57 protein-coding genes (1 of these 57 cut by a window edge) are annotated in these 57671 nt (G+C 57.0%); 33 read left to right on the plus strand and 24 right to left on the minus strand.

The window, feature by feature from the left end:
* The 3 genes from BN1139_RS21815 to fruA form a co-directional block, all read left to right on the plus strand.
* Positions 1-539 (plus strand): HPr family phosphocarrier protein (locus BN1139_RS21815; protein ID WP_238325699.1); only part of this gene is annotated, 539 nt, incomplete at its 5' end.
* On the plus strand, positions 539-1528 hold the full coding sequence (pfkB, locus tag BN1139_RS16795) for a 1-phosphofructokinase (protein ID WP_005351804.1): 990 nt from the start codon (positions 539-541) through the stop codon (positions 1526-1528). The genes BN1139_RS21815 and pfkB, both read left to right, overlap by 1 nt.
* Positions 1525-3249, plus strand: coding sequence for a PTS fructose transporter subunit IIBC (gene fruA / locus BN1139_RS16800; RefSeq protein ID WP_005351807.1), 1725 nt, complete (start codon positions 1525-1527; stop codon positions 3247-3249). The genes pfkB and fruA overlap by 4 nt, the downstream gene beginning before the upstream one ends.
* A gap of 746 nt (positions 3250-3995) precedes the next feature.
* Here fruA and rne read toward each other — a convergent pair.
* Positions 3996-7088: a ribonuclease E gene (gene rne / locus BN1139_RS16805; protein WP_005351813.1), complete on the minus strand. Its 3093-nt coding sequence runs from the start codon at positions 7086-7088 to the stop codon at positions 3996-3998.
* A gap of 413 nt (positions 7089-7501) precedes the next feature.
* Here rne and rluC point away from each other — a divergent pair, with 413 nt between their 5' ends.
* Both rluC and BN1139_RS16815 read left to right on the plus strand, forming a co-directional pair.
* Positions 7502-8446 (plus strand): 23S rRNA pseudouridine(955/2504/2580) synthase RluC, encoded by a 945-nt coding sequence (gene rluC, locus BN1139_RS16810; protein WP_005351815.1) that lies wholly within the window; start codon positions 7502-7504, stop codon positions 8444-8446.
* Positions 8446-9108: an HAD-IA family hydrolase gene (locus BN1139_RS16815; RefSeq protein WP_005351823.1), complete on the plus strand. Its 663-nt coding sequence runs from the start codon at positions 8446-8448 to the stop codon at positions 9106-9108. The genes rluC and BN1139_RS16815 overlap by 1 nt, the downstream gene beginning before the upstream one ends.
* Before the next feature lie 100 nt (positions 9109-9208).
* Here the strand turns inward: BN1139_RS16815 and BN1139_RS16820 are convergent, their stop codons facing one another.
* A complete protein-coding gene (locus tag BN1139_RS16820; protein WP_013723767.1) occupies positions 9209-9790 on the minus strand; it encodes a Maf family protein in 582 nt (193 codons plus the stop codon).
* A gap of 119 nt (positions 9791-9909) precedes the next feature.
* On the opposite strand from BN1139_RS16820, the gene yceD reads away from it, so the two are divergent.
* From yceD to BN1139_RS16895, 15 genes are all read left to right on the plus strand, one after another.
* Positions 9910-10431, plus strand: a complete 522-nt coding sequence (gene yceD / locus BN1139_RS16825; protein WP_013723766.1) for a 23S rRNA accumulation protein YceD — start codon at positions 9910-9912, stop codon at positions 10429-10431.
* A gap of 19 nt (positions 10432-10450) precedes the next feature.
* Complete coding sequence (gene rpmF / locus BN1139_RS16830; RefSeq protein ID WP_005300935.1) at positions 10451-10618, plus strand: 50S ribosomal protein L32; 168 nt, start codon at positions 10451-10453, stop codon at positions 10616-10618.
* Positions 10619-10627: 9 nt separating this feature from the next.
* A complete protein-coding gene (gene plsX, locus BN1139_RS16835; protein WP_005351844.1) occupies positions 10628-11647 on the plus strand; it encodes a phosphate acyltransferase PlsX in 1020 nt (339 codons plus the stop codon).
* 7 nt (positions 11648-11654) lie between these two features.
* Positions 11655-12614 carry a beta-ketoacyl-ACP synthase III gene (locus BN1139_RS16840; RefSeq protein ID WP_013723765.1) on the plus strand — a complete coding sequence of 320 codons (960 nt, stop codon included), beginning with the start codon at positions 11655-11657 and terminating at the stop codon, positions 12612-12614.
* 71 nt (positions 12615-12685) lie between these two features.
* A complete protein-coding gene (fabD, locus tag BN1139_RS16845; protein ID WP_005351848.1) occupies positions 12686-13621 on the plus strand; it encodes an ACP S-malonyltransferase in 936 nt (311 codons plus the stop codon).
* Positions 13622-13634: 13 nt separating this feature from the next.
* Positions 13635-14369, plus strand: coding sequence for a 3-oxoacyl-ACP reductase FabG (gene fabG / locus BN1139_RS16850; protein ID WP_005351850.1), 735 nt, complete (start codon positions 13635-13637; stop codon positions 14367-14369).
* 158 nt (positions 14370-14527) lie between these two features.
* Complete coding sequence (gene acpP, locus BN1139_RS16855; RefSeq protein ID WP_005300909.1) at positions 14528-14764, plus strand: acyl carrier protein; 237 nt, start codon at positions 14528-14530, stop codon at positions 14762-14764.
* A gap of 82 nt (positions 14765-14846) precedes the next feature.
* Entirely contained in the window at positions 14847-16088 is a 1242-nt protein-coding gene (gene fabF / locus BN1139_RS16860; RefSeq protein WP_005351854.1) for a beta-ketoacyl-ACP synthase II, read from the plus strand.
* A 68-nt stretch (positions 16089-16156) separates the two neighbouring features.
* Positions 16157-16963, plus strand: coding sequence for an aminodeoxychorismate lyase (pabC, locus tag BN1139_RS16865; protein WP_005351856.1), 807 nt, complete (start codon positions 16157-16159; stop codon positions 16961-16963).
* Positions 16953-17954, plus strand: a complete 1002-nt coding sequence (mltG, locus tag BN1139_RS16870) for an endolytic transglycosylase MltG (RefSeq protein ID WP_005333156.1) — start codon at positions 16953-16955, stop codon at positions 17952-17954. Before pabC ends, mltG begins: the two co-directional genes overlap by 11 nt.
* On the plus strand, positions 17954-18595 hold the full coding sequence (gene tmk, locus BN1139_RS16875; protein ID WP_005345536.1) for a dTMP kinase: 642 nt from the start codon (positions 17954-17956) through the stop codon (positions 18593-18595). Before mltG ends, tmk begins: the two co-directional genes overlap by 1 nt.
* The gene (holB, locus tag BN1139_RS16880) at positions 18580-19527 is read left to right on the plus strand and encodes a DNA polymerase III subunit delta' (RefSeq protein WP_005351859.1); all 948 of its coding nucleotides are present in this window, start codon (positions 18580-18582) and stop codon (positions 19525-19527) included. The genes tmk and holB overlap by 16 nt, the downstream gene beginning before the upstream one ends.
* Before the next feature lie 25 nt (positions 19528-19552).
* On the plus strand, positions 19553-20332 hold the full coding sequence (locus tag BN1139_RS16885; RefSeq protein WP_005351861.1) for a TatD family hydrolase: 780 nt from the start codon (positions 19553-19555) through the stop codon (positions 20330-20332).
* Positions 20333-20698: 366 nt separating this feature from the next.
* On the plus strand, positions 20699-21640 hold the full coding sequence (locus tag BN1139_RS16890) for a site-specific integrase (protein ID WP_013723762.1): 942 nt from the start codon (positions 20699-20701) through the stop codon (positions 21638-21640).
* Positions 21641-21801: 161 nt separating this feature from the next.
* Positions 21802-22086: a RepB family protein gene (locus BN1139_RS16895; protein WP_013723761.1), complete on the plus strand. Its 285-nt coding sequence runs from the start codon at positions 21802-21804 to the stop codon at positions 22084-22086.
* A gap of 226 nt (positions 22087-22312) precedes the next feature.
* Here BN1139_RS16895 and rsmF read toward each other — a convergent pair whose 3' ends face one another.
* The 4 genes from rsmF to BN1139_RS16915 all read right to left on the minus strand — a co-directional run bounded on the left by rsmF (position 22313) and on the right by BN1139_RS16915 (position 27708).
* Positions 22313-23743, minus strand: coding sequence for a 16S rRNA (cytosine(1407)-C(5))-methyltransferase RsmF (gene rsmF / locus BN1139_RS16900; protein ID WP_013723760.1), 1431 nt, complete (start codon positions 23741-23743; stop codon positions 22313-22315).
* A gap of 144 nt (positions 23744-23887) precedes the next feature.
* Positions 23888-26440 (minus strand): MlaD family protein, encoded by a 2553-nt coding sequence (locus BN1139_RS16905; RefSeq protein WP_013723759.1) that lies wholly within the window; start codon positions 26438-26440, stop codon positions 23888-23890.
* A 55-nt stretch (positions 26441-26495) separates the two neighbouring features.
* Positions 26496-27098 carry a paraquat-inducible protein A gene (locus BN1139_RS16910; RefSeq protein WP_005351872.1) on the minus strand — a complete coding sequence of 201 codons (603 nt, stop codon included), beginning with the start codon at positions 27096-27098 and terminating at the stop codon, positions 26496-26498.
* Complete coding sequence (locus BN1139_RS16915; protein WP_005333129.1) at positions 27082-27708, minus strand: paraquat-inducible protein A; 627 nt, start codon at positions 27706-27708, stop codon at positions 27082-27084. The genes BN1139_RS16910 and BN1139_RS16915 overlap by 17 nt, the downstream gene beginning before the upstream one ends.
* Before the next feature lie 147 nt (positions 27709-27855).
* On the opposite strand from BN1139_RS16915, the gene prpB reads away from it, so the two are divergent.
* Genes prpB through BN1139_RS16930 form a run of 3 tightly spaced genes read left to right on the plus strand, consistent with a single transcriptional unit; the run spans position 27856 to position 31337 of the window.
* Positions 27856-28743 carry a methylisocitrate lyase gene (gene prpB, locus BN1139_RS16920; RefSeq protein ID WP_005351874.1) on the plus strand — a complete coding sequence of 296 codons (888 nt, stop codon included), beginning with the start codon at positions 27856-27858 and terminating at the stop codon, positions 28741-28743.
* A 10-nt stretch (positions 28744-28753) separates the two neighbouring features.
* The gene (gene prpC, locus BN1139_RS16925) at positions 28754-29881 is read left to right on the plus strand and encodes a bifunctional 2-methylcitrate synthase/citrate synthase (protein ID WP_005351876.1); all 1128 of its coding nucleotides are present in this window, start codon (positions 28754-28756) and stop codon (positions 29879-29881) included.
* A gap of 10 nt (positions 29882-29891) precedes the next feature.
* Complete coding sequence (locus BN1139_RS16930) at positions 29892-31337, plus strand: bifunctional 2-methylcitrate dehydratase/aconitate hydratase (RefSeq protein WP_013723758.1); 1446 nt, start codon at positions 29892-29894, stop codon at positions 31335-31337.
* Between the two features lie 99 nt (positions 31338-31436).
* Here BN1139_RS16930 and BN1139_RS16935 read toward each other — a convergent pair whose 3' ends face one another.
* The gene (locus BN1139_RS16935) at positions 31437-32165 is read right to left on the minus strand and encodes a DUF8198 family protein (RefSeq protein ID WP_013723757.1); all 729 of its coding nucleotides are present in this window, start codon (positions 32163-32165) and stop codon (positions 31437-31439) included.
* A 259-nt stretch (positions 32166-32424) separates the two neighbouring features.
* On the opposite strand from BN1139_RS16935, the gene BN1139_RS16945 reads away from it, so the two are divergent.
* A complete protein-coding gene (locus BN1139_RS16945; protein ID WP_005360483.1) occupies positions 32425-32757 on the plus strand; it encodes a polyhydroxyalkanoic acid system family protein in 333 nt (110 codons plus the stop codon).
* A gap of 255 nt (positions 32758-33012) precedes the next feature.
* A complete protein-coding gene (locus BN1139_RS16950; RefSeq protein WP_005333122.1) occupies positions 33013-34443 on the plus strand; it encodes a wax ester/triacylglycerol synthase family O-acyltransferase in 1431 nt (476 codons plus the stop codon).
* A gap of 115 nt (positions 34444-34558) precedes the next feature.
* Here the strand turns inward: BN1139_RS16950 and BN1139_RS16955 are convergent, their stop codons facing one another.
* The 4 genes from BN1139_RS16955 to BN1139_RS16970 form a co-directional block, all read right to left on the minus strand.
* Complete coding sequence (locus BN1139_RS16955; RefSeq protein WP_005351887.1) at positions 34559-35347, minus strand: tetratricopeptide repeat protein; 789 nt, start codon at positions 35345-35347, stop codon at positions 34559-34561.
* A 25-nt stretch (positions 35348-35372) separates the two neighbouring features.
* On the minus strand, positions 35373-36014 hold the full coding sequence (locus BN1139_RS16960; RefSeq protein ID WP_005351888.1) for a TetR/AcrR family transcriptional regulator: 642 nt from the start codon (positions 36012-36014) through the stop codon (positions 35373-35375).
* Position 36015: 1 nt separating this feature from the next.
* Positions 36016-37203: a patatin-like phospholipase family protein gene (locus BN1139_RS16965; RefSeq protein ID WP_005351889.1), complete on the minus strand. Its 1188-nt coding sequence runs from the start codon at positions 37201-37203 to the stop codon at positions 36016-36018.
* 94 nt (positions 37204-37297) lie between these two features.
* On the minus strand, positions 37298-37870 hold the full coding sequence (locus tag BN1139_RS16970; protein WP_005333118.1) for a phasin family protein: 573 nt from the start codon (positions 37868-37870) through the stop codon (positions 37298-37300).
* A gap of 248 nt (positions 37871-38118) precedes the next feature.
* On the opposite strand from BN1139_RS16970, the gene BN1139_RS16975 reads away from it, so the two are divergent.
* Positions 38119-40092, plus strand: a complete 1974-nt coding sequence (locus BN1139_RS16975) for an SDR family oxidoreductase (protein ID WP_005351890.1) — start codon at positions 38119-38121, stop codon at positions 40090-40092.
* A 90-nt stretch (positions 40093-40182) separates the two neighbouring features.
* Here BN1139_RS16975 and BN1139_RS16980 read toward each other — a convergent pair whose 3' ends face one another.
* The gene (locus tag BN1139_RS16980; protein ID WP_005351898.1) at positions 40183-41058 is read right to left on the minus strand and encodes an esterase/lipase family protein; all 876 of its coding nucleotides are present in this window, start codon (positions 41056-41058) and stop codon (positions 40183-40185) included.
* A 170-nt stretch (positions 41059-41228) separates the two neighbouring features.
* Here BN1139_RS16980 and BN1139_RS16985 point away from each other — a divergent pair, with 170 nt between their 5' ends.
* The 3 genes from BN1139_RS16985 to BN1139_RS16995 all read left to right on the plus strand — a co-directional run bounded on the left by BN1139_RS16985 (position 41229) and on the right by BN1139_RS16995 (position 43899).
* Complete coding sequence (locus BN1139_RS16985) at positions 41229-41531, plus strand: YebG family protein (RefSeq protein ID WP_005333111.1); 303 nt, start codon at positions 41229-41231, stop codon at positions 41529-41531.
* A 380-nt stretch (positions 41532-41911) separates the two neighbouring features.
* Positions 41912-43189, plus strand: coding sequence for a tyrosine-type recombinase/integrase (locus BN1139_RS16990; protein WP_005351900.1), 1278 nt, complete (start codon positions 41912-41914; stop codon positions 43187-43189).
* 371 nt (positions 43190-43560) lie between these two features.
* Positions 43561-43899, plus strand: coding sequence for a hypothetical protein (locus BN1139_RS16995; RefSeq protein WP_005351902.1), 339 nt, complete (start codon positions 43561-43563; stop codon positions 43897-43899).
* A 539-nt stretch (positions 43900-44438) separates the two neighbouring features.
* Here the strand turns inward: BN1139_RS16995 and BN1139_RS17000 are convergent.
* On the minus strand, positions 44439-44735 hold the full coding sequence (locus tag BN1139_RS17000; RefSeq protein WP_005351906.1) for a hypothetical protein: 297 nt from the start codon (positions 44733-44735) through the stop codon (positions 44439-44441).
* 155 nt (positions 44736-44890) lie between these two features.
* Positions 44891-45133 carry a helix-turn-helix domain-containing transcriptional regulator gene (locus tag BN1139_RS17005; protein WP_005351908.1) on the minus strand — a complete coding sequence of 81 codons (243 nt, stop codon included), beginning with the start codon at positions 45131-45133 and terminating at the stop codon, positions 44891-44893.
* Between the two features lie 259 nt (positions 45134-45392).
* Here BN1139_RS17005 and BN1139_RS21820 point away from each other — a divergent pair, with 259 nt between their 5' ends.
* Positions 45393-45593, plus strand: coding sequence for a DUF3653 domain-containing protein (locus BN1139_RS21820; RefSeq protein ID WP_236317073.1), 201 nt, complete (start codon positions 45393-45395; stop codon positions 45591-45593).
* 143 nt (positions 45594-45736) lie between these two features.
* Here BN1139_RS21820 and BN1139_RS17015 read toward each other — a convergent pair whose 3' ends face one another.
* From BN1139_RS17015 to BN1139_RS17055, 8 genes are all read right to left on the minus strand, one after another.
* Positions 45737-46312, minus strand: a complete 576-nt coding sequence (locus tag BN1139_RS17015; RefSeq protein WP_041980766.1) for a helix-turn-helix transcriptional regulator — start codon at positions 46310-46312, stop codon at positions 45737-45739.
* A 307-nt stretch (positions 46313-46619) separates the two neighbouring features.
* A complete protein-coding gene (locus BN1139_RS20650; protein WP_052449570.1) occupies positions 46620-47756 on the minus strand; it encodes a zonular occludens toxin family protein in 1137 nt (378 codons plus the stop codon).
* Between the two features lie 41 nt (positions 47757-47797).
* Complete coding sequence (locus tag BN1139_RS17025; protein WP_052449571.1) at positions 47798-48130, minus strand: DUF2523 family protein; 333 nt, start codon at positions 48128-48130, stop codon at positions 47798-47800.
* A gap of 11 nt (positions 48131-48141) precedes the next feature.
* A complete protein-coding gene (locus BN1139_RS17030) occupies positions 48142-49749 on the minus strand; it encodes a hypothetical protein (RefSeq protein ID WP_041980767.1) in 1608 nt (535 codons plus the stop codon).
* A 106-nt stretch (positions 49750-49855) separates the two neighbouring features.
* The gene (locus BN1139_RS17035) at positions 49856-50095 is read right to left on the minus strand and encodes a hypothetical protein (RefSeq protein WP_041980768.1); all 240 of its coding nucleotides are present in this window, start codon (positions 50093-50095) and stop codon (positions 49856-49858) included.
* A 256-nt stretch (positions 50096-50351) separates the two neighbouring features.
* Positions 50352-50663, minus strand: coding sequence for a hypothetical protein (locus BN1139_RS17045; protein WP_033138657.1), 312 nt, complete (start codon positions 50661-50663; stop codon positions 50352-50354).
* Between the two features lie 42 nt (positions 50664-50705).
* Positions 50706-52883 (minus strand): replication endonuclease, encoded by a 2178-nt coding sequence (locus tag BN1139_RS21120; protein WP_080767409.1) that lies wholly within the window; start codon positions 52881-52883, stop codon positions 50706-50708.
* On the minus strand, positions 52880-53251 hold the full coding sequence (locus BN1139_RS17055; RefSeq protein ID WP_041980770.1) for a hypothetical protein: 372 nt from the start codon (positions 53249-53251) through the stop codon (positions 52880-52882). Before BN1139_RS17055 ends, BN1139_RS21120 begins: the two co-directional genes overlap by 4 nt.
* Before the next feature lie 126 nt (positions 53252-53377).
* Here BN1139_RS17055 and BN1139_RS17060 point away from each other — a divergent pair, with 126 nt between their 5' ends.
* The 3 genes from BN1139_RS17060 (at position 53378) to fabA (ending at position 56434) form a co-directional block, all read left to right on the plus strand.
* Positions 53378-53770, plus strand: coding sequence for a DUF3693 domain-containing protein (locus BN1139_RS17060; RefSeq protein ID WP_041980771.1), 393 nt, complete (start codon positions 53378-53380; stop codon positions 53768-53770).
* Positions 53771-53819: 49 nt separating this feature from the next.
* Positions 53820-55796 carry a Lon protease family protein gene (locus BN1139_RS17065; RefSeq protein WP_005351909.1) on the plus strand — a complete coding sequence of 659 codons (1977 nt, stop codon included), beginning with the start codon at positions 53820-53822 and terminating at the stop codon, positions 55794-55796.
* 77 nt (positions 55797-55873) lie between these two features.
* Positions 55874-56434, plus strand: coding sequence for a 3-hydroxyacyl-[acyl-carrier-protein] dehydratase FabA (gene fabA / locus BN1139_RS17070; RefSeq protein ID WP_005336586.1), 561 nt, complete (start codon positions 55874-55876; stop codon positions 56432-56434).
* Between the two features lie 84 nt (positions 56435-56518).
* Here fabA and rmf read toward each other — a convergent pair whose 3' ends face one another.
* A complete protein-coding gene (gene rmf / locus BN1139_RS21125) occupies positions 56519-56698 on the minus strand; it encodes a ribosome modulation factor (RefSeq protein ID WP_005315693.1) in 180 nt (59 codons plus the stop codon).
* A 158-nt stretch (positions 56699-56856) separates the two neighbouring features.
* On the minus strand, positions 56857-57671 hold the end of the coding sequence (uup, locus tag BN1139_RS17075; RefSeq protein ID WP_005351910.1) for an ATP-binding cassette ATPase Uup. Its footprint extends 1099 nt past the window's final position; 815 of the gene's 1914 nt are visible here — the last part of the coding sequence; its start codon lies off the right edge, out of view; its stop codon occupies positions 56857-56859.

Here is a 57671-nt window from a genome sequence, read left to right on the forward strand (position 1 = left end):
CAAGCGATCCCGCCTATCTGGGTGAGGGCGTCTGGCTGGCCCGGGCGCAAGCGGCCCAGACCGGGTGGGTGCTGGCCACCCCGAGTAGCGCCCTCACGGCAGGGGAGCTGCCGGTCAGCGCCATGCTGCTGCTGTGCGCCGCAGATAGCAGCCATCTGCCGCAACTGGAGAATCTGGCCAAACTGGCGGCTGCCGGTCAGCTGGCGACGCTGGCGGGCAATGACGCTCTGGCCATGCTGCAAGCTGGTCCTGCGAGTGGTCTTTCCGAAACCTTTACCATCATCAACCCCCACGGTCTGCACGCCCGTCCGGGCGCCATGCTGGTCAAGGTGGCCAAAGAGTTTGCATCCGACATCCGGGTTGCCAATCTGGATGGCAGCGGCGAGGCAGTCTCCGCCAAGAGCCTGATGAAAGTGATCGGCCTTGGCGTCAAGTGCGGTCACCGTCTGGCATTTCGTGCCGAAGGGGCAGATGCCGAAGCGGCCCTCAAGGGGATCGGTGAGGCGATCGCCGCTGGTCTCGGCGAGGGGGCGCATTGATGAAGATTGTTACCATCACCCTCAACCCGGCCCTTGATCTCACTACTCGCCTTGAGGCGATGAGCCTTGGTGAGGTCAATCTGGTGAGCGAGGCTAACCTGCGTGCCGCAGGCAAGGGGATCAACGTCGCCATGGTGCTCAAGGACTTGGGCCGCGAGGTGGGCGTCACCGGTTGGCTGGGCGCTGACAATGAACAGAGTTTTGTCTCCCTGTTTGCCGAGCGAGCGCTGGATGATCACTTTGTGCGCGTGGCGGGCAGCACCCGCATCAACGTCAAGATCTCCGAGCAGTCTGGTCGGGTCACCGATCTCAACCTGCCGGGGCTCACCATCGAGCAAGGGGAGGTGAGCGCGCTGGAGCAGGCCATCGACCAATTGGCTGCGCATGCTGAGTGGTTCGTGCTGGCGGGCAGCCTGCCCAAAGGGGTGGCCCCCGATTACTGTGCCCATCTGATCCGCCTGCTCAAGGCCAAGGGCAAGCAGGTGATCTTCGATTGCAGCGGTGCGGCTTTAAGCGAAGGGATCAAGGCGGCGCCGACTCTGGTCAAACCCAATCTGGAGGAGCTGAGCCAGTGGGCGGGTCGCCCCATCAAGACCCTGAGCGAGCAGGCCGAGTGTGCCCGCGCGCTGCAGGCAAGCGGCATCCCCAACGTGGTCATATCCAACGGCGCCGACGGCCTTATCTGGTTTGCCCCGGATGCCGTCTGGCAGGCCATTCCACCGCGGATGCAGGTGGTCAGCACGGTCGGTGCTGGCGACTCCCTGGTGGCCGGTCTCGCCCATGGTCTCAGCCTTGGCTGGGCGCCGGAGCAGACCCTGCGGCTGGCCACTGCCGTCTCAGCCTTGGCGGTCAGTCAGGTGGCGGTAGGCTTTGACGATATCAATGTGCTCAATCCTTTACTTGAACAGGTGCGCGTAGAGCGTCTGGATGTGCTGGCACCGGTTCAGTGCAATACCCCCTCAATGGAAAACTCAGGAGATGCCCAATGAAAGCAATCTTGGTTACGGCTTGCCCGGCGGGCATTGCTACCAGCTTTCTCGCTGCAAAACGGATAGAACAGCAGGCCAAACAGGCTGGCTGGGAACTCACCCTTGACGTCGGCTCCAGCGTGCAGCCCCGCCAAGTACCGAGCAAGGAGCAGATTGCCGCCGCCGATCTGGTGGTGGTTGTCGCCAGTGCCCCGGTGGATCTCGCCGCCTATGATGGCAAGCGAGTCTATCAGGGCAGCATGGATCTCGCCCTGCAGGATCCCGCCGCCTTGCTGGAAGCAGCCACCAGCGGCGCCAGCCTCTATCGCCATCAAGCCGCACCTGCTGCCGCCAAATCGGCCGCCGCTGGCAAGCGCATCGTGGCAGTGACAGCGTGCCCGACTGGCGTTGCCCACACCTTTATGTCGGCAGAGGCGCTGGAGACCATGGCCAAACAGCTGGGTTATCAGATCCGTGTCGAGACCCAAGGCTCGGTCGGTGCCCAGAATGCCCTGACCGCCGAGGAGATTGCCGCTGCCGATCTGGTATTCCTCGCCACCGATATCGAAGTGGACATGGCGCGCTTTGACGGTAAGCCGGTCTATCGTACCAGCACGGGCGCGGCATTGAAGAAAACCCGCACCGAACTCGACAAGGCGTGGAACGAGGCGACACTCTATCGCCACAGCGGCGCCAGCCAACCCAAGAAAGAGGAAAAAGCAGGCCCCTACAAGCACCTATTGACCGGCGTCTCCTTCATGCTGCCCATGGTGGTGGCGGGCGGCCTTATCATCGCGCTCTCGTTTGTGTTCGGTATCGAAGCGTTCAAGGTGGAAGGCACCCTGGCCGCCGCTCTGATGAAGATCGGTGGTGGCTCCGCCTTTGCCCTGATGATCCCGGTGCTGGCCGGTTACATTGCCTACTCCATCGCTGACCGCCCGGGTCTCGCTCCCGGCATGATCGGCGGCATGTTGGCAAGCTCGCTGGGCGCCGGTTTCCTTGGCGGCATCGTGGCCGGTTTCCTGGCCGGTTACAGTGCCAAATACCTGAGTGACAAGGTGCGCCTGCCGACTACCCTGGAAGCGCTCAAGCCGATCCTGATTATTCCGCTGTTTGCCAGCCTCTTTACCGGCCTGGTGATGATCTACGTGGTGGGTGGCCCGGTGGCCGGCATCATGAATGCCATGACCGAGTTCCTCAACAACATGGGCTCTGCCAACGCCGTGCTGCTGGGTGTCATCATCGGTGCCATGATGTGCTTCGACATGGGCGGCCCGGTCAACAAGGCGGCCTACGCCTTCGGTGTTGGTCTGCTGGCCTCCAAAACCTACGCCCCGATGGCAGCGGTGATGGCCGCCGGTATGGTGCCGGCGCTAGGCATGGGCATCGCCACCTTCCTGGCCCGCACCAAGTTCATCAAGGCGGAGCAGGAAGCGGGCAAGGCCTCCTTCGTGCTGGGTCTGTGCTTTATCTCCGAGGGGGCCATTCCGTTTGCCGCCAAGGATCCGATGCGGGTTATCCCGGCCTGTATGGTGGGCGGCGCCCTGACCGGTGCGCTCTCCATGCTGTTCGGCTGTGAGCTGATGGCACCCCACGGCGGCCTGTTCGTGCTCTTTATCCCGCACGCCATCAGCAACGTCATGATGTATATCGTGGCGATTGCGGCGGGCTCGCTGTTGACCGGTGTCTCCTACGCCATGCTCAAGCGCGGTGAAGAGCAGGCCAAGCTGGCAACAGCCTGATAGTCATTCCACTTTCAAAGCAAGCAGTTCAATGCCGCCCGGTTGCAAAGCCGGGCGGCATTTTTATATGCCTTTTAAACAGAATCGTTGAGCCGCTGTTACTGAAGTCTCGCGTATCAGGGCCAGCGTCAGGCTCAGTTTCAACACTTGATTCTGTGGGGAAGGGCCGTAACCAATATCCCATGTATAGATTGTGCTGCCGCTAGGATAGGGGGAAACTGGCGAGCTTTCGGGAAGCAAATCTGTATCAGCGACAGTTACCTATATGTACATCTGTGTAGATGCAACCTGAGTTGATCATCAGTTGAACAAGACCTGAGGCAGGTTTGCTATATGACGAACCTCCCCATTTCTGCGAAAGGAGGATTCAGGTTTCGGTACAACCGAATGCCCTGGTTGACAAGTATGCATTGAACCAGAGGGTCCCATATCAAATGAATCTTGAACCCCACACCAGCCCATTGCAGACCGTCATCTATACAACTTTTTGTATGCCAACAAACAAAATTTTAAACAGACAAAATCAGTTGGCCTCATGCTGAACATAAACGCTGAAAAACTGGCATTCTCTGTTACGTGAAAAAGTAAACATGAGTTAACGCAGTGTTCAATGATAGAGAGATAACAGACAAAGCGGCTTTGCAGAGCATGGGTATTAATGTGTCTGTGAGTGCACAGGGGAAAAGAGAAATAAAAAAGCCACACCGGTTGGTGTGGCTTTTGTTTAGGGGGTCAACCCGGGTTGCTTAGGGGCGACCGGCCGGGCAGGTGGCCACGTTGACGGCGGCAGTGCTGCCACCATGACGACCTGATGTGCTCACTTCGTTGCGTACCAGCGGCGGGTAGTTAACCGGCTCACGAGCAGGCAGGGCAGGGGCTTCGGCAGGGGTTGCCATCGGGGCGGATGCTTTGCGGGCACGAGCCAGCAGGCCAGCACCGTGAGCTACCTGTTTGGTAACGACCGGAGTCTCTTCCACCGCAACCGCAGCGACAGGAGCCGGGGCTTCGACAACAGCAACTGGCATTTCGACTGCAGCCGGTGCAGCTTCCACGACAGGATTGCTGACAGCAGGGGCTTCTTCAACAACCGGCGAAGTTTCAACGACTTCAGTGGCAGCCATGTTGACAGCCGGAGCGGCGACAACGACAACTTCCGGCTCTGCTGGCACTACGACCTCAGCGAAAGATTCAACAACCGGGCTAGCGATCACATCGGCTTGAGTTGCTTCAACCTGGGCAGCAGCCTGCTCGGCAGCTTCTTCAGCAACGGCTTCGACAACCACATGCTCGGTCAGTGCCGCAGAGGCTTGCAGGGCTGCAGCGACGGCTTCAGCGCTCGGGATGGTAACAACAGGCACTACCGGCTCTTCAACCTGCGCTTTGGCAATATCTGCCTGGGCTGCGGTGGTCAGAGTGGTAGTATCTTGCTGTTCTTCGTCACGCTGGCTGCGGGCATCTTCGTTGATGCGCTTGCGGCGCTGGCCTTCGATACGCTGGCTGCGCGGAGTGCGGCGTGAACGGCGCTGGCCTTCACTCTGCTCTTCCTGCTCGTTACCCACGGTAGCATCGATCACTTCAGCTTGCGCTGGTACTTCGTCAACCGGCAGGGCAGGGGTGTCAGCAGCGGCGACATCGACGCGGATCTGCTTGCGCAGTTGGCGACGTTCGCGGCGCTCGGCCACTTTCTGCTCTTTCTCCTGACGTGGCTGGGCGACAGTTGCATCAACGGCGTCTACCGCTTCAACAACGACTTCGGCGCGTGGCTCACGGGGAGCACGAGGTTCACGGGCCGGACGTGGCGCACGTTCCTGACGCGGTTCGCGAGGCTCTCGCTCCTGACGGGGTTCACGTTCCATGCGCTGTTCGCTGCGCACTTCGCCACGAGCTTCACGCTCCTGACGAGGCTCGCGCTCTTTACGTGGACGGCGATTGCGGTTTTCACCGGCTTCGCGGTTGCCACCTTCACGCTTCTCGCCAGCTTCCGCATTGTTGCGGTTGCCACGATTGTCGTCACGACGAGGACGCTGACCACGGCCACGGCCTTCTTCGCGCTGGTGACGTTGACCTTCATCCTTGCGTGCTTCACGAGCTGCAGGTTTCTCGGTGGGTGCTTTCACGTCGGCAGGGGCTGCATCGCTGCTGAACAGGCCGGTAATACCTTTGATCAGCTTGCTGAAGAAGCCGGCTTCGGCAGGGGCCGCAGCAACGGGTGCCGCCGGCTGTTGCGGCGCAACAGGGGCAGGTTGTGCCGGTTGGGCAAAGCCTTGCAGCAGCGGTTGCTCACGCTCGATCACCTGAGCTTGCTTCGGTTGGTAGACCGGCTTGGCAATCTCGGTTTTCAGCTCGTAGCTGGCCGCTTCCGGGATCTCGTTCTGACGAATGCGGGTTACTTCGTAGTGCGGGGTTTCCAGATGCTGGTTCGGAATGATGTAAACACGCACATCATTGCGCTGTTCCAGACTGGCGATGGCGGCACGCTTCTCGTTAAGCAGATAGGCGGCAACATCCACCGGCACTTGGCCGTGAACCTGCTCGGTGTTGTCCTTCATGGCCTCTTCTTCGATGAGACGCAGGATGGACAGGGCGAGAGATTCGTTGTCACGGATCACGCCCTGACCCTGGCAACGGGGGCAGATATGGCTGCTGGATTCATTGAGGGAGGGGCGCAGACGCTGGCGAGACATCTCCAGCAGACCGAAACGGGAGATCCGGCCCAGCTGGATGCGGGCACGATCCTGATGAACCGCTTCACGCAGACGGTTTTCCACTTCGCGCTGATGGCGAACCGGCGTCATGTCGATGAAGTCGATTACGATCAGGCCACCCAGGTCGCGCAGACGCAATTGACGGGCAATTTCGTCGGCGGCTTCTAGGTTGGTTTGCAGCGCCGTCTCTTCGATATCGCCGCCCTTGGTGGCGCGGGAGGAGTTGATATCGATGGAGGTCAGCGCTTCGGTCGGATCGATAACGATACTGCCGCCGGAGGGGAGGCGCACTTCACGCTGGAAGGCTGATTCGATCTGGCTCTCAATCTGGAAGTGGTTGAACAGGGCAACTTCACCCTTGTACAGCTTCACGCGGTTGAGGAAATCGGGACGTACCAGCTCGATATGGGCCTTGGCGCGTTCGAAAATCACCGGATTGTCGATCAGGATCTCGCCCACATCGCGACGCAGATAGTCACGGATGGCACGCACGATGACGTTGCTTTCCTGGTGGATCAGTACCGGCGCGGCGCGCTCCTGAGAGGCTTTGTGGATGGAGTCCCAGTGGTTGAGCAGAACGTTCAGATCCCATTCCAGCTCTTCTGGCGACTTGCCCACACCGGCGGTGCGCACGATCAGGCCCATGCCTTCCGGCACGGTCAAACCACTCAGGGCTTCTTTCAGTTCAGTCCGCTCATCACCCTCGATGCGGCGGGAGATACCACCGGCACGGGGGTTGTTGGGCATCAGTACCAGGTAGCTACCTGCCAGGCTGATAAAGGTGGTGAGGGCTGCACCCTTGGTGCCACGCTCTTCCTTGTCGATCTGGACGATAACTTCCTGACCTTCGCGGACCACTTCTTTGATGTTGGGACGACCCTGATAGGAGTAACCGGAGGGGAAGTAATTGCGGGCGATCTCCTTCAACGGCAGGAAACCGTGGCGCTCGGCGCCGTAGTCAACAAAAGCAGCTTCAAGGCTGGGTTCTACGCGGGTGATCTTACCCTTGTAAATGTTCGCTTTCTTCTGCTCGTGTCCCGGACTTTCAATATCCAAATCGTAGAGCTGTTGTCCGTCAACCAGCGCTACGCGCAACTCCTCTTCTTGAGTTGCGTTGATAAGCATTCTTTTCATTGAGTTCTCATTATTGTGTCATTTTGATTTCCTCCATCTGGGTCCTGCCAGCGCCGGCCTCGGGTCTTCAGCATACTGGGGCAACCTCCCGGTTGGGGTATGCATGAGGCGCAAACTAAGGGCGTTCTGGTCATCACTTCTCGAGAAGGAATGAATAAGGATGCCGAAATGGAGACAAATAAACGGTGATGTTTGTGTTCTCCATGCGTTGTACCTCGCACCCGGGAACCGTCATGTTCTTGTATACACGGTGTTTCGGGATTGGGTGGCATACTTTTTGGCCACTTAGTACAAGGCTTGAACACAATGACAAAACCTTGTTTATTATCCCATTTAAACCTCTTTTATAGCAAGGCGCCATTTTTCAACAAACCATGCAGCCAAGGGGCGCTGGCAGTGTTAAAATCCGCGCCATGACACAGATACAACAACAAGTGCAGCTGCTCACCATCGAAGCTGAGCATGACGGGCAGCGCATCGACAATTTTCTCAAGACTCAGCTAAAGGGCGTCCCCAAGAGCCTGATCTATCGCATCCTTCGTAAAGGCGAAGTGCGAGTAAACAAAAAGCGCATCAAACCGGAGTACAAACTCTGCGCAGGTGACGAGGTGCGGGTACCCCCCGTGCGCGTTGCCGAGAAGAATGAGCTGCCTTCAGCCAACCTCGGGGTTATCCAGCGTCTGGAGAGCCAGATCCTGTTCGAAGACGATGCCATGATCGTGCTGAACAAGCCCTCCGGCATGGCAGTACACGGTGGCAGCGGTCTGAGCTTTGGCGTGATTGAAGGGCTGCGCGCCCTGCGTCCGGAAGCCCGCTTCCTTGAACTGGTTCATCGACTGGATCGCGACACCTCTGGGGTATTGCTGGTTGCCAAAAAACGCAGCGCCCTGCGCAGCCTGCATGAGCAGTTGCGCGTCAAGACCATGCGCAAGCAGTATCTGGCGCTGGTGCGTGGCAAGTGGCAGGCTCACGTCAAGGTGGTTAATGCGCCGCTGCGCAAAAACGATCTGCAATCCGGTGAACGGGTAGTACGGGTCAGTGCCGATGGCAAGCCCTCCGAAACCCGGTTCCGCATCGTGCGTCAATTTGCCGAAGCGACTCTGGTCGAGTGCAGCCCCATTACTGGTCGTACCCACCAGATCCGCGTGCACACCCTGCATGCCGGTCACCCGATCGCCTGTGACGATAAGTACGGTGAAGCGGCGTTTGACGAGAAAATGCGCAGCCAAGGTCTGAAACGGCTCTTTTTGCATGCTTGGAAGCTCAGCTTCACCCATCCGGCCGATGGTCGCGAAATGCAGGTAGAAGCGCCGCTGGCACCTGAGCTCGACAACTTCCTCAACGGCTTGCCACGCTGATGCAAGATATCCGGCTCGCCATTTTCGATTGGGACGGCACCCTGATGGATTCGGTAGGCCGGATTGTTGCCTGTGTGCAAGGGGCCGCCAGAGATTGTGAGCTGGCGGTACCTGCACCAGCCCAGATCCGGCAGATCATCGGATTGAGCCTTGATGTCGCCATGTCCCGTCTGTTTCCTTTAAGTAGTGGCAGTGGTAGTGCCTTTGATGAGCGCCAGATTGCCGCACTCATCGATCGCTATCGTCATCACTATCTGCACGATGCCACCCCCAGCCCGTTGTTTGCCGGGGCAGGGGAGTTGCTGCATGATTGGCGGTCACGAGGGCTGCAACTGGCCGTCGCGACCGGCAAATCACGCCGTGGGCTGGATGGGGTATTGGATGAGACCGGGCTGCGCCCGTTGTTTGTAACCAGTCGCGGGGCCGATGAGGCTCGCTCCAAGCCTGATCCGCTGATGCTTGAGCAGATCCTGGACGAGCTGGGGCTGTCACCCCGGCAGGCCGTCATGATCGGCGACTCTGTTCACGATATGGCGATGGCCGAGGCAATTGCCATGCCGCGCATTGGCGTTACTTGGGGTGTAGATAGCCGCGATGCCCTCAGTCGTCACGGGCCAGTGGCGGTGGTGGATTCTATGGCGGCTCTTCGCGGGCTGTTATAGACGCCTCTTTTTAAGAGACATCGATCTGATTGATAACAGAAGCCCGGTCTATTGACCGGGCTTTTTATATGCTCGATCTAGCTTATCTATTCGTCCGCGATCAGGGCAGGGCAATACCGTGGCGCTCCAGCAGCTCGATCAGGCCGATCAGCGGCAGACCGATCAAGGCGTTAGGATCGCGCCCTTCCAGCCCCTTGAACAGCACGATCCCCATCCCTTCGCATTTGAAACTGCCCGCACAATCGAGGGGCAGTTCAGCCTCTACATAGCGGCGAATGGCGGATTCGTCGAGATCGCGAAAGTGGACCGTAAACGGTTCAATCAATTGATGAATCTCATTGGTTGCAGCGTTAAGTACGCACAGCCCGGTGTAAAAGGTGACGCTGCGACCTTGAGCCTCCATCAGCTGGGCGATGGCATTGTCGATGGTGCCCGGTTTGCCGAGGATGTGATTATTGCAGACACACACCTGATCAGATCCGATGATCAAGCCGTGATCACGATGTTGGGCGATGGCATCAGCCTTGGCACGAGCCAGTCTGGCCACCAGCGCCTCGGCGGATTCGCCAGCCAGTGGTTGCTCATCCACATCGGGGGCGGCACATTCAAAAGGGAGACCGAGCTTCTCCAGCAGGGCTTTGCGATAGCGAGAAGTTGAGGCGAGGAGCAGATTCTGTGGCATAATCGAGTTACCGATGAAAGCGAGTACCGGCATTCTAGGGACTTGTGACGTTAAAATCATCGGCGGTAAGGACTTTTTCCTTTGACTATCAGTTGTTGGACCTATATTATTCGCGCCCTATGCAAAAGGTGAAGTTGCCCGTTAAGGTTGATCCAGTCCGTAGTGCCTTGAAGCTGCTCGATTACATCGGGATAGTGGAAAAGTCGCAGATGCCCAGGCTGGAGGAATCAACCGCTGGCTTGCAGAGTGATATCGATGTATCACTGCACTTTGGCAAAGATGTCCAGAAGTTGACCGTTATGAAAGGCACTGCCCATGCCAAGGTTGACCTGGTTTGCCAACGTTGCGGAGAGACATTCGAACACCTCTGTGAAGCTGAATTTATCTACACTCCGCTGTTCGAAAGAACAAACGAGGAAGAACTGCCGGAAGCTTATGAGCCCATTGAGTTGGACGAAAACGGCGAGATAGATCTTCATCAAATCCTGGAGGATGAACTCATCCTCTCGTTGCCTCAAGTCGCAATGCATTCTCTGGATGCATGCCCGAGAGGAAACATGGAGATGACCTGGGGTGAAATCGAACCTGCTGATGAGCGGCCGAATCCCTTTGCAGTTCTTGAAGAGCTTAAACGTAAGTGAATTTAGGAGTTAGCCTACAATGGCCGTACAACAGAACCGTAAAACCCGTGCCAAGCGTGGCATGCGTCGTTCCCACGATGCGCTGACCACCGCTGCCCTGACTGTTGATCAGACCAGTGGCGAAATTCATCGTCGTCACCACGTGACTGCCGATGGTTTCTACCGCGGTAAAAAGGTAATCGCTTAAGGATTGCCTTTGTCTACGCAAACTGTCGCGCTAGACATCATGGGGGGAGATATTGGCCCCTCGGAAACAGTGCCTGCCGCCGTGCAGGCACTGTCTCTTTTACCCCAGTTAAAACTGATCCTGGTCGGCGACCAGCACCAGACCTCCTCTCTGCTGCAGCAACATGGTTTGCTAAATCATCCCCGAGTCCGTTTTGTACATGCATCCCAAGTGGTTGGCATGGGCGATAAACCGATCGTGGCGCTGCGAACTCTGAAAGACTCCTCCATGCGGGTGGTACTCAATCTGGTGAAAGCCGGTGAGGCCGATGCTTGCGTCAGTGCCGGCAATACCGGAGCGCTGATGGCGATGGCCAAGTGCGTGCTCAAATCCTTGCCAGGGGTAGACAGACCCGCCCTCATCAAGGCGTTGCCGACATTGAGTGGCAAACGTACCGTGATGCTGGATCTCGGCGCCAACGTCAGTTGCGATGCGGATACCTTGCTGCAGTTTGCCGTGATGGGCTCTGTGGTGGCCGAAAAGGTAGAAGGCATTGCATCCCCCCGTGTTGCTTTGCTCAACATCGGCGAGGAGGAGATCAAGGGCAACGATCTGGTGCGCCACAGCGCCGAATTGTTGCGTCAGTGCCACGCGCTCAATTATGTCGGGTTTGTCGAAGGGGATCGCATCTTCAGCGGCGACAGCGACGTGATCGTCTGCGACGGTTTTGTCGGCAATGTCGCCCTCAAGACGGCAGAAGGGGTGGTGCGGATGATGGCCCAGCTGGCCGGATATCCCCGCAAGAAACGCACTTTTCTTGGCCGGATCGCCGGATTTATGTTCAAACGGCGTTTTTCTTACCTGAACCCCGACCAGTATAACGGGGCAAGTCTGTTAGGATTGCGCGGCATTGTGGTAAAAAGTCATGGGCGGGCCGAACGGCGCGCTCTGTGTAATGCGATCCTGCTGGCCGCACAAGAGGCCAAACATCAACTTCCACTGCAAATAGCAGATCGCCTTGAAGCTGTCTTCTCTGACAGGGATCTATAAGAACTCTATGCATAGCAAAATTCTGGGTACTGGCAGCTACCTGCCGAGTTCAGTGCGTACCAACGCCGATCTCGAGCAGATGGTTGAGACCAGTGATGAGTGGATCGTGGAACGCACCGGTATCCGTGAGCGCCGTATTGCCGGGGCTGACGAAACCGTTGCCACCCTCTCTTACCAGGCCGCCCTGCGCGCCCTGGAGTCAGCCGGCCTGACCGCTGCCGATCTCGATATGATAGTGCTGGCCACCACCAGTGCTGAAAATGCCTTCCCGGCTGCTGCCTGCGAGCTGCAGGGGCTGCTCGGTGTTCCGGGCATTCCTGCCTTTGACGTGGCTGCAGCCTGCGCAGGTTTCACCTACGCACTCTCCATTGCCGATCAGTTCGTCAAATCCGGCGCTGCCCGCCATGTGCTGGTCGTCGGGGCCGATGTGCTTTCCCGCATGTGCGATCCGCAAGATCGCGGCACCATCATCCTGTTTGGTGATGGGGCAGGGGCTGTGATTGTCGGTGCCAGCGAGACGCCGGGCATCCTCTCTACCCATCTCCATGCCGATGGCCGTTATGGCGAGCTGCTCAAGCTGCCGCAACCCCGTCGCGGCATGCCAGGGGCCGAGCTTGAAGCCTACATGTACATGAAGGGCAACGATGTCTTCAAGGTCGCGGTCACCCGTCTGAGCGAGATCGTAACCGAAACCCTGGCCGCTGCTGGCATTGAGCCGAGCGAGCTGGACTGGCTGGTGCCCCATCAAGCCAACTTCCGCATCATCAGCGCCACCGCCAAGAAGTTGGGTATGAGCCTCGATAAAGTGGTGCTGACCCTCGACAAGCACGGCAATACCTCTGCCGCTTCCGTTCCGGTTGCCTTCGATGAAGGGGTACGAGATGGCCGGATCAAACCGGGTCAGCTGGTACTGCTGGAGGCCTTCGGCGGCGGTTTTGCCTGGGGCTCGGCGCTGGTTCGACTCTGATCTTCGGCGGGATGGTATCTCCATCATCCCGTCACCGATTTCATTTTTGTCTTATCTAAAAGGAATCAATGATGACCCAATTTGCCATTGCCTTCCCGGGACAAGGTTCCCAGTCCGTTGGCATGCTGACCGAGCTGGCCGAACAACATGCCGTGATCAAGGAGACCTTCGCCGAGGCGAGTCAGGTGCTGGGTTATGACCTGTTTGCCCTGGTGATGGATGGTCCGGTTGAAGATCTGAACAAAACCTGGCGCACCCAGCCTGCGCTGCTGACTGCCTCTGTCGCCCTGTGGCGCCTGTGGCAACAGCAGGGTGGGGCAACGCCTGCCATGATGGCGGGTCACAGCCTGGGTGAGTATTCCGCGCTGGTTTGCAGCGGCGCACTCGATTTTGCCGATGCGGTCAAACTGGTCGAGTTGCGTGGTCTGGCCATGCAGGAAGCGGTACCGGAAGGCACCGGCGCCATGGCGGCCATCATCGGCCTTGATAACGAATCCATCGCCGCCAACTGCGAAAAAGCGGCACATGGGCAGGTGGTCTCTCCGGTCAACTTCAATTCCCCGGGCCAGGTGGTTATCGCCGGTCACAAAGAGGCCGTTGAGCGTGCCAACGTGCTGATGAAAGAGTCGGGCGCCAAGCGTGCGCTGCCGCTGCCGGTCTCCGTGCCGTCTCACTGCGCGCTGATGAAACCTGCCGCAGAAAAACTGGCAGCTGCGCTGGACGGGATCGAGATCAAGGTTCCAACCATCGCGGTCATCAATAATGTCGACGTATCCTGTGAACAGGATCCGGCCGCCATCAAGCAAGCGCTGGTACGTCAGCTGTTCAGCCCGGTTCGTTGGACCGAGACTGTCGAGCAGATGGCCAACGAGGGGGTTACCCTCGAGATCGAGATGGGACCGGGCAAAGTGTTGACCGGGCTCGCCAAGCGCATCGACAAGCGCGTGGAAGGTATTCACGCCAACGATGCCGCCTCTTTCGAGCAGGCGCTGGCCCAGATCAAGTAAACAGGAGCAAGTGATGAGCTTTACCGATAAGGTTGTGTTGGTGACCGGTGCCAGTCGTGGCATCGGCCGTGCGATTGCCGAAACATTCGTGGCCCGTGGCGCGAAAGTGGTCGGTACGGCGACCAGCGAGAGCGGTGCCGAGGCGATCAGCGCCTATCTGGGTGACAATGGCTGCGGCATGGCACTGAACGTGACCAGCCAGGAATCCATCGAAGCCGTCTTCGCCGCCATCAAGGCGCGCTTTGGCGACATCGACATCCTGATCAACAACGCGGGGATCACCCGTGACAACCTGTTGATGCGGATGAAAGATGACGAGTGGAACGAGATCATCGATACCAATCTGACCTCGCTTTACCGTCTGAGCAAACCGGTGTTGCGTGCCATGATGAAGAAACGTCACGGTCGCATCATCAGCATTGGCTCCGTGGTGGGAACCATGGGCAATGCCGGTCAGGTCAACTATGCTGCCGCCAAGGCCGGTCTGGTTGGTTTTACCAAATCGTTGGCGCGGGAAGTGGCATCCCGTGGTATCACAGTGAACGCGGTTGCTCCCGGTTTCATCGAAACCGACATGACCCGTGCCCTGAATGACGATCAACGTGCCGGCATCATGAGTCAGGTGCCTGCCGCCCGTTTGGGTGATCCAAAAGAAATTGCCGCAGCTGTGGTATTCTTGGCTTCTGATGAAGCAGCCTATATCACCGGCGAAACCCTGCATGTTAATGGCGGGATGTACATGGTGTAATCAATTTGTCGTAAGATCTGTTCAAATTTGCGATAGTACGCCGAAGTTTGGCACATTTCGTGGTTTGACCAGCGGCAAGCTACTTGCAAACTCACGTCAATTGAATAAACTACCCCAACCAGACGCAAATAGCGTATTTTTAAAGGAAAATTCAGGTCATGAGCAACATCGAAGAACGCGTAAAGAAAATCATCATCGAACAACTGGGTGTTAAAGAGGAAGACGTTAAGAACGCTGCCTCCTTCGTCGACGACCTGGGCGCTGACTCTTTGGATACCGTTGAACTGGTAATGGCGCTGGAAGAAGAATTCGATACCGAAATTCCTGATGAAGAAGCCGAAAAGATCACCACTGTTCAAGCGGCTATCGACTACATCACCGCTAATCAGGAATAAGTTCCTGTTCTAAGAGAAGCGGCCCAAGGGCCGCTTCTTTTGTATTTGTTCCCTTTCAAAACACCTCTCGGAGACTACCTCAGTGTCAAAACGCAGAGTCGTGGTGACCGGCTTGGGGATGCTTTCCCCGGTGGGTAACACTGCCGAATCCAGCTGGCAAGCACTGCTCAACGGGCAGAGCGGCATTTCCCTTATCGAACATTTTGATGCCAGCGAGTTTGCAACCCGCTTCGCAGGTCTGGTCAAGGATTTCGATCCAGAGCAGTACGGTATCAACCGTAAAGACGCTCGCAAAATGGATCTCTTCATTCAATACGGCATCGCGGCCGGTATGCAGGCGCTGGATGATTCCGGCCTGACCATCAATGAAGAGAATGCCGAGCGTGTCGGCGTGGCGATTGGCTCCGGTATCGGCGGTCTGGGTCTGATTGAACAGAACCACGAAAGTTTGGTCAACGGCGGCCCGCGCAAGATCAGTCCCTTCTTCGTTCCGTCCACCATCATCAATATGGTGTCCGGTCATCTCTCCATCATGAAAGGTATGCAAGGGCCGAACATCGCCGTGACGACCGCCTGTACCACTGGTACCCATGCCATCGGCATGGCTGGCCGGATGATCGCTTACGGTGATGCCGACGTGATGGTCGCCGGCGGTGCCGAGAAAGCCTCCACCGCGATGGGGATGGGTGGTTTTGCTGCCGCCAAGGCACTCTCCAACCGCAACGACGAGCCGCAAAAAGCGAGCCGTCCGTGGGATAAGGATCGCGACGGTTTCGTGCTGGGTGACGGTGCCGGTGTACTGGTGCTGGAAGAGTACGAACACGCCAAGGCCCGTGGCGCCAAGATCTACGCCGAGCTGGTCGGTTTTGGTATGAGCGGTGACGCGTACCACATGACTGCGCCTCCTGCAGATGGCAACGGTGGTGCTCGCGCCATGAAAAATGCCATCAAGGATGCCGGCATTGCCCCCGAGCAGATTGGTTACATCAACGCGCACGGTACCTCCACCCCGCTGGGTGATGTGGCCGAGCTGCGTGGCATGAAGTCGGTGTTTGGTGAGCACGCCAAATCCCTGATGGTGAGCTCCACCAAGTCGATGACCGGTCACCTGTTGGGCGCCGCCGGTGCCATCGAGGCGATCATCACTGTGTTGGCCCTGCGTGATCAGGTGGCTCCGCCCACCATTAACCTGGACAACCCGGATGATGAGTGCGATCTGGATCTGGTACCCCATGTGGCCAAGCCAGGTAGCTTCGAGTACGCCCTTTCCAACTCGTTTGGTTTTGGCGGCACCAATGGCTCACTGATCTTCAAACGCGTATAATTTGCCGCAGGGCAAAGACACAGGCCCGATACTGCCGGTATCGGGCCTTTTTTATCGGAGGGATCCCTTTGCTTATCAATGGCATGAAGCTTGATACCATCTCGGCCCATGATCGGGGGCTGGCTTATGGTGACGGTCATTTCACCACCATGGCGGTCAGGGAGGGACGCGTGTTGCAGTGGCCTGCCCATCTGGCACGGTTGCAGCAGGCGAACAACCGGTTGGGATTGGTTGAACCGGACTGGGACCTCTTGACCCGGGAGGTTGAAGAGATGGTGGCCGACCAGCCACAATGCGTGGCCAAGGTGATCCTGACCCGTGGCGAAGGGGGGCGGGGCTATGATGGCAGCGGATGTCAGCACACAACCCGGATTGTCACTCTGGCGCCATTTCCCACTCACTATGGCCAGTGGCAACAGGAGGGGATCGAGATGGTGGTGTGCCGCCAGCGGATCGGCGATGCCCCCATGCTGGCCGGGCTTAAAACCTTGAATCGTCTGGAGCAGGTATTGCTGAAAAGCGAACTTGTCAGCCGAAATGCAGTCGAAGGGATAGTGCTTAACAGTCGCGGTTTTCTCATTGAAGGGGTCAGTGCCAATCTGTTTTGGCGTCGGGGCAAGACGGTGTTTACGCCCGATCTCGCCCGCGGTGGTGTCGATGGCATCATGCGCCGCCAGGTGATGGCGATGCTGAAACAGATGAGTATTGAGTTGCGTGTGGTAGAGGCTCCGCTGGAGTCACTATGGCAGGCGGAAGAGGTGTGGCTCACCAATACCCTGATGGGGATCGTGCCGGTCAATGGCATAGAGGATATTCACTATCCCCCAGCGGTATTGAGTCGCCGTTTACAGGAGCGTTTGGTCATTGAAGTTTAATCGGCTTTACACCCTGCTCGCGGGGGCGGCACTGACGGTAGCCGCTGCCGGGGGTTATGTACATTACAAATGGCAGCAGGTAGAGACGCTCACCAACAAGGGGCCGACCCGGCTCTTTACGGTGGAGAAGGGCGCCCATGCGGCGCGCCTCATCGCCGAACTGGGTGAGGGGGAAACCAGCCCCTGGGCGGTGCGGCTCTGGCTGCGCAGCCATCCCGAACTGGTGGCCATCAAATCGGGCACCTACGAAATCAAGGAAGGGGCCCCTCTCAAGGAGACCCTTTCCCTGTTCGCATCGGGCAAGGAGTTTCACTTCAGCCTCACCTTCGTCGAAGGTTCCCGTTTCGAGGATTGGCAGAAGCAACTCTCCAGCGCCCCATATCTTGAGCGGTTGACCGTCGAGCAATCAGAAGCCGACCTGGCGCAGGAGCTCGGCATCGAGAATGGCAAGCTGGAGGGGTGGTTCCTGCCGGAAACCTACGCCTATACCACCCATGCCAGCGATCTCTCGATCCTGCGTCGTGCCCATCAGGATATGGAGACTTTCCTGCAGCAGAGCTGGGAGAAACGTCAGGCCAACCTGCCTTACAAGACCCCCTACGAGGCGTTGATCATGGCCTCCATCATCGAGAAAGAGACCGGTCAGCCGGACGAGCGGGCACAGATCGCCTCGGTGTTTGTCAATCGTCTGCGTCTGGGCATGAAGTTGCAAACCGATCCCACCGTCATTTACGGGGTGAAGGATCGCTACGATGGCAACATTCGCCGCAGCGATCTGACCGACAAGAATCCCTACAACACCTATGTGATCGACGGTCTGCCGCCCACGCCTATTGCCATGCCGGGCAAGGCCTCCATCGAAGCTGCGCTTAACCCCAAATCGACCGATTATCTCTACTTTGTCGCCAAGGGGGGCGGTGCCCACTATTTCTCCAAGACCCTCGATGAACACAATCGGGCGGTTCGCGAATACATATTGAAGAAACCCTAATGTCTAAATTTATTGTGATCGAAGGATTGGAAGGGGCAGGGAAGAGCTCGGCCGTTCGTTATGTGACCGACTATCTGCAGCGCCACGGCATCAACCGGATCGAGTGCACCCGCGAGCCAGGTGGTACGCCGCTGGCCGAGCGGATGCGGGCCATCGTCAAAGAGGTGCACGACGAGCGCCTCACCATCGAGGCGGAATTGCTGCTGATGTATGCCTCCCGGGTACAACTGGTGGAGACCCGCATCAAACCCGCACTGGCCGACGGTGTCTGGGTGGTGGGGGATCGCCACGATCTCTCCTCCCAGGCCTATCAGGGTGGCGGCCGTGGTATCGATGCCCAGCTTATCGGTGCCATCAAGCAGGCGGTGCTTGGCAATTTCAAGCCGGATCTCACCCTCTATCTCGATATCGATCCTGCCCTTGGCTTGCAGCGTGCTCGCCATCGTGGCGAGCTGGATCGCATCGAACTGGAGCAACTGAGCTTCTTCGAGCGTACCCGAACTCGTTATCTCGAACTGGCCGCCAAGGATGATTCCATTGTGGTGATCGATGCGGCGCAAACGCCGGAACAGGTCAAAGCTGCCATCGAGCGTGCATTGGATCACTATCTGTCGAACGAGCCGCTATGTATCCCTGGCTGATCCCCGACTGGCATGCCCTGAGCCAGACGGCCCAGTCCGGTCGTCTCGGCCACGCCTGGTTGTTGCTGGGCGATCCCGGTCTTGGCAAGGAGCAACTGGCTGAGCGGCTGGCGCGTTTGCACCTTTGCCAACAACCGGATCGTGGAGAACCGTGTGGTCAGTGCCACTCCTGCCAGCTGTTTGACAAGGGCAACCACCCGGATCTCGGCACCATAACGCGCGACAGCAAGACCATCGGGGTCGAGGCCATTCGCGAGATCTGCACCCGGCTACAGGGCTCTGCCCAGCTCGGCCGTGGCAAGGTGGTGATCATTCCTGATGCGGAGCGGATGACCGAATCGGCAGCCAATGCCCTGTTGAAAACCCTGGAAGAGCCGGCCGGCGACAGCTTGCTGTTGCTGATTGCCTCCCAGGTTTCCCGGTTGCTTCCCACCATTCTCAGTCGCTGTCACAAACATGTCTGTCAGTTGCCTGCGGAAGGGGAAACAGTACGCTGGTTGGCCGAGCAGGGTCATCAGGCCACTCTGGCTCAGGTGCGGATCTGTCAGGGGGCCCCGCTGCGGGTACTCGACTATATCGAGCAGCAACAGGACGGTACTCGCCGCGAACTGCTGGAACAGTTTGTCGCCCTGAGTCAAAGTCCGGTCAAGGCGACGGCATTGTGCAGCCAGCTTGGTCAGGAGACGCAGGTCAGGTTGCACTGGTTGCAGCTCTTCTTGTGCGATGCCCTGAAAACCCAGGCCGGATGTGGTCACCATCTGCTGGCAATGCCTGATCTGGCCATCTTGAGTCAACGGTTGGCGGAGCAGCACTCCAGCGAAAAACTGCTGGAGGCAGAACAAGATCTGGTTGCCCTGAAAGCGGCATGTCAGCCGGGTCAGCTCTCCAATCCCACCATCCATCTGATGAACTGGCTCAGTCGCTGGTTATAAGTACCGACAAGCAGAAAGGTTTTATATGTTACTCGTTGATTCCCACTGTCATCTCGATCGCCTCAGCTATGGCAGCAAGCAGACCAGCTTGGCTGATGTACTGGCAAAGGCCGCGAAACTGGACGTGGGATATTTTCTCTGTGTCAGTGTGACTCAGGCAAAGTTCCCGACCATGCTCGAGGCGATCGCTCCCTATCCCCAGGTGTTTGCCTCCTGCGGGGTACACCCGCTCAATCAGGAACCCGGTGTCGATGCCGAGTTGCTGCTCAAGCAAGCTGCCGATCCACGTGTGGTGGCCATCGGTGAGACCGGTCTCGATTACTTTTACTCGCCCGAGAACAAGGACGTTCAGCAAGCCTCTTTCCGCGAACATATCCGTGTTGCTCGCGCGCTGAACAAGCCGCTGATCATCCATACCCGCGATGCCCAGCAAGATACCTTGCAGATCATGCGCGAAGAGGGTGCGGATCAGGTTGGCGGTGTGCTGCACTGCTTCACCGAATCCCTCGAAATGGCGCAAGCTGCGATGGCGATGGGGTTCTATATCTCCATCTCCGGGATCGCCACCTTCAAAAATGCGTCCGCCCTGCAAGAGGTGGTCAAGGCTCTGCCCCTCGACAGATTGCTGGTCGAGACCGACTCGCCCTATCTTGCCCCCGTGCCGCATCGGGGGAGGGAGAACGAACCTGCCTTTGTGCGAGACGTTGCGCAGTTTATTGCCGATCTGCGTCATATTCCGCTTGATGAATTGGCAGAAGCCACCAGCCGGAATTTCTTTGAACTATTCAAACTGGCGAAAAAATAACACAGAAGCCCCGTTGCTCGGGGCTTTTTATATTTCAAATACCAAGCTGATTACCCACCTGAAAATCAACCTAGCACAACGTTATCTCTCACCCACCCATTCAACTCGTTCATCCACACAAAACTGGGTGAATGATATTCCGATGTTTCGTTTTTTCACCGTGGTTGAAGGGTATTAAAACATCAGGCTATAAGTATCGATAATATTCATTATCGATACTTGATGTATGGAAAGGATCCTGTAAGATCCTCTCAAACTTCATATGAATCATAGAGTTCCGTGGCATATCCATCCTTGTCCAATCCAGCTCATCAGTCACTGCAGACTGTTTTCGATGCACAGCTAAATAGTCGGGCACGCCGCTTTTTGCGCAGTGCAAAAGCGGATTCCACCCTCAATGCCTATCAGGCGGATACCCGTATTTTTGTCTTCTGGTGTCAATTGCACGGGCTGGATCCGCTGCAAACGACCCATCACGACATCATGAATTTTCTCGCTGATCAGGCCGACGGCGTATTAGCCAACTGGGTATGGCTGGATAAAGAGGAGGGGAAGGGGGAGCTGCGTAACGGTGAACCTCGTAAACCGGCAACCCTGGTGAGACGGCTTGCCGGGATCCGTTATGCCTTCAAGCAGAAAGGCATTCACCCCATGCCCACCGAACATCCCGAAATCAAGGAGATGATGCGCGGTATTGTCAGGTTGGGGGATAACCGTAAACGCAAAACCGGCGCCCTGACGCTGCAACCATTGACCCAGGTGCTGGATGGCATCGACACCGGTGATCTGGCTGGCTTGCGTGATCACACTCTGCTGCTCTTGATGTTCAGTGGCGCCTTGCGCCGCTCGGAAGCAGCCCGGATTGAGGTGAGCGATCTCGATTTTGTGGGGCAGGGGATCCGCCTTCGCCTCAAACCGAGCAAGCATCAGCTGCATGAAACCGAGATTGCCCTGATCCCGGGCAAGCAATATTGTCCTGTGTCGGCACTGCAAAAATGGCTACACAAAAGCCGGATCAGCGAGGGGCCGCTGTTTCGGCGCATGAACCGCTGGGGCCAACTGATGGCCGAGCCACTCGGCCCCCAGGGCATCAATCTGATGATCAAGCGGCGAACCGGCCAAACCATCGACGATCTCTACGTCAGTGGCCATAGCCTGCGCCGTGGATTTATCACCTCGGCGGTAACTGCCGGCAAGCCGATGAACAAGATCATTGAGGTGACGCGCCACAAGGATATGCGAACCCTGCAGGAGTATTTCGATGACGCCCACAAATTCTCCGATCATGCCCTTGATGGCTTGCTTTGACACAACTGCGTCACTTCGTTTTTTATGTTAAATGATATCTTGTTGATCTGATGATATATTTGCCGTGCAGCCAGCAGCCCAAGGTGGAAGGGGCATCTTCCAATGGATAATGGCATGTGATGAGAGATAACAAATCCAAAAATGGAACATCGCAAGGACATATGAGCCAAGAAATGATAGTGCGTGAAGAGCAAGAGGCGGGGCCCCAAAACAATGCCGAGCGGCAGCGCCAACATGTAAAACGCAAGCAGGAGACCCATACCCGTTTGCAATGCTGGATCAGCAATCGCCATGCCGAGCGATTGGCCGCTCTGGGTATTCATTTAGAAGACAGTCAGGCATCACTCATCGAGCAGGCGATCGATCTGCTCTACCAATATGAGCTTGGTAGAGAGCCTCCGTTTGAAAATCGAGTCGCCACACAGCTCGAAGAGACCGTCGAATAGAGCCAAGAGTGAAGTAACAGCGATACGTGAAGAGATAAAAAAAGCCAGGTACGAATTCCTTGTACCTGGCATAGGGGAATTGGCTCCTTGCAGAGCCGTGCGCTAACTGGTGTTCGGATTGCCTTAAGCTTAGACAAGGCTCAAGGCTTTTCAAGATCCGAAGAAAAGTTCAACCAGAGTGTAGGTATTTCAGACTCGTTCAAGTGCTGATGCACCGAAAGGCCCACTACGCATTGAACAGATTGTTGTCACGCACCAGCTCGCGGGGGAGGGCATTCTTGACCCGACTACCCACCCATTTCCCCATGCCCAGGGTATGCCCCTGATAGCGGACGATCACCTCGCCAGCGCCCGCATCCTGTTCTGGCCAGACGTCCCGTCCCATCATGAATTCCCGCGCATTGGCGCTATCCAGCTCGACAACACCCTTGCTCGCTTTATCGCCATAGGCCAATGCCCACTCATGAGTGAGGCGATAACCTTTCTTGAAGGTTTCGGCCAACTTGATGCCGATGCGATCGAAGCGCAACTTGCCCTGCACCTGATCAAACCGCAGAGGGAAGAGCCAGATCTCGTCATTGCGGCCAAACAGCTGACCCTGCGGTGCCACCCCAAAGTTGGCTTCAATCTCGCGCAACATGGGTTCAGCCTCTTTGGCAGGAAGCGGCGCAAAGGGGAATTTACCCAGCTTGCCCGGCTTGAACATGGTGTTGGGCACAGAGTGATGCTTGCGCAATCTGGCGACGAAAAAGCCTTCACTGTCGAAGATTTGGGGCCAAACGTGCAGGTATCCTTCGGATGTACAGGCCTGCTCTGCATGGGGGAACAGGTCTGCCAACGAGTCAAAACTCAAGGCATCGCCAAACTTGTCCAGCAGGGATTGGCAGACCGCCTGATTCTCCTGCTCACTCAAGGTACAGGTGGAGTAGACCAGCACACCACCCGGTTTCAGGGCATGGAAGGCGCTCTCAAGCAACCCTTGTTGCACTGCCGCAATCTCGTCGATGCTCTCGATGCTCCAGTTGCGCAGCGCATCTTCATCCTTGCGCACCGTACCTTCACCGGAGCAGGGGGCATCGAGCAGGATGGCATCGAATGTCTCCGGCAACCACTGGCCAAACACCTTGGCATCAAAATGGGTCATGCCCACATTGGTCACGCCGCAGCGCTGGATATTGGCGCTGAGCACTTTCAACCGGCTGCTGGAAAACTCGTTGGCAACCAGCATTCCCTGATTGTTCATCAAGGCGGCTATCTGGGTGGTCTTGGAGCCGGGGGCCGCCGCTGCATCCAGCAACATGCCATCCGCTTTGATCTTGTCGCTGGCAAAGAGTGCCATCACCGGCAGCATGGAGCTCGCTTCCTGAATGTAGAAGAGCCCGCTCAAGTGCTCGGCGGTGTTGCCAAGTGGGACAGTTTCATCACTGCGGGTCAGCCAGAAGCCGGTATCACACCAGGGGACAGGGTCGAGCTGCCAACCCAGTGGCTCCATCAGGGCGACGAAATCCGAGACGGCTATCTTCAAGGTATTGACCCGAATGCTGCGGCGCAGCGGACGTCGACAACTGGCCACAAAGTCATCCATCGAGAGATGGGCCGGCATGATGGCCGCAATGTGGCGTAAAAAGTAATCGGGAAGGAAGGTGTTGTCGTGCACTGTGCCGTCTCGTTGACCGAAAAAGAGGGGCGATATCCTACCACAAGGCTAAGAATATTCTGAATCTGAACCCTATCAACAAGCACCGGAATATAAAAAAGCCCGGCACAGTGCCGGGCTTTGATGAGATACAAAGGGAAGAGATCAGGGCTGGATACGCGGACTCCACTCCAGCCACTCTTTCTCGGCCTTGCCGTAGAGCGGATAGCTGTGTCCTGCCTTGACGGTTGGACCCATTTCTCTCTCCGGCGTATTGAAGGCGATGCCGCCAGCCAGCAGGCTCTGCACCGTCTCCACTTCGATGGTGCCGCCGGTCAGGCCGATATCCGCCTTGACCCCGGAGACATTCCAGAAACGGGAGTTGGCCCGCACCAAATGGGCATACTCCTGATCCACGTTAACGTCGATCACCACCTCGCTACCATCCCGAGCCAGCGCCACCTTGGTGACACTGCCCACAACCATCTTGCGAAACAGCAGCGGGCTGCCGACGCTCAGGCCATTGACGGAGGGGCTCTTGAGGGTCAGGGCCAGACCCACCGGGCCGACCTGACTCAAGGGGAAGCGATTTTTGCCAGCGCCTTTACCGGGTTGTGCCTCTACAAACGCCCCCTTGATCAGGGTGTCGAGGTGAGCGACACCGCCCAGCCCCAGCTTGGCCTGCACCAGAGTAAAGCGGGCACCGGACTGCAGGAAACGCTCGGCATAGTGGCCATCGAGTTCCGCCTTGAAGATCACCTGACCCAGAGACGGCTCCAGCTCGATCTCTTCAATTTTGCCGATATCGACCCCGCGATAGCGGATCGGGCTGCCAATCCCGAGCCCCGGATTGCTCTCTGCCACCAGTGACAGCTGGCGCACCTTGGCCTTGGCTTGCTCCCTGGAATCGAACAGTTGATGGCTGCTGCGGCCATTGGCCAACCGATCAAACTCGATGGCACCGCGCAGCAGGGTACCGAGGTTACCCACCTTGACTTGCACCCCATCGACCCGCACCTTGGTGTCGATGGCCGGTTTTTTCCAGAATTGGGGTTGTTGGGCGAGGAGGGGAGCATAGACTCCATCAATCTCGAGTTCGATCTCGACCCCCTCTTTGGCGGCGCGCAGCTGTTTCACCTTGCCCGCTTCCAACCCCAGATAGAGCACAGGCGAGCCAATGCCGATGCCATCGGCCTGACCTGCTTTGAGCAACCAGCGCTGCGGCTTGGCATCACGGGTACCGAGCAGTGCCAGCTCCTGACTCGGGTAGAGACGGTTAATCCGTTCGCCACTACTGGCTTGTATCAGCTTGATCCCGCCTCCCAACCAGGCACTGGCCGGACTGGTTTCTACCTTGATGCCGCTCAGATCGGCATCGATCTGCAGCGGGGCAGCGCGATAGAAGCGGGCACGGTTGAGCAGATGACCATAGTTCGGCGCCATCACCAGCTCGACGCTGGCATTGCCGCGCGCATCCAGGGTGAGCTGGCTGATGCGGCCCACCTGCAATCCCTTGTACCAGACAGGGGCATCCTGATTGAGCCCTGCCAGATCGTCAGCCTGCAGCGTCACCTTGGTGCCGCTCTGGGGCGCGCGATCGGTCAGGGTCATCTTCTGTACCGATTTACCCACCACATAGTCGAGGCGGATGGCCGGGCCGGAGAGCAGGCGATCTGCATGCTGCACGCCAGCCGCGGAGAGGGAGACGCTCTCCCACACCAGTTGACTCTTGTCGGTAATGCGATAAGCCTGCTCCGGGTTGATCAGCGCTGTGACCACCCGGCCTTTATCAGTAAGGCGAATGGGGTCGATACGACCAATCTCGATCCCCTCATAGAGGATGGGCATCCCCTCCTTGACCGGAAGATCGCCAGCCGCAATGTCGATACGCGCACCGCGTGCCGCTTCCGCCAGCCCTTTATAGAGGACGAAGGTCTGTCCCTTCTCAGGCTCCGGTGAATCTTTGGGTGAGTCAAAGGCAATGCCACCGCTCAGAATGGAGGTGAGGCTGCCTGCCTCCACGCTGACGCCAGCCAGACTGAAGGAGCCCTTGATGCCACTGATGTTCCAGAAGCGGGTATCAGCTTTGACCAGATGTTCAAAACGCGGCTCGATCACCAGATCCAGAATGACGTTCTGGTTGTCCTGACCCAGGCGGGTATTGATGACGCTGCCCACCTCGATACCGCGAAAATAGAGCTTGGCGCCAATCCCCACAGAACCCAGCGAATCGGCAGTCAGGTGCAACATCCGCCCCTGAGCCTGATAACCGGGAGGAGGGCCCTCCAGGGCATCGAAGGTCTCCTCCAGCGGATTGCTTTCACGCCCCGGTTGCAGGTTGATGTAGTTGCCGGAGACCAGGGTATCGAGGCCAGAGATCTCGGTGAGCGACGCCTTGGGGCTCACCAGCCAGAAGTCGGATCCCTTGCGGATCAGCGGTCTGGCACGGCTGTCAATCTTGGCCATCACCGCAATCTTGCGGCCATCTTCAGCCAGCTCCAGCTCTTGCACCACACCGATAGCCACCCCCTGATAACGAACCTGGGTTTTACCCGGCAAGATGCCGTTGCCCTGGGCGAAGTTGATCTGGATAAGCTGGCCACGGCTCAATACCTGCTGATAGAGAAAGCCACCTGCCAGCAGCAGGGCTATCAGGGGTAACAGCCAGACCGGCGATAACCAGCGACGCTTTTCGATGACGGGTTCAGCCCCGATCATAGTGACTCCTTATTGGCTGGATTAAACAGCACATCAGACAAAAACAGAGAAATCATCAACGGGCCGCCTTGTCCCACAGTAAACGGGTATCGAGCATGCGGGCCGACATCATGGTCAGCACCACTACACCGGCAAAGGCGGTGGCACCGGGGCCTGCGCGGACACTCAGCAGCACACCCCGATCGACCAGTGCCACCATCAGCGAAATCACGAACAAGTCCAGCATTGACCAGCGACCAATAAAATCGATCACCCGATACATCACCAGCTGGCGCTTGCGCCGCACCGGCTTGGCCCGCTGCAACTGCCAGCAGATCCAGCCCAACCCCAATATCTTGCCCACGGGTACCAGTATGCTGGCGGTGAGGACTATGGTGGCAATCCCGCTCATTTTGCTGCGATAGAGCATCATGATACCGCTGAAGATGGTATCTGACTGCAGTAACCCCTTGTTGTAGAAATGGGTTATGGGCAACAGATTCGCAGGCAACAACATGAAGGTGGCGAGCGCCAGCAAGCCCCACGACCAGGCAAGCGAGCGGGGAATGCGCACCTGCAATTTGCTGCGGCAACGGGGGCAGACTGCCCCGGCTTGATAACGTACCAGCAGACCGCAGGTATGGCAGCGGCAGAGCCCCATCTCACGGGCGCTGGTCATGTTCCGGCTCCTTTAACGGGATCCGCGCCCAGTAGGGGGCGGGGTCAAACAGGATCAGCAGGGTCATGTTGAGCAGCATCAAAATACCGAGACTGAGCAAGCCGCCACCGAGGCGCACATCGGCGATGTCGATCAGTTTGAACAGGGCAACCAGCAAGCTGACGATATAGACCTCCAGCATGGCCCAGTGGCGAAATACCTCGACCAGCTTCAAGGTGACGGGAAGAATGTGCCAACGTTTTGCCAGACCCGAAGCCAGCGCAAAGATCCCCGCCAATAACCCCACTGGCGCCAACACCGCGCACCAGAGTACCAGGCTGGCTACCCACCATTCACCTTCGCCAAACAGCACCAGGATACCGCGCAGCAGGTCGGCGTCGGTGTTAACCCCAGCCAGCCGCAGATAGATCAGCGGCTCAAAAAATGCGGAGGGCAGCAGCAGAAAACCGGTAATGGTTAGGGCCATCAACTGGGAGGGACGAAAGGCATAACGGCCATAGAGATGCTGATGACAACGCGGGCAGTGGGCATGACGACGCAACGGCAGTGCTTTGCGCTGGATCAGCAAGTCGCACGCCGGACAGACAATTACGGAACCGGGCTCCATCATACAATTCAACCTGTTGAAGGAATTGGTGAAATTTACCCTAAAACCGGTTTCCTGTCTTGCCTGCAGCCAGAATGTTACGAAAGTATAATTGACGTTAACGTAAACGTGATATTAGATGGCCAGACTAGACAGGTGAAAGGAGTCATGATGTCCAGTTTGTCCCCCTCGGCAGGCCTGCGCTTTCGCACCGCCCTTGCCAATGAACATCCCCTGCAGATCGTCGGCACCATCAATGCCTATATGGCGCTGATGGCCGAGCGCAGCGGTTTTCAAGCCCTCTATCTCTCCGGCGCCGGAGTGGCCAATGCCTCCTACGGCTTGCCGGATCTCGGAATGACCTCCCTCAACGACGTGCTGATCGATGCCGAGCGGATCACAGCGGCGACCCGTGTGCCGCTTCTGGTTGATATCGACACCGGCTGGGGCGGGGCATTCAATATCGCCCGCACCATTCGCGCGTTCGAGCGAGCCGGGGTTGCCGCCGTCCATATGGAAGATCAGGTGGCCCAAAAGCGCTGCGGCCACCGTCCCAACAAGGCGGTGGTCACGCTGGAGGAGATGTGCGATCGCATCAAGGCAGCAGTGGATGCCCGCGAGAATAGCGAGTTCGTCATCATGGCCCGCACCGATGCACTGGCGGTGGAGGGGATGGAGTCGGCTCTTGAACGCACCGCTGCCTATGTAGCCGCCGGTGCCGACATGATCTTCGCCGAGGCGGTGACCGAGCTTGCCCAGTACGACCAGTTCAAGCTGGCGGCCAAAGTGCCGATCCTCGCCAACATGACCGAGTTCGGCAAAACCGCGCTGTTTGACAAAGAGCAACTGGCCGCCCACGGGGTCGATATGGTGCTCTACCCCTTGAGTGCCAACCGGGCCGCCAATCAGGCCGCCCTCAACGTCTATCAACATATTCGCCAGGATGGCCATCAAAGGGCCGTCGTGGAGACCATGCAGACCCGGGAGTCGCTCTACGACTTCCTCGGATATCACCACTACGAGCAGACACTGGATCGTCTGTTTACAGCCAAGGAATAGGAGGCAGCTTATGGGACAGCAAAAACCGTTGGGCGGGGCAGGTCTGCGCGGTCAAAGCGCAGGGGAGACCAGTATCTGCACCGTGGGCAAGAGTGGCACCGGTCTTACCTATCGCGGTTACGACATCAAGGAGCTGGCCGACAGCGCCCAGTTCGAGGAGGTCGCCTATCTACTGCTCAAGGGTGAGTTGCCCGGTGAGCAGCAGCTTGACGCCTACAAGCGCGAGCTGCGTCGCCTGCGCACCTTGCCCCTGCCGCTGCTGGAGGTACTGGAGCGGATTCCCGCCGATGCCCACCCCATGGATGTGCTGCGCACCGGCTGCTCCATGCTCGGCGATCTGGAACCGGAAGATGGTTTCGAGCATGAGCATGAAGTGGCGGATAGGCTGCTGGCTGCCTTTCCGGGCATTCTGATCTACTGGTACAAGTTCAGCCATGAAGGTATTCGTATCGCCCTCGATACCGACGAAGAGTGTATCGGTGGCCATTTCCTCGCGCTGCTGCACCAGAAGGCGCCGAGCGAGCTGGAGCGCCGGGTGATGCATGTCTCCCTCATCCTCTACGCCGAGCATGAGTTCAACGCCTCCACCTTTGCGGCGCGGGTCTGCGCCTCGACGCTCTCTGATATGTTCTCCTGCATCACCGCCGCCATCGGTACCCTGCGCGGCCCGCTCCATGGCGGTGCCAACGAGGCGGCCATGGCGATGATCGAACATTGGCAAGATGAGACGCAGGCAAGGCGAGAACTGCTGGCCAAGCTGGCGGCCAAGGAGAAGATCATGGGCTTTGGCCACGCCATCTACCGCACTTCTGATCCGCGTAACGTCATCATCAAGGAGTGGTCGGCCAAGCTCGCCGAGGCGGTGGGGGATGATCGCCTCTATCGCGTCTCCTGCGAGGCGGAGAAGGTGATGTGGGAAGAAAAAGAGCTCTTTCCCAATGCCGACTTCTTCCACGCCAGCGCCTATCACTACATGGGGATCCCGACCAAGCTGTTCACCCCCATCTTCGTCTGCTCGCGGGTCACCGGCTGGTGCGCCCACGTGATGGAGCAGCGCGAGCACAACCGGATCATCCGTCCGAGCGCCGATTATGTCGGCCCGGCGCCCCGTCACTTTGTCTCTCTACAACAACGATAAGGAAGTCACGATGTCCGCCAACGTCGACGTCAACCACAGACCAGACCCTGATCAGGTGCTGGTCGATATTGCCGATTATGTCTGCAACCACCCCATTACCAGTGAGGCTGCCCTCGACACTGCCCGCTACTGCCTGATGGACACCCTTGGCTGTGGCCTGCTGGCCCTGCGCTTCCCCGAATGTACCAAACACCTTGGTCCCATCGTACCCGGTACACTGGTACCCCACGGCGCCCGGGTGCCCGGTACCCAGCTCTGCCTCGATCCAGTCAAGGCGGCCTGGGATATCGGCGCCATCATCCGCTGGCTCGATTACAACGACACCTGGCTGGCCGCTGAGTGGGGTCACCCATCCGACAATCTGGGGGGCATTCTGGCCACCGCCGACTGGCTCTCCCGTACTCGCGTCGCCGAGGGCAAGGCGCCGCTCACCATGGCCGATGTGCTGGTGGCCATGGTCAAAGCCCACGAAATTCAGGGGGTGCTGGCGCTGGAGAACTCCTTCAACCGGGTTGGCCTCGATCACGTGGTGCTGGTCAAGGTCGCCAGCACCGCCGTGGTGACCCATATGCTGGGTGGCACCCGTGATCAGGTGATCGATGCGGTTTCCCAGGCCTGGGTCGATGGCCAGAGCCTGCGTACCTACCGTCATGCCCCCAATGCTGGGTCGCGCAAGAGCTGGGCGGCGGGGGATGCCACCTCGCGCGCCGTGCGCCTCGCCCTTATCACCATGAGCGGCGAGATGGGCTATCCCGGCGTACTGAGCGCGCCCAAGTGGGGCTTCTACGATGTGCTGTTCAAGGGCAACCAGTTCGCCCTGCATCAGGGGTACGGCAGCTATGTGATGGAAAACGTGCTGTTCAAGATCTCCTATCCCGCCGAGTTCCATGCCCAGACCGCGGTAGAGTGCGCCATGAAGCTGCATGGGCAGGTGAAGGGACGGCTGGAGGAGATCGACCGTATCGAGCTCACCACCCATGAGTCGGCCATTCGTATCATCAGCAAGGTCGGTGCCCTCAACAACCCGGCCGATCGGGATCACTGCCTGCAGTACATGGTGGCGGTGCCTCTCATCTTCGGTCGCCTGATCGCCGAGGATTATGAGGACGATGTTGCCGCCGATCCCCGCATCGACGCGCTGCGTAGCAAGATGGTGGTGCAGGAGGACAAGCGTTACAGCCGCGAGTATCTGGAGGCAGACAAGCGTTCCATCGCAAACGCCATCCAGATCTTCTTCAAGGACGGCACTCACACCGCCAAGGTGGAAGTGGAGTATCCGGTCGGCCATCGTCGCCGTCGGGAGGAGGGGATCCCGCTGCTGGTGGATAAATTCCAGCACAATCTGGCCACCCGCTTCCCGGCCAAACGGGTCAGCGACATTCTGGCCCTCTGTCAGGATGGGCCGCGCCTTGCCGCCACCCCGGTGCACGCCTTTATGGATCTGCTGGTGATCTGATCGCTCTTGCATTGGCCAACATATCGGCAAACAGTGATAAACGAAAAGCGGGCTCATCGGCCCGCTTTGTTATTCTGGCGGCTTATCCCTCGATAAGCCTTACCCCAGCGCACTGCTATCGCCGTTAAAGAGCGCCGTCATGATGGCCGTCTCACGACTGGCGATGGTTTCGAGAAACTCGTTGGCACGCCCCATCTGATGACACACCTGATAACCACGCTCGACAAAGGAGAAGAGCTCGCCAAGCCCCGCCAGATGGGCGGGCCCTGACACCAGCTTGAGGGTCGCCCCCAGCAGCGGCTTTCTCGCCAGTCTGTCCAGCGTCATCCCAAGCTCGCTCACCAACGCAATCTGATGTTCCCGGCGCGCCTGTTCACCCACGGCACGATAGGCGATGGTGTAATGGTCCGGCGTGATGGGATCAATGCCATCAATGCGCCGCAGCGCCACCACCATCAGATAGTCCAGCTCTTCGGAGAGGGCATCGAGCTCGATCGCCTGCGCCAGCACCTTGAGACCGGACTCCGGCAACAGCCGCTCAGCGGTCGGCATCACCCGCATCACGTCCGCATCGCGGCGGGTACAATCCCCCGGGCCATAGAGATCGGTCAGGAAAAACTCGGCGGCAGGGCCGTAGCGGTCACTCTCCAGCAGATCTCGATGGGTTCGTCCCAACCGGTCGGCCTGCCACTGGCGTAGCCGATCCCGATCCTGCTGATCTTCCGGGTGGGCACGCATCTGCTCGCGCAAGGCTGCAACCCGCTTGAGCTGGCGGTATAGCCGACCCAGGGTGCTATCGTCGTCGTGGGCATGTTCTTGATGCGTCATCTACAGCTCTCTGGCCTTGGGCCCATTGATGGGGATTGGGTGATACGAAGATACAAGTGAATGAAAAACAAGCAGCTTTTGCTGAAGGTCCCGTGACAAGTGTAGCGCGCACGGGGGAGGGAATAAATGCCATGTCCCGCTGATGGCCTGCATCCCTCTCGACTCTGTTAAGTGAGTCCCATTTATGTGAACCATCCTTTCATTTGTTGTGAACATGTGTTTAATATCAATAACTAACTTATGACCCAGAGTAACGACCATGTTCTTCAACTCGCTCGCTGGCAGCAGCGCACTCTCTATCATTCAGATCAGCCGTCAGCATCCGCTGGGACTGGCCGCCGCCCGGATCGCGGCCGAAGCCATCGCTGCGGACATGAGCGAGAGCTATCAACTCGATTGCGAATGGGCGGATGAAGAGGAGACCGAGCTACGCTTTCGCGGCTCAGGGGTACATGGCACTCTCACCCTGGACGAAGATACCCTGGAACTGGAAGTGCATCTTGGTTTGATGCTGTTGCCGGTACGCAGCGTACTGGAGCAAGAGATCCTCGATTATGTCGACAATCGCTTACCTTGCCCCAAACGTATTTGAAACTCTTCGTTGCACTGGTTTTAAATAAACCAGCTGTAAAAGATGGCTGTTTGAAATAAGTTGGCAAGCCATATGGTTTGTCAGATTTATTATCCGGCGAGGTCTCGATTCTATTTTGTAAGTAATATTTCATCTTTATTTCATATTTCGAGTCGGCACTCATTAAAGTCATTCTGATTGCATCAAGCCTTCATCCGGATATGAGGGCAGAAGCAATTTGCCGCCTCGATAAATTCATTTTGTAGGGAAACAACCATGCCACTGAGTGAATTTATCTCCTGCGTCGATACCGCCTGGTTACGCATGGACAGACCCAACAACCTGATGCAGATCATCGGTGTCCTGATGTTTGAAGGAGAGCTTGATGAAGCGCGTCTGCGGGCCGGATTGCGCCACACCATTTCGGTGCAACCCCGCTTCCACCAGCGGGCCGTGCTGGAGGGGGGCTCCTACTACTGGCGCCATGATCCAGATTTCGATCTCGATCAGCACCTCAAGCGAGTGATCCTGCCGGGTGAAGCGGGCAAGCTGGAGCTGGAGAAGCTGGTGGCCGATCTCGCCTCGACGCCGCTCAACCACCAGCGCCCCCTGTGGGATATGCACCTGACCGACACGTCGCTGGGTGGGCAAGCGCTGGTGGTGCGCATTCACCACGCTATGGGCGATGGCTTCTCGCTGGTGCGAGCCATGCTGACCATGATGGATAACACACCGGAAGGGGCGCCGCGACCACCGTCACCGGAGCCACTGGATGACAGCGATGACGAGGATGAGGAGGATTGCCACCAGGGCAGCCGTCTGGTGCGAGCCGGTCTCAAGCTGACCGGTAGCCTCTGGTCCAAATATGTCGAAGTGGTCACCCATCCCACCAAGGCGGTGGATTACCTCAAGACCGGGCGGGATGTGGCGAGCGAGCTGTGCAATATCGCCACCCTCGGTGATGACTCTCCCTGCCGCCTGCGGGGCAAGACCACCAGCACCAAGCGGGTAGCCTGGTCGGAGCAAATTGATCTGCCGGATATCAAGGCAGTGGGCAAGGTACTGGGCTGCTCGGTCAACGATCTGCTGATCGCTGCCACCGCAGGGGCGTTTCGCCACTACCTGCAGGAGAAGGGGGATGATGCCAACAAGGTCAAGATACGCGCCCTGGTGCCAGTCAATATGCGTGCACCGGACGATGAGGGGGCACTTGGCAACCGCTTCGGGCTGGTGGCCCTGGACTTGCCACTGGATGTTGAACACCCGTTGCAGCGGCTCTATACCGTGCGTGACCGGATGCAGGCGCTGCGCACCTCACTGCAACCCGTGGTGGTGCTCAACCTGTTACATGCCCTTGGCATGGCCCCCAATGCGGTGCAGCAGCAGGCCGTCGAGCTGCTCACGGCCAAGGCCAGTGCAGTGATCACCAATGTGCCCGGCCCGCAGCAGACCCTCTATCTGGCTGGAGCAAAATTGCGTCAGCCGCTGTTCTGGGTGCCGCAATCGGGGGATATCGGCGTCGGCGTCTCCATCCTCTCTTACGATCACAAGGTGCAGCTGGGTCTTATCACCGACAAGAAGCTGGTACCGGACCCGGATCGGGTGGTCGAGCGGTTTGCGGTGGAGTTCGAGCAACTGCTGTTGCTGGTGCTGATGGAGCCAGAGCTACTGTTTGACCCCAACGGACTGGATGCGCTGCTCGGTTGAGCGTGCACTTGAGCGACCGGTGACGGCATAGCCAACCGGTCAGCTCCCATCATAAAAGAGGCCAACCCGCGGGTTGGCCTCTTGTTTTACTACCTCTTAGTGGCAGGAGTGGCGGTTAATCCTCCAGCTCTTCCCGCGCCGCCTCCACATCGAGGCGCTCCATGGCATCCATCGGTTCGCACTCGGCCGCTTCGGCATAGAGGGCTTCGGCCACTTTCAGGCGGCTCTTGCCGTGCAGCATCACTTGAGCGTTGGCGTACTCCATGCGGGCGATAGCCGATTCTGGGATCAGCGCCAGCGCCTCCTTGAAGTGACGCTCGGACTCTTCCTTCTTGGCACCATAGGTGAGGCCGCCGATCATGGCCCCCAGCTTGTCGACGATCTCCGCGTGCCAGGCGCCAAAGGCGATATGGGCCTCGGCGTGATCTGGCGCCAGCTCCAGCGCCTTCTCAAGACTTGCCTTGATCTTGTCACCAATTCCTTGCGAGAGGGCCTTGGAGATGGAAATGACCTGGCTGTAGCGACCGAGTGCCAGCGCGTGGAAATACCAGGCGTTGGCGTTCTTGGGCTGACGCTTTTGCAGCTTCTCGGCATGGCTGGCCGCCCGCTCGAAGGCGGCGCGCTTGGCATACTTGTCCTCCAGCAGATAGCTGGCGTGGATCACTAGCGCCTTGTTTGCCACATTGAGGCCCGCCTCACCGGCCGCTTCGCCAAGAGCGACGGCCCGGGCAAAATCCCCGGCATGATAGGCCCGCCAGGCATCCTGTACCTGCTCATCCTCGGGCCAGGGTTCGGCATCCCCCTGATGGAGACGATCCCAGTTGTCCGCCAGCTTCTGGCCAGCATACTCATAGGCCGCATCCACGTAGGGGAAGGGGACAAATTCGAGTTGTGAAGTGGTCATGCTTGTTCTCCCTGTAGCATGTGAATCAAACCTTGTCGGTGTAGTGATGGGCGAGGGCGCCCAGATGAGCGCGGGCATCGGCCCGCAAATAGGGTGCGACCAGCTGCATCACCTGAAAGACGCCGAGGGCGATATCGGCGTCCACCTTGGGGTGCAGTGCCCGCTGGTAAGAGATCCAGAATGTGCCCACCAGCGCCACATTGGCCGCCAGCGTGCGCATCTGTTGCGTCGTGCCCTCCATCAGCCCGACCGTTTGCAGATGATTGCAAATGGCGATGGCGGTCTGCTCCTTGCGGCGCAGCAGGGCGGAAAAGCGCTGTTCCACCTGATGATAACCACTCATCAGGGTCGCGATATCGTAGTAGAGGAAACGGTACTGCCAGATGGCTTCAAACATCAGGTGGAGAAAGAGCCAGATATCTTCTGGCTCATCGGACGGGGTGCTGACCGCCTCCAGCAGGCGATCCATCTGCTGTTCAAATTCGCAGAACAGGGCGTTGACGATCTCCTCCTTGTTGTGGAAGTGGTAGTAGAGATTGCCCTGGCTGATCTCCATCTCGGCCGCAATGGCCGAGGTGGTGACGCTGGGTTCCCCTTGTCGATTGAAGCAGGCGAGGGCAGTGGTCAGGATCCGCTCCCGGGTACGGCGTTTGGGTTTGCGATCCATGCTACTCCTTTGGTGATGAACGGCGCACGCCGTGGCGATAGCGTTTGGCAAGCCAGTGCTGCAGCAGCTCCAGCGACTTGTCGAGGGCGGCAACCGAGCCAATGCCGGGGGCCAGCAGGGTGCGATCTTCATCGGCCAGCGCGGCCAGATTGAGCTCGAGGCCATGCTTGGCCAGCACCGGCGCCAGCTCGTCACGACGCTGCCAGAGATCGCGGCGGGTATGCTGGTAAGCGTGCTCGCAGAGACGGCGGCGATCCCGGTAACTGAACACATTGGTGAAGAACATCTCGCCATCGGCAGAAGAGGGCTCAAACAGCAGGGCGTCGGCGTCGGGATATTGGTGCTTGTAGCGATCCATCCCCACATGCATGCGGGAGTGGATGATGGCGCGAAAAGTCTGGGCCAGCACCACCGGCAGACCGCTGTCCACCAGATTGGTCGGGGTGCCGTCGGCCATGTCCGCATCATAGGGCACCAGCGGATTGATGCAGAACACCAGATCCGCCCCCTCTTCCAGCGCTACCGAAGCGTGCAGAGTCTTGATCAGCGCCCCGTCCACATAGTAACGACCGTTGATCAATGAAGGGGGAAAGAGGCCGGGCAGGGCGGCTGACGCCTGTACCGCCGCCGAGATGGGCACGTCATCGAGCCCCAGGCTGCCGAAGGCGACCGGATGACCGGTGTCGAGTTCGGTAGCTACCACAAACAGTCGACTGCGCAGCTGGCGAAAATCATTGCTGCGGCCGGGACGAGAGAAAAACTGGGTCAGGGTACGATCCACCCCGCGATTGTCGAACAGTCCGGTCGGAATGGCCTTGGAGAGTCCCTGCAGCGATTCAAACAGGCTGCGCTTCCAGGGCGCCGCCAGATAGTAGGTCAGGCTCTGCCACGCCAGTGGCGGGATCGAGGTCAGGCGGTCGGCATATTCACGAAAGGCGGGTCGCAGCAAGGTGGCCGGGTCAAACATCTCCCCCGAGTCATCGCTGAGCAGGATCCGCACCAGCTTAGCCGGCGAGATGCCGTTGGCCAGCGCCGACGCCACCACGGCCCCCGAACTGACGCCGACATAGATATCGGCATGGTCAAGGCGCAGGCCGTTGATGCTGTCAGAGAGGGCAGCGCAGGCACCGATCTCGTAGATGCCGCCGAGCGGCCCGCCGCCAGCAAGGGCAATTGCGATGGTACTCATAGCGTCGCCTCTCTATCCATGACATTCACCATGACAAGACCGGCCCAGCGCAGGGCATGGGCCGGTATCAATCACCTTCCGCCACCACGAGGGATCAGGGCAGGACGCTCTCTGCTTTGGCCTTCACCTCTTTCACCGCGTCTTCGGCGGCGGAGAGGAGATCGGCGGCCTGCTCAACCACGGCCTCTTTGGCCTTGGCTACCGGTGCCTTCTTTACCGGAGGCTTGCGGGCAGCGGGCTTTTTGGCGGCAGCCGGTTTGGCTTCAGCGGCAGGAGCCTCCTCTTCCTGCGCATCCAGCAGTTGCTGGACCACGTCGGTCAGCTCGGCCATGCGCTTGGAGAGCTTATCGATATCCTTGCGGGTCGGAATGCCGAGGCTGGCCACAGCGCGGGCCACGCGATCTTCAAACACCTGCTCCAGACGGCCCCAGGTATTGGCGGTCTTGTCGGTCACAGCGGCAATCTTCTCATCTGCGCTCTGACGGGTTTTGGCCTGCAATGCTTCCCCTTCCTGCACGAGGGCTTCAAAGATCTTGCCACCCTCTTCCTGCGCCTTGGCATAGGCACCCAGACCCGCCAACCAGATCTGCTGGGTGGACTCCTTGATGGTGGAGGTGAGTTGGTTGTCGGTCACTGACCCTGCCAGCGCTTTCAATTTCTTAGCCATGATCTTCTCCTTGAATAACGACAGATAAATGTAATGGCGACAACGAAACTGCAATCGGGTTGTGGCATTACTGATTTTTCAACTTCAGTCTAGGGAGAAAAAATAGAGGGTTCTACCTAATAACGGAACAGGCACACCACCGAAATTAGGGTTTGCTCACGAACCGACAATCAAATTGCGGATTCCCATATGAATCGTGATATATCTAACAACCTAGTAACACCCTAATCAGTAGCAGGATTCTCTTTATGAACTATTTCATTACTGGCGGTAGTGGTTTTATCGGGCGTCGATTGATCAAAAAGTTATTCCAACAGCATCCCGACTGTATCGTCTATTTTCTGATGCGCGCCTCTCATCAGGATAAATTGCCGGAGTTATTTGCATTCTGGAATGTGGATGAATCGCGCGCAGTCCCGGTTTTTGGCGACATGACGCAACCGCTGCTGGGGGTGTCGGTCGAGATACAGGAGCAGTTGATCGGCAAGATCGACCACTTCTTCCATCTGGCGGCCATCTATGACCTCAACGCCAAGGCCGGGATCCAGCAGCAGGTCAACACCGAAGGGACCCGTCAAGCCGTTCAACTTGCCGAGCGGCTGGGGGCGGGGCAGTTCCACCACTGCAGCTCCATCGCGGCAGCGGGCCTGTTTGACGGTCTGTTTCGCGAGGATATGTTCGATGAGGCCGAACACCTCGACATGCCTTACTTCCAGACCAAGCACGAAGCCGAAGGGATTGTGCGCAATGAGTGCACAGTTCCGTGGCGAGTCTATCGACCGGGGATCGTTGTCGGTGACTCCAATACCGGCGAGATGGACAAGATCGACGGCCCTTACTACTTCTTCAAGACCATCCAGAAGCTGCGCCGTCTGCTGCCGCCCTGGATGCCCGCCATCGGGGTTGAGGGCGGGCGCATCAATATCGTGCCGGTCAACTTTGTGGTCGATGCCATGGAGCATATCGCCCATCAGGAGGGAGAGGAGAACAAAACCTTCCATCTGACCGACCCCAACCCGATGCGGGTTGGCGATATGCTGAGCACCTTCTCCCGCGCCGCCCATGCGCCAGAGCCTGCGATCCGCATCAATGCCTCTCTCTTTAATTTCATTCCCCGCCACCTGACCGCCATGCTGATGACCATGGCGCCGGTGCGCCGCATCCGCGATGCCGCCATCGCCGATCTGGGTCTGCCCAAGGATGTGTTCCGCCTTATCAGTTATCCCACCCGTTTCGACAGTCGCGAAACCCAGCGAGTACTGAAAGGAACCGGTATCGAAGTGCCACCACTGCACAGCTACGCCTGGCGGCTGTGGGATTACTGGGAGCGTCACCTCGACCCGGAGCTCTTCATCGATCGCTCCCTGCGTGGTCGGGTAGAAGGCAAGGTGGTGCTGGTGACCGGGGCCACCTCAGGCATTGGCCGTGCAACCGCGCGCAAGCTGGCGGGGGCGGGGGCCAACGTCGTTACCATCGCCCGCGACGAGCAGAAGATTGCCGAGACTAAAGCGGAGTTTGCCGAGCTGGGGCTGACCATCGAGATCTATCAGGGGGATCTCTCCAATCTGGCGCAAGCCGAGGAGATCACCGCTCGCATCGTGGCCGATCACGGTGGCGTCGATATTCTGGTCAACAATGCCGGCCGCTCCATCCGCCGCTCCATCGAGGACTCCTTCGATCGCTTCCACGATCTGGAGCGCACCATGCAGCTCAACTACTTTGGCGCGCTCAAGGTGATCATGGGGGTGCTACCCACCATGATCGAGAAGAAAAAAGGGCACATCATCAACATCTCCTCCATCGGGGTGTTGACCAATGCGCCGCGCTTCTCCGCCTATGTTGCCTCCAAGTCGGCCCTCGATGCCTGGGTGCGTACCGCCGCCTCCGAGTTTGCCGATAAAGGGGTCAGCTTCTCCATCATCAATATGCCGCTGGTGAAAACGCCGATGGTCGCGCCGACCAAGGTCTATGAGCAGGTGCCGATGATGACGCCGGAAGAGGCGGCCGATCTGGTGTGCGATACCATCATCAACAAACATGTGCGACTGGCGACTCGCCTCGGGGTATTTGGCCAGGTGGTTCACGCTCTGGCACCGCGGGTTGCCCAGGTGATCATGAACACCAGCTTCCGCACCTTTGCCGATCCCAAGGATGGCGACAAATCCAAAGCCACCGCCGATCAGGTTGCCGTCTCGACCCTGATCAAGGGGATCCACTTCTAACCTGATGATGGGATAAAGAGATCAACAGGGGCCTGAGCAATCAGGCCCCTGTTTTATTTGGAATAACAGTTGAAGGACGAATAAGGAGGGTCAGACTCGGGACAACAACTCAATCAGCAGCTCAGTCGTGCGACGGGAGTAAAGCAGAGAGAGATGGCCAATGGCGGGCAACTCGATATCCTCCATTCCCACCAATCGTTGCCGCTCTTGCGGCATCACCACATTGTCGTGACTGGTGCGCACTGAGATGCCGGGCACGCAAAGCGGCACAGAGGCAAAACGTTGCAACCAGCCGGAACCGGGCTCCATCTCGCGGGCATTGGCCCCAAGCCCAAGGGCGGCCAGCTGACTGCCCTGATGAGGCGTAGCCAGCGTGATCAGGCGCGCGACCTTGTCACCACCATGGATAGCCAGATAGTCGCGGCAGACCAGCCCCCCCATACTGTGGCCGACCAGCACCAGCTTGTCAGCCCCGGTCTGCGCCAGCACATCGTCAATCCGGGTGGCCAGCAGCGGCACCATCTCATCGATATGACCAAATGGTGGCATCAGGGTAATGGTGGCAACCACATGGCCTGCGGCCTCCAGTCGGGTGCGCTGGGTGCGCCAGATACCGCGGCTGCAACCGTAACCATGTACCAGCAATACGGGACGCTGGCATGGACGCAGCCGATCGGGTGCCATCAACAAAGGCTCGAACGGTAACAACAAGGTGAAGGTGTAAAGGTAGGCCAGCATCTCCTGCGCCATCATCTTCACCCTGCGCCAGGGGCCGATAGCCGGGGAGGGGTAGAAGCGGGTAAACAGCCAACTGCCGAGCACCACCAGACAGCGCAACCCAAGCAGGGCAAACACCACAAACAGCAGGGTCAGCAACCAGGGGAGTCCCACGACCAAGTGGGCGATACTCCCGAGGAGCAGCACCTCTACCATCAGCAGGATAAACAGGTGTCGTACGATCGTCATAAGGTCATGATCCGACCAGTCAGGCGTGGAAGTCAAACGGCACTTTGAGACAGCTTGATCCAGCGCGGCTTTTGTCGCTAAACCCCGGCGAACTCTTTTCCGGTGAGGTTATTTACAATACTGTATATCCATACATATACTCTATCCATCATCACCAAGAGGAGGCCATCATGGCTGTCGAGATCAAATATGTGGTTGTTCGTGGGGGAGTGGAAAAAATGACCTTTGCCAGCAAAAAAGAGGCCGATGCCTATGACAAGCTGCTGGATACGGCCGATGAGTTGATGACCCTGTTGGCTGGCGCCCCGATCGAGCTGGCGCCAGAGCAGCAAGAGAGTCTGGCATTCTACCTGGCAGAGCAGCGCGATGTGCTGCAAACCCTGCTGCGCGGCGGCAAGGTTCAGGCAGGCACGAAAGAGGAAGAGGCCCCAGCAGCCAAGCGCAAGGAGAAGCCACTAAAGCAGGTGGCCTGATTGCACAGACCTGCTATTTCTCGGGATAAACAGCTCATGGCATTCACTTTATTTGCATTTAAAACCATTTAAACGGCTATTTACCCCGAGAATTTTTTAACCATGCTGCATATCCCATGCATAACTGAATAGCGTGCACCACTGAGCGACATCAGCCAGATCTATGAGGAAATAATGAGCAAACAGTGGAGAGAACGTTATCCAGATCGCTCCCGGTGACCTTAATCAGCAACAAGAAGAGGCAATACAAATCCCAATAGAAGCCGCATTCATGTATCACGAGCCCTTTTCTAGCAACTCGGCTCACAGGCTCATATCGTCTCATCTCAGCATCAACAAGCAACACCATGACTCAACAACCATTATCCTTGCCGCCAGCCATGCCGCTGTTTGACAGCCTTATCTATCTGGAGACCGGTAACCCGCAGGTCAATCAGTACCTTGCCAACCTCAGCCTCAACGATGTACCCGATGCCGGGCTGGTTTACGAACTGGCGGTCGATTGGCTGCTGGAGCAGCGCAACAGCGAAAACAACTACAAAACCTATCGCAGCGAACTGACCACTTTTTTGCACTGGTGCTTTCGAGAGGCGGCCATCAGCCCGAAAGATCTCACTCGCCGCATCATGATCCGCTATCTCGACTACTGTCAGTCGCCCCCTGACGAGTTGATCGCCTATCGCAACGTAGCGCAATTTGTCATCGACAAGGAGTGGGTAGAGCGGTTGCCCAATCCGCAATGGCGACCGTTTCTCGGCAAGCGGGAGCTGGGCCGCACCTTGCCCTATCGCCTGAGCGAGCAGGCGATGAAGACCAAGCTCGCCATCTTGTCGGCCTTCTTCCAGTTCCTGATCCAGGAGGAGTACATGGACAGGAATCCCGCTCTGCTGCTGCAGCGGGTCAAACGGCCGCAACAGCAGGAGGCCGATGATCAGGTGCAGGCCTTCAGCGAATTGCAGTGGTCATACGTGATGCAGGCCGCCGATACCCTTGCCAACGACCATCCGGAGCAGCACGAGCGCAGCCGTTTTCTCACCATTCTGATGTACGCCTGCTATCTGCGGATCTCTGAAGTTGCAGCTCGGCCGGGCTTTACCCCTGTGATGGGGCAGTTCAGGCGGGATCGCAAAACCGGCGTCTGGGGCTACTTTATTCCGCAAAGCAAAGGGGGCAAACGGCGTACCGTAGCGGTATCCCAAGCACTGTTGGCGGCACTTGAACGCTACCGCCGCTTCCTCGGTCTCTCTCCCTTGCCGACACCGGATGAACAGACACCGCTGTTCGTTCGCCATAAAGCGGCAGCCCACGGCCGCGAGCAGGGCGAGCTAAACGCCAATCTCGGTATTCGCCAGTTACGGGATTTGATCATGGTGATCATCGGTAAAGGCGCAGAATTGGCAGAGCAGGATGGATTTGTCCAGGATGCGGCCGAAATGCGGCAACTTTCTCCCCATGCGATCCGCCACACCGGGATCACCCATGACATCAACCTGCATGGTCGACCGCTTTCCCACGTACAAGCCGATGCAGGACATGACAGCATCGACACCACTTCGAAATACCTGCACACCAGCAACAGTGAACGACATGAGAGCGCCCAGCAAAAGCCGCTGGACCGATTGAACCAACACGTGAGAGATAACATTCAGGAGGACTAACGAACAACGTGACATGACCCTGATTTATATTGACTGCTCTTAGAACACAGAATGGCTTGTTTGGGGTGTCATAGAAGTTGGCGCGGCAATGTTGTACTTCTCTGGATGCAGTCGGTTCAGGAAATATTTTTGGCTCACATGGATGATTCAGAACAGGCTCCTTGCCATCTTCGGCATACATATTGATCCCGTAGCAGAGAAGCAAAAAACGAAGTTGCTTGCTGAAACACCGAGAACACCCGATGCCGAAAGCTAAGTAACATGCCGGAAGCAGTCATATTCGGTTGAACAGCGCCTTGTTATCACACTTGCATATCCAGTCATCATTGGTGATATTGATATCAATATTAACGAGATACCAAGGAGCAGGTATGCAAGTGGCAGTGGTGGAAAAGACCTTCAGGATCGTTGGCAAAGGGTCGCTCATGGCCCAGTTCACCTTTATCTCTTCAGGCACACTGCATATCTGGTTTCCGGATGTGGGCCTGCAGATGGAGGCCCACTGCAAAGAGTTGCGTATCGAAGATTGCACCATTATCTATACCAATGGCCTCCATCACGGCCAGCCCAGAGCACTCTGGTCCTTAACCCTCCATCCCGATGATATGAACGAGCTCAAACGTATATTGCAGCAGTTTAACAGCAACCTCTACTTGACCTGCCAGCCACCCACATTGGCCATCGCCAAACGTGCCTTGAATATCAATTGACCCGACTTCCAAAAAAGTCGCAATCATGCCAGCCACAACAATAAGCCGTGAGGATTAAGGGGAGGGGAATCTATCGCGATAGTCGGCATTTTCATAGCTTGTATTACAAGAGGGAGTATCAATATTTCCAGAGAGAGACCTCTCAAGTAGGGGACAGATATTTCCAAGAATATTCACGGTAATGACGTTAGTTATAACGGTGCCAATCAAACTTAACGTTCCATTGGTGAGGGGTACTAATTTAATAGTGGACTCTTGTCTCAAAATGGGACATTTCGGTGATGTGGGGCAGGGCGGTTGACTGTGTTATTCTGTTGTCGCTGCAAGAGCATCTGCAGGAGGAATCAACCAGATATTGTCCTTCTGCTTTGGGCAGTCAGATCGCTGGAGGTCTGTGTGTAGCCTCGATCCTGATCGATTTCCGAACCTTTAAGCTAAGGAAAGGCTGCGGGCTACTGCTTTCAACAAGCCTTGTTATCTATCACAATGATGCCGATAAACAGGGTTATCGGCATTTGCTTATCTGAATGCTATCCCTATCACTTATGAGGTGTATAGCCAGGGAATTGGAACAGAAGGCCATATAGATCAGACATGGTATCTCTGATCACTTCCAAATCTCGTTCTTTGTAAAGCGAGTCCGGCAAGCCTTCAATTAAAGCACACAAGTTTTCGAACTTTGGTTGCAGCTCTACTGGTAAATCGTTCTCTGCTGAGATGTGAGCAAACATCTGCCCATAAGTCTCATTGAGCGACTGAGCTGGAGTTCCACGCTCATGAATATAGGTCAGCGCGCTAAGCAGCTTCTCATAGGCATAGGTGTTGCTGGTCGTCATGGAAGATCCTCTGTAGTTACTCGGTGATACTTCACCGGTGTCAATTATGCATCACCAGGGATCACGGAACAATTCTATACATTTCAATAGCTTGCCATAATCAGCACCTTTAGCCAGCTGTTCGTCCAGCGTGTCGGCTCACTCAAACTTGGAGGTTAAATTATCTCACCTGGTAACGTGGTATTGGGGTCACACTGAGCCAACAGTTCTTCCAGTGTGTAGCTCGGCTTGCCATCATCGCGCAGTTTGGCGCGAGCACGCTCCACATCATCAAGCGCCGCAGTCAGCAGCGCCGGATCACCATCTTCAAGAGCTGCCAGCAGATAGGCAACCATGTCGGCCTCAGTGGCCAAGACGTCAGCCACATCAAAGCGGCTCCATTGTTCAGTTCTCTTCATTCCGTCCTCCTGTATCCATCATTGCGCATAATTCATGATTACGTTAAAGCCGCCGATGCCGTGCGTCCTGACAATGTTGTCAGATTCGAGCGGTACGCGAATAATGCGCAGGAATATAACAAAAAACTTTATCTTTCGATGGTTTGAGTGCGGTTTGAGTCCAGAGGAAACAGCGAAACTTTGTTTTGTTTCCGTGACGGAGGTCACACTCTGGGATGAGGGAAAACCCATACCGCCTGCATGCAAACGAGTCATGAGGATGGCAGTTGGACGGGAGCTGCCAACCGTTTTTACCCGCTATTGGGATGGCTGGCGTATGTCCGGACATCACTTAATCACCCCTGCTGGCACCTATCTGAGCCGCCAGCGTCTGGAAATCATCGAGTCGTTCGGGAGTGAAGACCTCAAGGCGCTGAAAGACAACGCGGCGCTGAGGCGTCTACCTACCTCAGAACGCTGAGAGCCTTAAAAGCCGGTTAATTAAGGGATTGAGGGAGAAGTGATCCCCTCAATCCCCTGCTCAAGGGTATGTTGGGGTGGTGTAGTCAATCACTAAATCGGAACCCCACAAGTGGGGCCCCCACGATTTAGCGTTTGACTAGGTTAGTGCCACTGGGGGTTGGCTTTGTAGAGCTTGTCAGTGAAGGTGCGGAGTGCTTTGAACTGTATCCACTCAACTGGTGCGCAGGAGTTCCACGGCACTGGCAGGTCGAACAGGCGCTCAAGTAGCTGGAGCATGAAGAGATAGGAGTAATCTGTCTTAGTCGCCTTGGCCAACTTGAAATAGTTCTCCTCAAGCAGGTGAACACCCTGACGACTACACCGAAGATCCCAAAACACCTCCCAAGCATCAGCAACAGGGTTTGACCTGGTGGTGGTCTTTGCAGGAGAGGAAAGAGGCAAATCAACCTGCTTATGGAGATGGCCAGATTCTGGGGCAGGAGACGAAGTTGCGGGTTGCCCTGGCTGTTGGCGTGATACCTTCTCGATCATCGCGTGATGCCAAGCCAGATACCTGACGGCTAAGGCCGTGCGGCGTTCTATGGCCATTTGGCCGTTCTCCATGCGTACAACGGTGTTACGGGCAACGGCCAGCTCGTCAGCCATGCGCTGTTGTGACCACTCAAGGCGGGACCGTATGTCTTTCAGTTCTACGGCGCTCAAGGTCAAATCGTCCATGTTTCCTCCTTGTTGGTGCAACATCATGTTGCATACATTGATTATAGTTTGAGCTGTTTGTAATGCAACATCATGTTGCACTTTCTTTTTGAATGTCCGTGTTTTGGCTACGGGCGGGAGCAACGCTACACGAGGCGATTTATTTTGGGGGAGGGTGTCCTCGGGGAGCGCCGCTGCGCGGGGAAACGCCAGCGGTGGTGCTGCTGGCCCGCGCGGCGGCGGGCCTACGGCCACTGGCAAAATGAAATCGTGCTGAGAAGCCAGGGGACGCGTTGGAGGGACGCGTCACACTTGGACGGGGTGAATGCTACAAAGCCTTTTCAACTGATCCCGCAACGCCTGCGGTCAAACTATCCTTCTTGCCTGACGGTATGGTGTTGCGCTCACGGATGAGCATGGTCACTTTGCCTTTGGTGATAACCAAGCCGTAGGACTTCATGACGACAGTCCAGCCCAACTGGGTGAGGTCTCCCGAACGCCATGTCGTTATGTTGTTGTCCTTGTCGTCCCACACCTCGATCCATGCATCCAGCAAATGGCCGTTGACGATGGTCTGAGAGGTCAGAACAGGCTTGCCGGATTCAAGGGTCTGAGTGAAGAGATCATCGACCTTGGGTTTCGGGGGCGGCTCCGGCCTTGGTGCTGGTTGCCCAGGTGAACTGGGTGATGCAACTTCATGTTGCTGTGCCTCCTGCTTGGACAAGTCTTCGGCCCCCGTCTTGCTGTTGAAGTTGAGCATTGTATCGACAGCGAACCAGAGGCCACCGATGAACAGCAGGGCAGCGATAGGGAGCCCGTACTTGAACTTGGCGGACTTGAAGATATTCGTTCGGTCATCTTCATAAACCCCCATTTCATTGTCTTCTGAGGTGGTGCTGGCGTAGCTGCCGAAATACTTGGGGTCATACTGCCGGATGCCGCCTGTGAGCTTCTCGAACTCGATACGGCTACGCTGGCCGTCTGCCCTGAGGGAACCACTGTAGGCAGTCCAAGAGTAGCGTTTGGCTTGGCCTACGGCGTCGAGCTTCTTGAAGACGAACTTCTTGTCGATACGGTTGCGCCACATGCTGTGGACATCGTTGAGGTTCTGACCCATCAACACGATATCAAGGCCACGGTGGCGGTGTTCTGTTATCAATTGGATGATCGGGTCAGGTAATTTTTGCCGACCAGAGGGCCAGAAGTTCTGGCTCTCATCGATGATAACGAGGCTTTTGTCGCGAACGTGTTCGTGGATGGCCGGCACCTGCTCACGGGTGATCTGCCTGAGCTGTTCTTGGCACTCCTCAAGGGTTATCTCGGCCAGCTCGGCAATCTTCTCGTAATTCAGGCCCTCGATATAGGCATCCACGGTGCGACCATCCTTGAGTCGCGGAATAATATGGGACACCAATGCTTCATAGCTTTTACCGGAGCCCGGCAATCCCTCATGAAATATCAGCATGTTAAGACTCCATTTAACATAATAAAACCGTCACGCAGTTATCACCACTGGAACAATGTTGCCACTTTACGAACCAGCCGGAAGGCGACACCCATCGATATAAACAGGAACGCCTGCGCTATCCCCGACATATTCAGGAAGTAGACAACATCCGAGGGAATGTAGTTAAAGAGATCCTGCAAGCTGTATTGCAAGAAATCCGGCATAGGGATACTCGATATAACGAACCGTATCCCCTCCAATAGCTTTTCCAACGTGGTCAGCAGAATATCCTCGAACCACTGGAATATGGCCTGAAAGAACTTCACCACCCACATGATGAAGCTCTCAATCATATCCTTGAGCCAGTTCCTGAACGAATTAAGCAATTCCATGGATTGTATCCTTAGTCCAGCAGGGCAATTCTAAAAGCGGCATAAAGCCCTAATAGCTTCACGCACAGCGCGATTATTTCGAATATCTTTTGCAGGTCGGCATTACAGAACACATCGAACACCAGACTTCCACCACCTACGCCGCCAATCTCCGGCACATCGATACTGAACTGGGGACACGTACCCGCGCCCATATCGACTTTGAAGAAGTCACCGATGGACGAGAACAGCGGCAACTGATTCATGGCTGTAACATGATGTTGCATCACGGTGCCGTAGTTACGTTGCCCCCAGTCGTTGGGATTGGGGTTAACCGAGTTCGGGTCGGTCTTGATGTTTGTATCGCCCGGGGGGAGGGGCTCTTGGCCTTCTCCCTCTTCACCCTTCTCAATGGCGTCTTTGATGGCATCCAACTTGGTGCCGAGCTGGGCGTTACCATCCTTGATGGCGTTGGCCGTCTGTATCTGGCCCATGCTGGCCCCTGCGCTGCCCTGTGAACTGGCGAGCTGTGACTCATAAATCTGTTTCTGGATATCCTTGCCGACCTCTTGAATGACCTTACCCATGGCGGCGTTCTGCTCGGAGGTCGCCTTGATCTCTTTGTTGCTGGTCTCGGCTATCTTGTTGACGACATCGTTAAGCGTGGCCGTGCCCGTTGCGCCTGAGGTGGTGTTACCAAGGGCATCGCTAACAGCGCCGTCGAGGTTGTTCTGGGCGTCATTGGTTGAATCTGATGAGCCTGGGGGCGTGACTGGGGTATCTACACCCGCAGATGATGAATCCTCTGCATCACCGTTGGTCTGTATGGGACAGTTCTCGCCTGTGAACTGAATGACCCCCGACCAGACATTGGGGTTTGAGCCAAGGTTGATGGCACCGCCTACCGACTTAACAGAGCATTGCCCATAACAGGTAATTTTGACTGAGCCAAAATTGCTTGTGAAATAACTGACGGGCTCGTCTGGTGTGCCATAGGTATTACCCGCGATGCCTTCACATATCGGACGGCAGAATTCTTTGCCTGTTATTGCGTTGGTGTCTTTGACAGAGCCCAGCAAACACTGAAGTGGTTTCTTTTCACAGACAGTTGCGCCGTTTACAACTTTAGGCCCCATAGTGAATTTTGGTTGCCCTGGGGGCGGGCATGAATACGAGGTGAAAGCACCAGTCTTGGTCAAAGCGCCCCAATAATAACAGCCGCCATCCTTATCGCAGGCAGTCCACTTAATTTGTGATGATGTATCCGATTGAATTGCGCCAATGGTATACGGGGCTCCAGCAGGGCTATATAGATTCGCCAGAGCGTAAACAATATACGCCTTGCACTCTTCGATGGTTTTTCCATTGGTGTAATGACCAGAGGATATACTACAAACCCCACGATAATCCGTAGTCTTGTGAGCCGGAACAGATTCAGCCGCGTGGGCATAATTGCCAATGGCCAGCGTAAGCATTCCCAGCGCAATAGAGCCGAACACGATATAGAGGGCCCACTTGAACAGGCGGAGAATGAGCTTAAAGAAATTCAGCGGGTTGATGCAGTACATCAATGCCTTGAGGGTCTTCTTGGTTATCCAGCGCCAGTTAATGGCGCGAATTGTTTCCCGATATGATCGCATATGCCAGCACCAACCCTGTGATGAACATTATGGGAGCCCAAATCATGGCGTCCTCTCCAATGAAAAAGGGGCAGCGATGGCCGCCCCTTGTGGTTGCAACATGGTGTTACTTACTGCCAGCCAGGCTCTGGATTTTACGCCAGCCCCAGATGGCCGCCGCCAAACCAGCCTTGGACAGACCAACAGCGGCCACGAACCCGAGCAGGGCAGCAACAGCGGCCAGCACCACAGTTTGAACACCGGATACATCAAAACCACCTTCACCAGCAGCATTGGCAACGCCAGCGGCCAGCAGCATGGAGGCGATGATGGTCATTTTCGGGGCATTACGGATCATGTTTTTCATGTGATATTCCTTCATCTCATACCAGTAATTGAGGCCAGTCTGTCCCATGCCCATGAGGCGTAGTAAACAGAGATAACCCCTGTGAAAGAGGCGGCCATGATGGCCCCCAAAGTCCCATAGCCCACGGTTGCAGGGTCGAGCCAAGCAGCCATGGATGCTATGTCATGTTGCTCGACCAGATACGCGCCTTGGCACTGGTCAAGCGCCACATTGGCGACTTGCAAGAAGCCGTCAGCCGTTACCTGGACGCAGCGCATTAGTTACCCTTCTTCTCAGGTGAGGGGAGGGCGAACAGGCGGAAGCCGTTGAAGGTCTTGTGCAAGCCGCCGTTGCCCGCGTAGCTGTTGTCCACGTATTCGAGTTGCAGGTTGACCTTGCGGCCGACCATGTTGGCCAGCTCAACGTGATAGTTGGCTTTGACCTGTTCCTCGCTCAGGCTGAACTCGATGACAGCGGTGGGCTTGGTGGTCATGAATTTCACAGTACCGATTTGCACATCGATGTCGTTGCGCTTACGGGTACTCAGCACGATGTCGTCGGCATCGAGGATGGTTCCTACAATTTCCATATTCGTTATCTCCGGTTGTTTGGTTTGGTAAAGACAGGACAGTTAATGACACGGGTCCAAGCCGCCGCCGGGCGGCTCGCACCCCAGAGGGGGCCCCGCGAGGCGCTCGTCGTCGGAAAACAGGAGCCATGCGCGGGACTGGTAATCACAAATGGCCATCTGGCGGAGGGCCTCATACTCTTCGTATTCCATGTAGGCGTAAGCCTTCTCGTCGCGCATAACCTCGAACTGGTCGCGAACGCCTTCCATGGTCTTCCGGCAGGCCGCTTCCCATTTCTCCTTGGAGGTCACAAGCCATTCTTTGGCGCGGGTGAGCATGAAAATGTTCGCGTACATCAACCCCATGGCGCGGGCAGGCGCATCGTCGCCGTACTGGGTCTTGCTGCGCGGGGTATGGAGGGCAACGCCGTCCTCGTCACAGAGCAGCTTCATGGTCTCAGGGATGCCGTAGTGAACGCGCACGGTCTGGTCGTTGCGACGAACTTGAACGCCGCCCATGGCGCAACAGAACGCGGCCCAGTCTCCCGCGTCAGCGGCTTTGCGGACGTTTTCGAGCGCGAAGTGCTGCTCTTTGGTGAGTTGTTGGAACATAGGGTCTTCCATATCGAGTTCGTCGCGGATGGTGCGGAACTCGCGCCATGCAGTGACTGAGGGACCGCCAATCTGTTGGAACTGGCGGATACGGTTATCGGATTTCCACGCGTCAACGCGGGCGGCAGTGTCAACGGCCTTGGCTCGTTTTCCGGCTTCGTGGTCGAGGCCAACAGCGAAGCCGTCGATATTCTTAGCCACGTACTTGGAGCAGTAGCCCACGGCGGAACCCTTGCGCGGGTCGATGAAGACCACTTTGAAGCGATGCTGCTTGGCGCCTGGCTCATTACCGGAGTCAGCCAGCATCTGGGCGCGGCAGATAGCGATGTACTGTTTGGCCTGCTGGGTTGTCATGAACAGGACAGCGTGCCAGTGGGGCGTACCATCGTGGTGAGGTTCGGCGAACCGGAAGCCGTACGGCTTGATTTCAGCCTCTCCGGCGCGTTTGCGAATGTTGTTCCAGCAGTTGGTCAGCCATGCTTGGGCGTCACGCACGGACGGGCGGCCCGCCTCGATCCATTTCTGGTTCTGCTGGCCATTGCGGTGAACCGAGTGGAAACGGCTGGGACACGTAAAGGTGAGGAAGATTGCAACATGACGTTGCTCTTTGGCGCACTGCTCGAAGCCGGACAAGCGGGTCATCAGCTCGGCCCGACGGTTCTTGGGGTTGCTGACGCTGGCGTCTACGGCGTCTTTCATGCTTACCGCGTCGAATACATCCTTCGCATTGTGCGCCACAAGCGCAGACAAGGTTTCATCATTGCGAGCACGACGGAAAGCCCGGCGAGCAACTGAAAGATCCGTTGTATAGGCTGCCATTCTTGCGCTGACCAAGGCATACCCTCTGGAAACGTCATAGAGGCGCTTAGCAGCAACAGAACGAATGCGGCGACGTACCCAATCCATAGCAGACCAGCGATTGAGGGTAGGATAAGGATCTCGCTCTTGGTCAGGTGTGGGCTTAGCCACAGGTGAAAGGCCATACTCATGAGCCAATCCAATAGTAAGGCGCAGGGCAATGAAATCAGCCCGAGTAGCAGCCAGGCGGCCCACGTACTCGGCAAATCGGGTTGCAAAGATATCAACAGATTCGTCATCAGCAGAAAAACGAAACTCGCCAAGTTCGCCCCTAACAGAAAGAGCGCTATCGAGTTGACGTATGGACTCATTAGCAGCTTGGACACCCAGTAACGCATTACGCGATTGATAGACATGTGTGAACCACCCAGTGCAAGCAGGGTGACGCAGGATTACGCGCTCCCGCAGTTTGGCATCTTCGGCACCACCAATCGGCAGGGCCGCGAATTTGTCCGCTTGAGCCTCGGGGCTGAACGGGGTAGGGGAGGAACGCAGCACCGGAGCAGGTTCCTCGACTTGCGGTTTCCACCACTTGTTTGCAACATCAAGTTGCACATCATTCTCTTGTGCCCACTGTTCGCGCAGCATGGCCATGTAGGCCGGAGAGCTGCGAAGGGCCATCAGATAATCTTCACCCTTGAGGCCAGCGAGGGAAGGGGAGCGACTACGCTTGGCGGCAACCGCAGAACGGGAGCCGTCAAGGCTGCGCTGGGCGGCGTAGGAGGTGAATGTCATGGAAGAGCCAAGAGTGCCGTTGCGGGAGGTGATCATTTGCTGGCACCAACGAGATCAGCAAAGCGGGACTGGCCATCTGGATAAACCATGTACAGGCTTGAAGCGCGACCGATAAGGGCCTCAAAATGAGCCAGTGAATCAGCCTCATTCGTAAAGCACTTGTTGTACGGCTTGCCGTCTTCTTTCCAAACGACAATGTACTCATAGGCAGGTTTCCAAGCGGCATTGACGCCGATAACCCCATTTATCGGCGATGGCTCGGGCAGTTCGTCTACCCACTCGGGGTCGAGCTGGATATCACCGTCGAGGATCAAAAGGTCAGAGCAAGCCTGACAGCCTGCGCCGTTACACTGTTGGCACACGTGGTAAACCGGTACTTGTTGCTGTAGGGTCTGCGCTTCCATGGCACTCGCTCACTAAGTGGTAAGTTCGAGTGATTTATATGTGAGACGCTAACTTATTACAACGTATGGAATGTGAGCAGAATTGCTGTGGTAAGATTTGTTTGACAAACACATGAGGATGGAAAAATGGACTCTAAAACGCTGATGGAGGCCTACATGAGGGCCAAAAACTACACCAGTTACGCGCAAGTGTGCCAAGACCTCGGTTTTAGCAGTGCATACATCGCAGGTATAAACAAAGGAAGAGCGCAATTCACTGATGAGACTGCAAAAATTCTTGCGGTTGGCGCGGGGCTGGATCCCTTGGAAGTAATAATTTCCCTGAACGCTGTCAGAGCCAAGACCCCAGAGATGCGGGCTACTTGGTATGACATCCTAAAAAAGTATTGCGCAAGCACGGGGGCCGCTCTGGCCGTGGCTTGCGTGATGATGGGAAGTCTTGATTCAGAGCCTTCTGTGACTGCGCATAATGTATATTATGTTAAATCTCGTATCTTGTTTCCTGTCACCACTAATTGAACTGTGTATAATGGCAACAATTGATCCTATCTTCGACCGGATGTCTTAAGTGGCTGAATTAACATCAGAACAATTAAAACCCGCTTTTGCGATTGAACAGTTCCCCAAGCTTAGCGAGCTTGAACCTATCCCCTTTGCTGCGCTGCAACCCAGAGCCATTTCCGGCATCAAACGTCTTGCCAGTTTTGATGGTGACTGTCCGGTCATGCTGCTCAACGGGTTTCCCGGTGCAGATTACGAAGGCGTTTGCCAAACGTTGATTGCCGACTCCAATGGCAAGGACGGTGACCTGTTTGATCTCTGCTACACCGAGAATCTGAACAACCCCTACAAGCCTATCTGGCTGCGCCTGCAACCGGGCACCGGCGTCGAGTTTTGCGAAATGGTTGGCGAGCTGCTCAAGCTGTTGAGCCACCATCTCGATGCCGAACGCATCGTGACCCGCATCATGCGCAAGCAGAACAATGATCCGAAAATCGATGATTTCCTCTCCGATTTGGCAGCTCACGTGGCATTGGGTCTGGAGTTCCAGCACCCCATTCTGATCAACCTGCTGATCCACCACGAAGCGCAGGAAGCGCCGGTGATTTATGGCCGTGATCTCAACTGGGATACCTTGTTTGGCTCCATCAACTACCAGACCGAACAAGGCTCTGTCTATGCCAATCAGCACCTTTTGGAGCCTGGCTTGCTGCGCGAAGCCAACGGCGGTTACCTCATTTTGCAACTGGATGAGCTGCTGGATCAGCCGCATCTCTGGTTCAAACTGAAAAATGCCATGCAAAAAGGCGAGCTGGACTGGAACGCCTATCAGGAAGGGAAAACCCTGACTCCCTTCTTCGCACCCGAAGCGACCCCCATCAAGCTCAAGTTGATCCTGGTGGGTGACCGACTCGACGTGGCCGAGTTCCAGATGCTGGATCGGGATATGTCCGAACGCATCTTCCTGCGCGCGGATCTGGTCTCCGAAGTGAATATTGAAGAGGATCTGCAGGAATTTCTGCAGTACCTGGCCTGGCTGCGCCAGCGCTGGAGCCTGCTGGACTTCACGCCAGCCGCCCTCGCCGCCCTTTGTCGTCATGCCAGCCGCCTCTGTGACCATCAGGAGTGGCTGTCGCTCTCCGAAGTGCAACTCTCCGCCATCATGCGGATGGCTGACAGTCTGGCTCGGGAGCTGGGAGCAGAGGTGGTCACCGACGAGCATATCCGTGGCGCACTGGAGGAGCAGGATTACCGCCTCAACTATCTGGTTGAGCAGTCAGATCAGGGGGTTATCGACGGTCAGATCCTGCTGCAAACCGATGGCGAAGAGATTGGCCAGATCAACGGCCTGTCGGTCATTCAGGTCTCTGGTCACCCTTATGACTTCGGTGAGCCGGTGCGCCTCACCGCGACCGTACACCTGGGTGATGGCGATGTGGCGGATATCGAGCGCAAAGCGGAGCTGGCCGGTCATATCCACGCCAAGGCGATGATGATTATCCACGGCTATCTCTCCAACAAATTTGGTGCAGAGAACCCCTCCCCCCTGTCGGCGAATCTGGTGTTCGAGCAGTCTTACCACGAAATTGATGGCGACAGTGCCTCACTGACCGGCTTGTGTGCCCTGCTCTCTGCCCTCGCCCGCCAGCCTATCTATCAGCACTTCGCCGTGACCGGTGCGGTCGATCAGTTTGGCAATGTGCAGGCCGTGGGTGGCGTCAACGAGAAGATTGAAGGCTTCTTCCGGGTGTGCAAAATCCACGGCATCACCGGCAAGCAAGGGATTATTTTACCGGGCACCAACATCCAGCAGCTGAACCTCTCTGACGAGGTGATTGCAGCGGTTGAAGCGGGCCAGTTCCACATCCACCCGGTGGATCATGTGGAAGAGGCCATCGAGTTGCTGACTGGCTGTGTCGCCGGTGAGCCTGATATGCCCGATACCCTGTTTGGCCGTATTCAGGAGCGGTTGGACGAGTTGAACGGCTCCACTGCCAAAGTCGGACTGCTGCAATCCCTGCTGGGGCGCCTGTTTGGCCGCTGATGAAGTGATCGGAGTTGTTTAGCGAACAACTGTAAGCTAAATTGGCCCGGCTTTGACCCATTTGAAGGAAATACCGCGTGACCGTAGACAATACCACCATGGAAGCCCGCCTTTCCCTGTGCGAACAGGGCAAGAACTCTTTTACCCGTGAAGAGCTGCTGGCTTGCAGCCGTGGCGAACTGTTTGGTGAGGGTAACAGTCAGCTGCCTGCCCCCAACATGTTGATGATGGACCGCATCGTCAAGATCAATGACAACGGCGGCGAACACGGCAAGGGCGAGATCCTGGCTGAGCTCGACATTACTCCGGATCTCTGGTTCTTCGATTGCCACTTCCCAGGTGATCCTGTGATGCCTGGCTGTCTCGGTCTGGACGCCATGTGGCAGCTGGTTGGCTTCTTCCTTGGCTGGAAAGGTGGCCCCGGCAAGGGTCGTGCTCTGGGCGTAGGTGAAGTGAAATTCACCGGCCAGATCCTGCCGACCGCCAAGAAAGTGACCTACAAGATCACCTTCAAGCGCGTCATCAACCGCAAGCTGGTGATGGGAATTGCTGATGGTGTGGTCGAAGTTGACGGCCGTCCGATCTACAGCGCCACCGACCTGAAAGTGGGCCTGTTCAAAGATACCACCGCATTCTGATCTCTCTGATTGGTGGTAAAACAGCACTAACGCAAAGGGGCCACAACGGCCCCTTTCCTTTTGTAATGAGTGATGAAGTACCTGCTACTTCATGAAGAGGCCTGAGCCCCGCCCTTCCATGGCGTCACGCCAACCACCAAGCCAATGCCCTCGGGCATCCAGGCATTGATACGGACACGCTTCTTTCTGTTTGCCGACCACGCCAGCCTGATAACCACGAGCACGAGCTCTTTCCAGACGGTCCCGCTTCTGTCTCTTCATCATCTACGACCCTCTTCGTGGAACAAAAAAAGCGACCAATTCTGCATCGGTCGCTTTCATCTTTACTCCTGCGAGCGCACTGGGTCAAACAAAAACTTCCACCCTAACCGGGCTATGTGACACAAGGCACTGAACTGGATTAAGTTTTAATTACAGGGAACTTACTCCTGATTTTTGAGTCCTTCCAGCTCTTCCCAGCGAGCAAATGCCTGTTCCAGCGCGGCTTCAGCGGCATTGAGCGCATCCAGTTTCGGCTGGGTTTTATCTGCCGGCAGCGAGAAGAACCCTGGCTGGTTGATCTCGCTTTGCAGCGCATCCAGCTCGGCTTCCAGCTGCTCAAGACGAGCAGGCAACCCTTCCAGTTCAAGCTGCAGCTTGTAGGAGAGCTTCTTGCTTTTCTTCGGCGCTTCTGGCACGGCGGCAACGACCGGCTCGGGCGCCTTGACCGGTGCACTCTTGGCCTGTTGTTGAGCGTTCTGCTGTTCGCGGGTCGCCATCATGTCGGCGTAACCACCCACGTAATCGCTTATGCGGCCATCCCCTTCAAACAGCCAGCAGCCGGTCACTGTGTTGTCGATGAAGCGACGATCGTGACTGACCAGCAGCAGGGTGCCGGGGTAGTCGGAAAGCAGCTCTTCCAGCAGCTCCAGGGTTTCCACATCCAGATCGTTGGTCGGTTCATCGAGGATCAGCAGGTTGCTCGGCTTGAGGAACAGCTTGGCCAGCAGCAGCCGGTTCTTCTCGCCACCGGAGAGCGCCTTGACCGGCGTACGGGCCCGCTTGGGCTCGAACAGGAAGTCCTGCAGGTAACCAAGAATGTGACGGGAGCGGCCGCGCACCATCACCTCCTGCTTGCCCTCCCCGACGTTGTCCACCACGGTCTGCTCGGGATCGAGCTGCTCGCGGTACTGATCGAAGTAGGCCACCTCCAGATTGGTGCCCCCCTTGACGGTGCCACGGGTTGGCTCAAGCTGAC

It is taken from the genome of Aeromonas veronii bv. veronii (assembly GCF_000820225.1).
GTDB classification, from domain to species: Bacteria; Pseudomonadota; Gammaproteobacteria; order Enterobacterales; family Aeromonadaceae; genus Aeromonas; species Aeromonas veronii.

Bases quoted from the DNA above. Each gene is read 5' to 3' on its own strand.
- pfkB (WP_005351804.1), top strand. From the start codon at position 539: ATGAAGATTGTTACCATCACCCTCAACCCGGCCCTTGATCTCACTACT.
- fruA (WP_005351807.1), top strand. From the start codon at position 1,525: ATGAAAGCAATCTTGGTTACGGCTTGCCCGGCGGGCATTGCTACCAGC.
- rne (WP_005351813.1), bottom strand. From the start codon at position 7,088: ATGAAAAGAATGCTTATCAACGCAACTCAAGAAGAGGAGTTGCGCGTA.
- rluC (WP_005351815.1), top strand. From the start codon at position 7,502: ATGACACAGATACAACAACAAGTGCAGCTGCTCACCATCGAAGCTGAG.
- BN1139_RS16815 (WP_005351823.1), top strand. From the start codon at position 8,446: ATGCAAGATATCCGGCTCGCCATTTTCGATTGGGACGGCACCCTGATG.
- BN1139_RS16820 (WP_013723767.1), bottom strand. From the start codon at position 9,790: ATGCCACAGAATCTGCTCCTCGCCTCAACTTCTCGCTATCGCAAAGCC.
- yceD (WP_013723766.1), top strand. From the start codon at position 9,910: ATGCAAAAGGTGAAGTTGCCCGTTAAGGTTGATCCAGTCCGTAGTGCC.
- rpmF (WP_005300935.1), top strand. From the start codon at position 10,451: ATGGCCGTACAACAGAACCGTAAAACCCGTGCCAAGCGTGGCATGCGT.
- BN1139_RS16840 (WP_013723765.1), top strand. From the start codon at position 11,655: ATGCATAGCAAAATTCTGGGTACTGGCAGCTACCTGCCGAGTTCAGTG.
- fabD (WP_005351848.1), top strand. From the start codon at position 12,686: ATGACCCAATTTGCCATTGCCTTCCCGGGACAAGGTTCCCAGTCCGTT.
- fabG (WP_005351850.1), top strand. From the start codon at position 13,635: ATGAGCTTTACCGATAAGGTTGTGTTGGTGACCGGTGCCAGTCGTGGC.
- acpP (WP_005300909.1), top strand. From the start codon at position 14,528: ATGAGCAACATCGAAGAACGCGTAAAGAAAATCATCATCGAACAACTG.
- tmk (WP_005345536.1), top strand. From the start codon at position 17,954: ATGTCTAAATTTATTGTGATCGAAGGATTGGAAGGGGCAGGGAAGAGC.
- holB (WP_005351859.1), top strand. From the start codon at position 18,580: ATGTATCCCTGGCTGATCCCCGACTGGCATGCCCTGAGCCAGACGGCC.
- BN1139_RS16885 (WP_005351861.1), top strand. From the start codon at position 19,553: ATGTTACTCGTTGATTCCCACTGTCATCTCGATCGCCTCAGCTATGGC.
- BN1139_RS16895 (WP_013723761.1), top strand. From the start codon at position 21,802: ATGAGCCAAGAAATGATAGTGCGTGAAGAGCAAGAGGCGGGGCCCCAA.
- BN1139_RS16905 (WP_013723759.1), bottom strand. From the start codon at position 26,440: ATGATCGGGGCTGAACCCGTCATCGAAAAGCGTCGCTGGTTATCGCCG.
- BN1139_RS16910 (WP_005351872.1), bottom strand. From the start codon at position 27,098: ATGACCAGCGCCCGTGAGATGGGGCTCTGCCGCTGCCATACCTGCGGT.
- BN1139_RS16915 (WP_005333129.1), bottom strand. From the start codon at position 27,708: ATGATGGAGCCCGGTTCCGTAATTGTCTGTCCGGCGTGCGACTTGCTG.
- prpB (WP_005351874.1), top strand. From the start codon at position 27,856: ATGTCCAGTTTGTCCCCCTCGGCAGGCCTGCGCTTTCGCACCGCCCTT.
- prpC (WP_005351876.1), top strand. From the start codon at position 28,754: ATGGGACAGCAAAAACCGTTGGGCGGGGCAGGTCTGCGCGGTCAAAGC.
- BN1139_RS16930 (WP_013723758.1), top strand. From the start codon at position 29,892: ATGTCCGCCAACGTCGACGTCAACCACAGACCAGACCCTGATCAGGTG.
- BN1139_RS16935 (WP_013723757.1), bottom strand. From the start codon at position 32,165: ATGACGCATCAAGAACATGCCCACGACGACGATAGCACCCTGGGTCGG.
- BN1139_RS16945 (WP_005360483.1), top strand. From the start codon at position 32,425: ATGTTCTTCAACTCGCTCGCTGGCAGCAGCGCACTCTCTATCATTCAG.
- BN1139_RS16950 (WP_005333122.1), top strand. From the start codon at position 33,013: ATGCCACTGAGTGAATTTATCTCCTGCGTCGATACCGCCTGGTTACGC.
- BN1139_RS16955 (WP_005351887.1), bottom strand. From the start codon at position 35,347: ATGACCACTTCACAACTCGAATTTGTCCCCTTCCCCTACGTGGATGCG.
- BN1139_RS16960 (WP_005351888.1), bottom strand. From the start codon at position 36,014: ATGGATCGCAAACCCAAACGCCGTACCCGGGAGCGGATCCTGACCACT.
- BN1139_RS16965 (WP_005351889.1), bottom strand. From the start codon at position 37,203: ATGAGTACCATCGCAATTGCCCTTGCTGGCGGCGGGCCGCTCGGCGGC.
- BN1139_RS16970 (WP_005333118.1), bottom strand. From the start codon at position 37,870: ATGGCTAAGAAATTGAAAGCGCTGGCAGGGTCAGTGACCGACAACCAA.
- BN1139_RS16975 (WP_005351890.1), top strand. From the start codon at position 38,119: ATGAACTATTTCATTACTGGCGGTAGTGGTTTTATCGGGCGTCGATTG.
- BN1139_RS16980 (WP_005351898.1), bottom strand. From the start codon at position 41,058: ATGACGATCGTACGACACCTGTTTATCCTGCTGATGGTAGAGGTGCTG.
- BN1139_RS16985 (WP_005333111.1), top strand. From the start codon at position 41,229: ATGGCTGTCGAGATCAAATATGTGGTTGTTCGTGGGGGAGTGGAAAAA.
- BN1139_RS16990 (WP_005351900.1), top strand. From the start codon at position 41,912: ATGCCGCTGTTTGACAGCCTTATCTATCTGGAGACCGGTAACCCGCAG.
- BN1139_RS16995 (WP_005351902.1), top strand. From the start codon at position 43,561: ATGCAAGTGGCAGTGGTGGAAAAGACCTTCAGGATCGTTGGCAAAGGG.
- BN1139_RS17000 (WP_005351906.1), bottom strand. From the start codon at position 44,735: ATGACGACCAGCAACACCTATGCCTATGAGAAGCTGCTTAGCGCGCTG.
- BN1139_RS17005 (WP_005351908.1), bottom strand. From the start codon at position 45,133: ATGAAGAGAACTGAACAATGGAGCCGCTTTGATGTGGCTGACGTCTTG.
- BN1139_RS21820 (WP_236317073.1), top strand. From the start codon at position 45,393: ATGGCAGTTGGACGGGAGCTGCCAACCGTTTTTACCCGCTATTGGGAT.
- BN1139_RS17015 (WP_041980766.1), bottom strand. From the start codon at position 46,312: ATGGACGATTTGACCTTGAGCGCCGTAGAACTGAAAGACATACGGTCC.
- BN1139_RS20650 (WP_052449570.1), bottom strand. From the start codon at position 47,756: ATGCTGATATTTCATGAGGGATTGCCGGGCTCCGGTAAAAGCTATGAA.
- BN1139_RS17025 (WP_052449571.1), bottom strand. From the start codon at position 48,130: ATGGAATTGCTTAATTCGTTCAGGAACTGGCTCAAGGATATGATTGAG.
- BN1139_RS17030 (WP_041980767.1), bottom strand. From the start codon at position 49,749: ATGCGATCATATCGGGAAACAATTCGCGCCATTAACTGGCGCTGGATA.
- BN1139_RS17035 (WP_041980768.1), bottom strand. From the start codon at position 50,095: ATGAAAAACATGATCCGTAATGCCCCGAAAATGACCATCATCGCCTCC.
- BN1139_RS17045 (WP_033138657.1), bottom strand. From the start codon at position 50,663: ATGGAAATTGTAGGAACCATCCTCGATGCCGACGACATCGTGCTGAGT.
- BN1139_RS21120 (WP_080767409.1), bottom strand. From the start codon at position 52,883: ATGATCACCTCCCGCAACGGCACTCTTGGCTCTTCCATGACATTCACC.
- BN1139_RS17055 (WP_041980770.1), bottom strand. From the start codon at position 53,251: ATGGAAGCGCAGACCCTACAGCAACAAGTACCGGTTTACCACGTGTGC.
- BN1139_RS17060 (WP_041980771.1), top strand. From the start codon at position 53,378: ATGGACTCTAAAACGCTGATGGAGGCCTACATGAGGGCCAAAAACTAC.
- rmf (WP_005315693.1), bottom strand. From the start codon at position 56,698: ATGATGAAGAGACAGAAGCGGGACCGTCTGGAAAGAGCTCGTGCTCGT.